This is a genomic window from Limnohabitans sp. (assembly GCF_044361985.1).
In the GTDB taxonomy this organism is placed as follows: domain Bacteria; phylum Pseudomonadota; class Gammaproteobacteria; order Burkholderiales; family Burkholderiaceae_C; genus Limnohabitans_A.
Map to the genome: position 1 here is coordinate 1 of NZ_JBIKHV010000010.1, position 56,688 is coordinate 56,688.

Consider the following 56,688-nt stretch of genomic DNA (forward strand, 5'->3'; position numbering starts at 1 on the left):
TGCGGGCAGTGTGACCGCGATGGCCCTCGACGCCTTCTGACCGGACCTTGTTCAGACCTGCGTGTCGGCATCATTGAGGTCGACACGCGGACCCATTCAGGCTGGGTGTCCCCGTTCTGACAAGCATTTACACACCGGCTCCAGACAATCACCAAGCATTTTTGAGGAATACCAATGTCCAAGCTCCCGCCCGTTTTGTCGAATCTGCCATTCCCAGTCATCGCATCGCCCCTGTTCATCATCAGCAACCCCAAGCTGGTGATTGAACAATGCAAGGCGGGTGTGGTCGGCTCCATGCCTGGATTGAATGCACGTCCTGCCGCCCAATTGGACGAGTGGTTGGCTGAGATCACTGAAACCCTGGCCGCCTACAACAAGGCCAACCCAGACAAGCCCGCTGCACCGTTTGCGATCAACCAGATCGTGCACAAGAGCAACGACCGGCTTGAGCATGACATGGCCATGTGCGTGAAGTACAAGGTGCCGATCATCATCACTTCGCTGGGTGCGCGTGAAGAAATCAATGCTGCAGCGCACAGCTACGGCGGCGTGGTGCTGCACGACATCATCAACAACAAGCACGCGCGTAAAGCGATTGAAAAAGGCGCTGATGGCTTGATCGCCGTGGCTGCAGGTGCAGGTGGGCACGCCGGCGTGAAAAGCCCCTTCGCCCTGATTCAGGAAATTCGTCAGTGGTTCGATGGCCCGGTGGCTTTGTCAGGCTCCATTGCCTCAGGCGATGCCATTTTGGCGGCCCAAGCCATGGGGGCAGACTTTGCCTACATTGGTTCGGCCTTCATCGCCACACTGGAGGCGCGGGCGGCAGAAGATTACAAGCAAGCCATCGTGGACTGCAGTTCTGATGACATCGTTTACAGCAACTTGTTCACGGGCGTGCATGGCAATTACCTGGCACCGTCGATACGCTCAGCCGGCCTCGACCCTGAAAATTTGCCGGAATCTGACCCAACCAAAATGAACTTTGGCGGCGATGCCAAAAAAGCCTGGAAAGACATCTGGGGTTGTGGTCAAGGTATCGGTGCCATCAACGCCATTCAGAGCACCGCAGAGCTGGTGGCCAAGTTCAAACGTGAGTACCAGGCTGCGCGTGCCAGGTTGGCACTTTGATGGCGGAGTCGGGGTCTGAAAACGCTGGATTCCACGCTTGAGCAGCGCCCTTCGGGGCGCTCTTTTTTGCCAGATGCACTCAAGGCTGCAGGTTGCATCCTGATCGTTTTGCACCATTTGGCCTTTTACGGACCCATGTCGGATGTGGTGATGCTGGCTTGGCCGACATTGATCGGTGGGTTTTATGACCAGGGGCGATTGGCCGTACAGGTGTTTCTGGTGTGCGCAGGCTTTTTGATGGCTGCTGCATTGACGCCCCCGCAATTACTCGGTGGGTCGCAGGCCATGAAGATGGCCTGGGGGCGTTACATGCGTCTGGTGATCCCTCTGTTGGCCGCTTTGAGCGTGACGGTGCTCTTGACCGAATACTTGAGAGCTGATCACTCGGTTTCGCACCTGTCGGCGACACCCGACTGGCCCACGGCATTGGCTCATCTTTTGTTGCTTCAGCATGTGGTGGGCATTGAGGCGCTGTCTGCTGGGATCTGGTACGTCGCGATAGATTTCCAGCTTTATTGCATCGCTTTGCTGACGATGCTCGGGGCCTCAAAATTGGTGCAGCGTTACCCAGGGCTGAACCTCGACAAGGTGCGTGGGCAGCTTTGGCTGGGCTTGAGTCTGGTTTCTTTAATCGTCTGGAACCTGAACGAGGATCTGGACGATTACGGCGTGTATTTTTTCGGCTCTTACGGCATGGGCATGCTGGCATACGGCGCTCGGCAAAGTCGTATTGGCCTCAAGGGCTGGTGGGTGTTGGTAGCGTTGGGTTTGTTTGTTTTATGGGTAGATCCACGTTGGCGAATTGCCACAGCCTGGGGCTGTGCCTTGCTGCTGGCGGCAGCGCCACAATACTTGTTTTCAGGTGAGATGCTGTCCTTGCGCATGCGCCACGCCGTGCAGTGGCTTTCTGGGGTGTCTTATTCGGTGTTTCTCATCCACTACCCTGTCAGTCTGGTGGTCAGTGCCGTGGTCACAGCTTACTGGCCCGAGGAACTGACAGCCAATGCCATGGGGATGGCTGTTTCTTTATTGATGTCGGTCTGGACAGGCCACGGGCTGAATAGGCTGACAGAGCGTCAACCGCAAAATATCAGGCACTTGAGTGTGTGGAGCCTCATCTTCATGGCCAGCGTAGCACTGGCCATGAGTGGGTCATGAGGCAGCTTTGACCTTCTCGGTGATGTAGGCCAAAGCCTCTTCCACCTGGTCAATCAGAATCAGGCACAAATCGCCTGGTGACAGGCGGGCCAGCGCTGTGTCAATGGCATTGAACTCTCCCTGAATGTCTTGTACATGGGTGGTTCGGACGGCACCTTGCAAACCTTCGCGCAGCAATCGAATGACCTCGCCGTCTGCACGCCCGCGTTGGCAGGCATCTTGGTACAGCAAGACTTCGTCAAAAGCCTGACCCAGAATTTTGGTTTGATCGCGAATGTCCTGATCGCGCCTGTCGCCCGCCCCGCTGATGACCACCAAGCGTTTGTGGGCTGGCATGTTGTCGACTGCCTGCACCAGCGCCTGGATGGCGTCAGGATTGTGACCGTAGTCGGCGATCAAGGTGGCGCCGCGGTAGTCAAACACGTTGAACCGACCCGGCACACCCTGAATATCGCTGATGAAAGTGGCCACGCCTTGTGCAATCGCATCCCATGGCACACCCACAGCCCAAGCTGCAGCAATGGAAGCCATGACGTTTTCTGTCTGAAAGCCGATTTGGCCTTGCCGGGTGATGGGCACCTGTGACAGCGGAATGCGGAAAATTTGTTTGCCTTTTTGGGCCACGATCTGACCGTCTTCAGTGAACACCACGCGTTTTCCCTGGGCACGGTGGGTCGCCAAAACGGGCTGGTTGGCGTCGAGCGCAAAAAATGTCACATCGCCAGGGCAGTGCGGTGCCATGGAGGCCACGGCAGGGTCTGCGGCATTGAGCACAGCCATGCCGTTTTGTTCCACGTTGAGCACGATCACGCGTTTCAGCACTGACAGGTCTTCCAGGGTCGTGATGTAGTTCAGGCCCAGGTGATCACCGCCGCCCAGGTTGGTCACGATGGCCACGTTGCAGCGGTCAAAGGCCAGGCCTTCGCGCAGCAGGCCGCCACGGGCCGTCTCGAACACCGCAGCATCCACATCGGGATGCATCAACACGTTGCGTGCACTGCGGGGGCCGCTGCAGTCACCCGAGTCGGTCTGGCGGCCGTTCACATAAACGCCATCGGTGTTGGTCATGCCGACGCGCAAACCTTTGGCTTTCAGTAAATGGGCTGTCAGGCGCACGGTGGTTGTTTTGCCATTGGTGCCGGTGACCGCAATGACCGGAATGCGGCCGGTTGCGCCGTTCGGAAACATCTGGTCGATCACGGCATTGCCCACATCGCGGCCCTTGCCATAAGAAGGACTGATGTGCATGCGCAATCCAGGGGCAGCATTGACTTCAACGACGCCCCCGTTTTGGTCTTCCAGAGGACGCAACACGGATTCACACACCACGTCCACGCCACAAATATCCAGCCCCACCATCTGAGCCGCTTCAATGACCCTGGCGGCGACTTCAGGGTGCACATCGTCGGTCACATCTGTGGCACTGCCCCCCGTGGACAGGTTGGCGTTGTTGCGCAAGATGACGCGGCGCCCCTTTTCGGGCACCGATTCGGGCTCGAGGTCCTGGGCGTGCAAGCGGCCAATCGCAATGTCATCAAACCTGATTTTGGTCAGCGAGGTGGAGTGACCCGTGCCTCGGCGGGGGTCAGTGTTGACCAGGTCCACCAGTTGGCGCACGGTGTGTTTGCCATCGCCCACCACCAGTGGGGGGTCACGTCGAGCCGCAGCGATCAGTTTGTTGCCCACCACCAGCAATCGGTAATCGTGGCCAGGCAAAAACTTCTCGACCATGACCGTGCCATAACGTTCGGCCGTGGCATAGGCTTTGTCAAAGGCTGCACGCTCGGTGATATTGACGGTGACCCCTTTGCCTTGGTTGCCATCCTGCGGCTTGACCACAACGGGAAAGCCCACTTCCTTGCCGATGGCCCAGGCTTCTTCGAGGGTCTGTGCCGGACGACCCAAGGGCACGGGCACGCCGGCTGCGTGCAGCAGCTTTTTGGTCAGGTCTTTGTCTTGGGCAATCGATTCGGCGATCGCACTGGAGGCGTCAATTTCAGCGGCTTGAATACGCCGTTGTTGAGAGCCCCAGCCAAATTGAACCAGACTGCCATCGGTCAAGCGTCGCAAGGGAATCCCTCTGGCGACGGCTGCGTCCACGATGGAGCCTGTGGAGGGACCTAGCCGCACATCTTCGTCCAGTTCATGGAGCTGTGCCAAGGCACTTTCCAGATCGAAGCTGTGACCTGCTGTAGCCGCTTTGCAGAGTTGCTCGGCCAGTTCAAGCGCCAGGCGACCAACAGCTTCCTCGGAATACTGCACGACAACCTGGTAGACACCCGCCTCTTGGGTGGCGGTGGTGCGGCTGAAGGTCACAGGGCAGCCTGCGTGGGCTTGCAAAGCCAGTGTGACTTTTTCCAGGGCATGCGCCATCGATGGCGACTGTCCGGGGCGGCTGCCGTCAATGGGTCCGACCTCGGGAAAGATGCGCCGCAGACGCTGCTCAATGGGGTGGTTGGACAAGAGGCTGCGTTCGGCCTCAGGACACGTGACGATCGCCTCCATGGCCGTGTGACGACTCCACAAATTGGGGCCGCGCAGTGCGCGAATTCTTGACACTTCCATGAACCAGTATTCCTGTGATGAGCTGAGGCCGAAGGGCTTGTCGAATATCAATGAGAGTTGTTCTGGCCAAAGCTTTTGACACCAGCACGGATCAAATCCACGCTGATGTCCAAGGCCCATGCCACGCTGGCGGCAACCAGCATGTCGTCGGTGGTGAGTTGGCCTTCCTGCAACAGACGCGAGACTGCGGGGCGCTTGGCGGACAAGACGAGAGATTCGCGTTGGCCTTCACTCAAAACCAGCTGTCCATCACGCCAGAAGGCAATGCGGCCGCCTTCCGTCGAATGGGCCAAAAGGCGAGGATTTTTTTCGTCGTCGGCATAAAAGATCACACTGCCATCGCAATAGCGGCTCAGATCGGCCACTTGGGGGTCGGCAGCATTCAGTACAGCCGTTCCATGGGGCAAAACCACGTCGATTTGTGTGCGCACATAGGTGGGTATTTTTTCATCGTCGCCAGGGTACAAGTCATCCAAGCCGCGGGCCGTGGGCATGCGTGTGACCACACCGACCTGGCAGCGGTCATAAGGCAAACCTTCTGTCAGCAAATGCCGGAGGTCGCTTTCAAAAACGGCTGTTTGAACCGAGCGGTTGATCAGCAGTCGCTGGGCATTGTCCCAGTCCATGCAGCCTTCGCTTTGCAGTTTGCGCTGGTTCATGAACAAGCCGTCTGCACAGGCCAGGCCGGTGTACAGACCCTTGAGGTGCAAAAGCCAAGACACCAATTGCGCGGGGCGTGAGGTGTCCCCATCGCCCATGAGGCCGACCACCGGAATCCGTCCGGTGTCGGTGGGCTTGAACAAATGGTTGGCAATGGCTTGACCAACAGGTCGGGGTTTGCCAACGGCGGGCTTCAGGTGCATCAGCAAACCTGGGCCTGCATTGACCTCGACAATGGCACCCCCTTGCGCGGCCAGGGGCCGGGAAATGTCTTGCGCAACCAGGTCGACGCCAGCGATGTCCAGACCCACCACACGTGCCGCCAGCACAGCTTGCGCGGCCAATTCGGGGTGCACTTCATCGGTGACATCCAGCGCCATGTTGCCGGTGCGCATGATGAGCACGGAGCGGCCTTTTTCGGGCACGCTGTTGGGCGTCAGCCCCTGACGCTTGAGTTCCAACACCGAAGTGGTGTGCTCGTCCAGCCGGATGGTGTCGAGGGGGAAGTCTTCCTCTTCGCCACGGCGGGGGTCGGAGTTGATTTGAAGTTCGATCAACTGCGACACGGTGTGTACGCCATCACCCACCACGCTGGCGGTCTCGCCCTTGTTGGCGGCGACCACATGGTCACCCACCACCAGCAGGCGGTGCTCTTCACCCAAGATGAAACGCTCCACCATGACTTCGCTACCCTCCGCCAGGGCGATACCGTAGGCGGCTTCGATGTCTTCTTGTTTTGAAAGCTCGAGTGAAACACCACGCGCGTGGTTGCCGTCGGTGGGTTTGACGCACACGGGCAAGCCAATGTCTTGCGCAGCTTCCCAGGCGGCAGAAGGGCTGTCCACGATTTGTCCTTGGGGGACAGGGACGCCGCACATGCTGAGCAGCTGTTTGGTCAGGTCTTTGTCTTTGGAAATGCCTTCGGCAATCGCACTGGTGCGATCGGTTTCGGCCGTCCAGATGCGGCGCTGCTGGGCGCCATGGCCGAGTTGTACCAGGTTGCCATCGTTCAGGCGGATGGCCGGAATGCCACGGTCACTTGCCGCGTCCACGATGCTGGCCGTGCTGGGGCCGATGCACAGGCTGTCGACCATTTGCTTGAGGCGGTTGATTTCACCTTTGACGTCGAAGGGACGGTCTTCGATGGCGGCCAAGATCAGGTCACGGGCGGTCTCCAGCGCGCTGCGGCTGACGGCTTGATGGCGCGTGCGGATCACCACTTTGTAGACGCCTCTGGGTCCTGCTTCGCGGGCTTTGCCAAAACCGGTTTGCATGCCGGCCTGGGTTTGCAACTCCAGGGCGACGTGTTCCAGCACGTGGCCTGCCCATGTGCCTTCTTCTAGACGTTGCAAAAATCCCCCGCGTTCGCCCACGCTGCAGCGGTGCTCGATCATGCCCGGCAGCCAAGCCGTCAAGCGTTGGTTAAACCCCGGTAAGGTATTGGAGGGAAAGTCTTCCAGGGCGCCAATGTCGATCAGCGCTTCCATCACAGGACGGTATGTCCAGATGTTCGGACCGCGCAAATGGGTCATGCGCAGAAATTGGATAGTTTTGGCGTTCATGAATGAAAAGGGCGGCTATACAATGACCGGCCCGTCATGGCGCTGGTGGATTGCTCTGGATTCAAAAAATACATGGGCAGTTCATGTGCAGTCGTGGGCGACATCAGTGGTTGTTTTTTGTCTCGTCGGCCGCCACGGTCGTTCGAGTCGTTTCCGGTTCATCCCTCATGACATCAACTTCTTCTTTGGCCTGTGCATCCCGTCAGGTGCTTCCTGACGCTTGGCAGGTTGATGTCCATTCTTGCCTGCTGCCTGGAGAAAACGCAACAGCCTGGCTCGAGGTTGACCTTGACGGCAGTTTGCAATTCGCCAAAAGTGCCATCATTCTGACCGATCAGCGGGTCTTATCCCGGGCTGACGGTGAAAAAAACTGGTCCAGTTGGGCTTTGCAGCCGGATTTGTTGCTCAAGCTCACAGACCATGCGGGTGTGGGCTGCCTTGCATTGACCACCACGCAGGAACAGTTGACGGTCTGGCGATTCACTCTGGGGCTGCAGGCTGCGGTGGCCCGCTGGGCGGCGCAGTTTGAAAGTCAGATGGTGCAACTGGGGCAGACCGCAGAGGGCCGCCCCTTGCAAACCGCCTTGTCCGGCTCGGTTTGCCCGGTCTGCCAGGCGCTGATGTCGGATGAAGATGAAGAGTGTTCCCGTTGCGGTCGGGCAGAGCTGGCGCCCCCATCGACCTGGACCCTGTTCAAGCTGTGGCGCTTTGCCAAGCCTTACCAAGGGTCACTGCTGGCGGGATTCTTGCTCACTTTGGCAGCGACGGCGGCGACTTTGGTGCCCCCTTACCTGACCATGCCCCTGATGGATGACATCCTCATCCCTTATCAAAATGGCAAGACCATCGATCCAGGTCTGGTTTCTCTTTACCTGTTGGGGCTGATGGGTTCTGCCTTATTGGCCTGGGGCCTGGGGTGGGCCAAAACTTATATTTTGGCCTTGGTTTCCGAGCGCATTGGCGCCGATTTGCGCACCACCACCTACGAGCATTTGCTGAAACTTTCGCTTGAATATTTTGGTGGACGCCGCACGGGGGACCTGATTGCCCGAATCGGCAGCGAGACGGATCGAATCAATGTGTTCATCTCGCTCCACCTGCTCGACTTTGCGACCGATGTGTTGATGATCTTGATGACGGCCATCATTTTGTTCACCATCAACCCGACCTTGGCCTTGGTGACCCTGTTGCCCTTGCCCTTCATTGCCTGGTTGATCCATGTGGTGCGCGAAAAATTGCGTACCGGTTTCGAGAAGATTGACCGCGTCTGGGCTGAGGTGACCAACGTGCTGACCGACACCATTCCGGGCATTCGGGTGGTCAAGGCTTTTGCACAGGAAGACCGCGAAGCCCAGCGTTTCAAGGACGCCAACCAACACAACCTGCTGGTCAATGACCGCTTGAATCGGGTTTGGTCATTGTTCTCTCCCACCGTGACTTTGATGACCGAGATCGGTTTGCTGGTGGTCTGGGGCTTTGGCATCTGGCTGGTCTCTGACGACCAGATCACAGTGGGCGTGCTGACCGCTTTTCTGGCCTACATCGGCCGTTTTTACGGCCGACTGGATTCCATGAGCCGAATTGTCTCGAACACACAAAAAGCGGCTTCGGGAGCCAAGCGTATTTTTGACATCCTCGACCATGTCTCCAGCGTCCCCGAGCCCATTCAACCCGTCGCTTTGCCCACCCCAGTGCAAGGCCACATCACGCTGCGCGATGCCGGCTTTCGCTACGGCAACCGCGCGGTGATCCGCCAACTCAACCTCGATATACAACCCGGGCAGATGATTGGGCTGGTGGGCCACAGTGGTTCGGGCAAGAGCACGCTGGTCAACCTGATTTGCCGCTTTTACGACCTGACCGAAGGCGTGATCGAGCTGGATGGAATCGATATCCGGCAGCTGAAAGTGGCCGACTACCGGCGTCAAATTGGCTTGGTGCTGCAAGAGCCTTTCTTGTTCTTTGGCACGATCGCCGACAACATTGCGTACGGCAAACCCGAAGCGCGCCGTGAAGACATCGTGGCGGCTGCCCGTGCTGCCCATGCCCATGAATTTATTTTGCGCATGCCACAGGGTTATGACTCGCTGGTGGGTGAGCGCGGACAGGGATTGTCCGGTGGTGAACGCCAACGCATTTCGATTGCACGGGCTTTGCTGATCAATCCGCGCATTCTGATTTTGGACGAGGCGACTTCGGCGGTGGACACCGAAACCGAAAAGGAAATTCAAAGGGCTTTGGACAACCTGGTGCGCGGGCGCACCACGATTGCGATTGCGCACCGGCTGTCTACCTTGCGCAAGGCCGATCGCCTGGTGGTCATGGACAAAGGGGTGGTGGTGGAAGAGGGCACACACGATGCATTGATCGAGGCGCAAGGCGCTTATTGGCGTCTTTATGAAGCCCAGCAACGGCAAGCTGAAACCGAAGCGGTGTTGGGTGGCAGCATCGAAGTCGCACAGCAAAAGGTGAGCGCATGAACCCGTTTGATCTGCAACGCGATGCCTTTGGTCGCTGGGTTCTGCAAATGCCCGATGGCACCCGCCATGTCCCTGTCATGGCATTGCGCGCTTACCCCGTGTCAGCGCCTGACGCAGGTGTGGCGCTGATGGATGCTGACGGGAATGAAATTGTCTGGATCGAGGCGCTGGCCCAGCTCGATCCCCCATTGCGTTCGCAGGTGCTGCAAGCCTTGAACGAGCGCGAATTTTTGCCAGAAATTATCCAGCTGACCGATGTCAGCAGTTTTGCCACACCCTGCACCTGGTCGGTCGTCACCGACCGGGGCGTCACGCAGTTTCTGCTTAAGGGCGAAGAAGACATCCGACGTCTGACGGGCACCGTGCTGTTGGTCAACGATGTCAATGGGGTCCAGTTCATGATCCGCGACCTGACGGCCATGGACAAACACTCGCGCAAACTGCTCGACCGATTCCTCTGAATTGTTGTTAGCCGTGGTTCAAAGTGGCCAGACTGAGCCGTGCTCAGGCACCAGTGCTCGCCACTTGATCTCGTGCTCGATGCGCTGGCGCAGCATGTCCGATCCCTCGCGCTCACCGTGCACCACATACACCTGGTCCGGTGCGCTGGGCATTTTGTGCAACCAGCTCATCAACTGGTTGGCATCGGCATGCGCGGAAGCTGACTCGATTTGCACCACTTCGGCCCGCACGGTCACATCTTGTGCATGGATCCGAAGGGTGCTGTGACCGCTGGCCAGCGCCGCGCCACGGGTGCCTGGGGCCTGATAGCCCGTCAGGATGACCATGTTGCGATGATCGCCGGCGTATTGCATCAGGTGGTGCAATACCCGCCCCCCGGTGGCCATGCCACTGGCCGCCAAGATCACCATGGGGCCATGGCGGTGCAGCAATGACTTGGACTGCTCGGGCGTCTCCAGCATGGTGGCCACATGGTCCATGTTGCGCACCTCCTGCGCACTCAGGCGGTGCTCGCCGGGATGGCGTTCAAACAAGGCGGTGGTGTGAATGGCCATGGGACTGTCCAGAAAAATGGGCAGGCCCTTGGCAATTTGCCCGGCGGCCTTGAGCTGCGCAATGGTGTGCAACACGGCTTGCGCTCGCCCTACGGCAAACACCGGCACCACAGCCACGCCGCCGCGTGCAGCCAGCTTGTGCAAAAGGGGGCCAAGTTCTTCAAACAGTTTTTCCTTGGGGTGCTGGCGATCGCCATAGGTCGATTCGATCAAGACGGTATCGGCCTGCGGTGGCGGTTCTGGTGGGTTCATCAGCGGGTCGTCAGGACGGCCAAGATCACCCGAAAACAAAATGCGCCGTCCGCCTACATCCAGCAGCAAACTCGCCGCGCCCAGAATGTGGCCTGCCGGCTGAAAGCGCGCCTTCCAGCCGCGAATCGGTTCGAACCACTGACCTTGTTTTTCAGCGTGCAACTGTTTCAAGCTGTGGATGGCTTCTTGCTTCGTGTACAGCGGCAGGGCTGGGGCGTGTTTGGAGAAGCCGTGCCGATTGGCAAAAAAAGCATCTTCTTCCTGAATGTGCCCACTGTCCGGCAGCAAGATGCTGGCCAGATCGCATGTGCCCGTTGTGGCGTGCACCCGGCCACGAAAGCCGTTTTTGACCAATAAGGGCAGGTAGCCGCTGTGGTCCAGATGCGCATGGGTCAGGACCACGGCTTGGATATCACCGGGCACCACTGGCAAGGGATTCCAGTTGCGCAAACGCAGTTGTTTATAGCCCTGGAACAAGCCGCAATCTACCAGCAAGCGCTGGTGATTGTGTTCAATCAAGTACTTGGAGCCGGTCACGGTGTCGGCTCCGCCCAGGAAGGTGATGGTGGCGCTCATGTCTGCATGTTGCGCCTCAATAAAAAAGGCGGTTTGACGCAAGTCAAACAGCCTTTCGGTGAACGCCGGGCTTTACGCGCCGAAGAACCCCTTGAGTTTGTCGGTCCAGCTTTCGCCGCTGGGTTGGTGCTTCCCACCGCCTTTGCTCAGCGAGTCATCAAACTCCTTGAGTAATTTTTTCTGGTGCTCGGTGAGCTTGACAGGGGTCTCCACCGTGATGTGGCAATACAAATCACCGGGGTAACTGCCCCGCACGCCCTTGATGCCTTTGCCGCGCAAGCGGAATTGTTTGCCCGTCTGAGTGCCTTCCGGGATGTCGATGGCGGCTTTTCCACCCAAAGTGGGCACGTCAATTTCGCCACCCAAAGCCGCTTTGGTGAAGCCGATGGGCACAGCGCAGTGCAGGTCATCGCCATCGCGCTCAAAAATCGCATGCTTCTTGAGGCGAATCTCGATGAACAGATCACCCGGTGGGCCGCCATTGGTGCCAGGTTCGCCGTTGCCTGCACTTCGGATGCGCATGCCGTCATCGATGCCTGCCGGAATTTTGACTTCGAGTGTTTTTTGTTTTTTGACCTTGCCTTGCCCTTGGCATGTGCCGCAAGGCTCAGGGATGATCTTGCCAGTGCCTCGGCAATGCGGACAGGTTTGCTGCACGCTGAAAAATCCTTGACGCATTTGCACCTGGCCCTGCCCGTGGCAGGTTGCGCAAGTTTTTGCACTGGTGCCCGGTTTGGCGCCGGTGCCACTGCAGGTGTCACAGGCATCCCAGCTCGGAATGCGCAATTGCGAATCCTTGCCATGGGCGGCTTCTTCGAGCGTGATTTCCATGGCGTAGCTCAGGTCAGCACCACGGAATACCTGGCGTCCACCGCCACGCCCACCGCGGGCCTGGCCACCAAAAATGTCGCCAAAAATGTCACCAAACGCATCACCAAAACCGCCAAAGCCTTCGGCACCGCCGCGCATATTGGGGTCGACACCGGCGTGCCCGTGCTGGTCGTAGGCGGCACGCTTTTGGGCATCCGACAACATCTCGTAGGCTTCTTTGACCTCTTTGAACTTGGCTTCGGCTTCTTTGGCCTTGGCGTCCTCACCCTGGTTGCGATCAGGGTGGTACTTCATCGCCAGTTTGCGATAAGCCTTTTTGATGTCTTCGTCTGAGGCGTTTTTGGCAACACCCAGCACTTCGTAAAAATCTCGTTTGGCCATGGGGCAATCCAACCGTTAGAACAAGAACGCCGCGAAGGTGATTCAGGGCTCTGAATCAGCTTGCGCGGCGGGATTGCGGGAAACCCGCAAAGCGTGGGGTATCAGCCCTTTTTGACTTCCTTGACTTCAGCGTCCACCACGTTGTCATCTTGTGGTTTAGCGTCGGTAGCACCTGCGGCAGCTGCGCCCGCAGCAGCTTGCTGCGCTTGCATATCCGCATAAACTTTTTCGCCCAGCTTCTGGCTGGCGGTCATCAGGGCTTCAGTTTTGGCTTCGATGGCGTCTTTGTCTTCGCCTTTCAAAGCTTCTTCCAGTGATTTGGCGGCGGCTTCGATGGCTTCTTTCTCAGCCGCTTCGATCTTGTCGCCGTGCTCGGTTAGGCTTTTCCTGACGCTGTGGACCGCGGCTTCTCCGGCGTTGCGAGCTTGCACCAATGCGAGTTTCTTTTTGTCTTCTTCCGCGTTCAGCTCGGCGTCTTTCACCATTTGCTGAATTTCAGCTTCAGACAAGCCCGAGTTGGCCTTGATCGTGATCTTGTTTTCTTTGCCGGTGCCTTTGTCTTTGGCGCCCACGTGCAAGATGCCGTTGGCGTCGATGTCAAAAGACACTTCGATTTGCGGTGTGCCGCGTGCTGATGGCGGGATGCCTTCGAGGTTGAATTCACCCAGCGCTTTGTTGCCGCTGGCGATCTCGCGCTCTCCCTGAAAGACCTTGATCGTTACAGCCGGCTGGTTGTCCTCGGCGGTCGAGAAGGTCTGGGCAAACTTGGTCGGGATGGTGGTGTTCTTGGTGATCATCTTGGTCATGACACCGCCCATGGTTTCAATGCCCAAAGACAAAGGCGTCACGTCGAGCAGCAGCACGTCGGTGCGATCACCCGACAAAACCTGGCCCTGAATCGCAGCGCCAACGGCCACAGCTTCATCGGGGTTCACGTCCTTGCGTGGCTCTTTGCCAAAAAACTCTTTGACCTTCTCTTGCACCTTGGGCATGCGTGACATGCCGCCCACCAAAATGATGTCGTCGATGTCGCCGACCGACACACCCGCGTCCTTGATCGCTGTGCGGCAAGGGGCGATGGTGCGCTCTATCAGTTCTTCTACCAACTGCTCCAGCTTGGCGCGGGTCAGCTTGATGTTCAGGTGCTTGGGGCCTGTGGCATCTGCTGTGATGTACGGCAGGTTGATGTCGGTCGAGGCCGAGCTGGACAATTCGATCTTGGCTTTTTCAGCGGCTTCTTTCAGGCGCTGCAGGGCCAGCACGTCTTTGGCCAGATCAACGCCGGATTCTTTCTTGAACTCGGTGATGATGAAGTCGATGATGCGCTGGTCGAAGTCTTCGCCGCCCAGGAATGTGTCGCCGTTGGTTGAAAGCACTTCGAATTGCTTTTCACCATCGACGTCGGCGATTTCGATGATGGACACGTCGAATGTGCCGCCACCCAGGTCATACACGGCAATCTTGCGATCGCCTTTTTCGGTTTTATCTAGACCGAAGGCCAAGGCAGCAGCCGTGGGTTCGTTGATGATGCGTTTGACGTCCAGGCCGGCAATGCGGCCCGCGTCTTTGGTGGCCTGGCGCTGCGCATCGTTGAAGTAAGCGGGCACCGTGATCACGGCCTCGGTCACTTCTTCGCCGAGGTAGTCTTCGGCGGTTTTCTTCATCTTGCGCAAGATCTCGGCGCTGATTTGCGGCGGGGCCAGTTTTTGGCCACGCACCTCCACCCAAGCGTCGCCGTTGTCGGCTTTGGCAATGGTGTAAGGCATCAGGTCGATGTCTTTTTGGACTTCTTTTTCCGCGAACTTGCGGCCGATCAGGCGCTTGACCGCGTAAAGGGTGTTCCGGGGGTTGGTGACTGCCTGGCGCTTGGCCGACGCGCCGACCAGGATTTCGCCGTCTTCTTGGTAGGCAATGATGGACGGGGTGGTGCGAGCGCCTTCGGCGTTTTCGATCACTTTGGTCGTGTTGCCTTCCATGATGGCCACGCACGAGTTGGTGGTGCCCAAGTCAATACCGATGATTCTTCCCATTTTTATGCTCCGAAATTGATTGAAATGCAGATGATTTGCAATTGGGGGGCAGGAGGAACTTTTCAAGTCCCCCTGCTCCAAAAAAGGTTTTGGGCGAAAGCCTGTGCTTACTTGGGGGCTGTGACCGTGACCAAAGCTGGGCGCAGCACGCGGTCAGCGATCGAGTAGCCCTTTTGCAGCACCGAGACCACGGTGTTGGCCTCTTGTTCGGCGGGGACTACGCTGATGGCTTGGTGGTGGTGCGGGTCAAATTTGGTGCCAGCGGGAGGGGCTATTTCAAGCACTTTGTTGCGTTCCAGCGCACTTTTGAGCTGACGCAGGGTCGCTTCTGAGCCTTCGCGGATTTGCTCGATGGTGACATTGGGGATGGCCAGGCCGGCTTCCAGGCTGTCCAGCACGGGCAGCAGACTGTCTGCAAAGCCCTCAACGGCGAACTTGCGCGCCTTGGCGATTTCATCATCGGCTCGACGGCGTGCGTTTTGCACATCGGCCTGGGCACGCAGGAATTGATCGGCCAGATCGGCGTTTTGCGCCTTCAAATTGGCCAACTCAGCCTGTGCATCGCCCAGCAGGTCAAGGGGGAGGGAGAACGAAGGGGTGGCTTCAGCGGCCAGTTCTTCGTTGCTCAAAGGGGTGCTGTTGGGGTTTTGTGTGGCTTCTGACATGAACAATGTCCGCAAAAATGATGACCCCAATTAAGTAGGGGCGTTGTCTCGGGCTTCAAGAGCTCAAGAAAAAACCCGCCAGTGGCGGGCAGAGTCCGGGAGGATAAAAGCAGCAGGCTCAGCTTAAAGCCAGCAATTCCACGTCGAACTTCAACGTGGCGTTGGCCGGAATCACGCCGCCAGCGCCGCGGGCGCCATAGCCCAGCTCAGATGGAATGATCAGGGTGCGCTGACCGCCCACCTTCATGCCAGCCACACCTTCGTCCCAGCCTTTGATGACCATGCCAGCGCCCAGCCCAAACACAAAAGGATCGCGGCGGTCACGGCTGGAGTCGAACTTGGCGCCTTGCACCCCTTCGTTGTAGAGCCAGCCGGTGTAGTGCACCGTCACATCTTGACCTGGGGTGGCCTCGGCGCCTTCGCCCACAACGGTGTCTTCGTATTGCAGGCCGGAGGGTGTGGTGTTCATGGGTAAGCTTTCATCAGGGAATGGCCCGGTGTCGCCCTGTGGCGATCCCGGAGGTCGAAAACCCAAAATTATGCCAGCACAAAAGGACTGCTGCCATCGGACAGGCTGTAGCGCTTGTGCTTGATCAGGTCAAAAGCCCCCTCCGAGCCAAGTCGCGCATCAGGGCGCTCACCCCGTAAGTCCAAGGCTTGGCCTGGTCGGATGTGGTGACCTGATTGACCAGGGCGCCCAGCAAAGGGGTGGAGACGCTGACCACATCGCCCACTACATGCGTGAAGCCCTGACCTGGGCCATGGCGGTCTTGGGTGGGGGCAAACATGGTGCCCAGAAACAGCATCATGCCGTCGGGGTATTGGTGATATTTGCCCATGGCTTGCCCGACCAGATCCAGGGGGTCCCGGCTGATTTGCGACAGGGAACTGCTGCCTTGCATGACAAAACCCTCAGGGCCTTGCACTTTCAGGCTCAAATCACACTGGCGCACATCGTCGATGCCAAAGTGCGCGTCAAACAGGCGAATGAAAGGGCCGATCGCGCAACTGGCGTTGTTGTCCTTGGCCTTGCCCAGCAGCAACGCGCTGCGGCCTTCAAAGTCGCGCAGGTTCACGTCGTTGCCCAAAGTTGCACCCACCACTTCACCGCGCGAATTGGCCGCCAACACAATTTCGGGCTCGGGGTTGTTCCATTGGCTGCCCGGGTGGATGCCGACCATTGCCCCAGTGCCCACCGCGCTCATGGGCTGGGCTTTGGTGAAGATCTCGGCATCTGGCCCGATGCCGACTTCAAGATACTGAGACCACATGCCTTGGGCCAGCAGCACTTCTTTGAGTTTGGCCGATTCGGGCGAACCGGGTTTCACGCTGCGCAAGTTGTCGCCGATCACGGCCACCACCGCTTGCCGCACAACCTCGGCCCGGCTGGCATCGCCCCGGGCTTGCTCTTCGATCACCCGTTCCAGCATGCTGGCCACAAAGGTCACGCCTGCAGCCTTGATGGCTTGCAAATCGCAAGGCGCCATGAACCAGGGCATGGCAGGGTCACGACTGGCCTCGTCGCTGTTGGCCAAAACTGCTTCTGTGTCGGCCAGACGTGTGGCCTTCTCGGATGCCAAGAATTGACGGACCCGATGCGCGGGCTGGTCTTGTTCGAGCAAAGCGCTGCAGGTGGTGGCCAATAGGGAAAGGTCTAGCACGCTTTGAGGCGTGACCGCGACCAAGACCGGCCCGGTATCGGGTCGCCACATGCGACCGATCAACAAGGCATGTTCACAAAACTGGGGCAAAGAAGTGTTGTTCATGGGGTATTTGGGCAAAACGATGCTGAATATCTTGCCAGATCAGGGGGCTGCAAGCTGTCACGCACAGGCTTTCTCAAATCAGGGGGGCCGCTGGTTTCAGACGCATTTTGTTGCAAGCTTGTGCGGTGCGGCAGCAACACTTTGCCCAATTGACCTTAGAGTTGCCAACTTGGATTGAAAGGATCTTCCAGATGAACACGATGACTGCATTCAAAAGCGCTGGTGCGTTGACTTGTGCCTTGGCCATTTTGCTGACGGGTTGCGCGACAGCCACCCCCGAGCAAAAGGGCGCGGGGACAGGTGCCGTGATTGGCGCTGTGGCGGGCCAAATCTTGGGACGTGACAGCAAGGCAACCGCCATTGGCGCGGGCTTGGGTGCCCTGGGCGGCTATGTCTGGTCGAAAAACATGGAAGACAAAAAGCGCGCCATGGAAACCGCCACAGCGGGCACGGGCACAGTGGTCACCCAAACCGCAGACAACCAGCTCAAATTGAGTATCCCGAATGACATTTCTTTTGACTCAGGCCGGTCTGACATCAAGCTAAATCTACGCCCGATCCTGGACCAGTTTGCGCAAGGTCTGGGTCAGCAGCCCAGCATGGAAGTGCGCATCGTAGGCCACACCGACAACACCGGCAGCGATGCCATCAACAACCCCTTGTCGGTCAACCGCGCCCAAAGTGCGCGTGATTATTTGGTCTCCCGCGGCGTGAGCAGCAGCCGCATCGCGATTGATGGACGGGGTTCGCGCGAACCCATTGCTGACAACGCCACAGAAACTGGCCGGGCACGCAACCGCCGCATTGATATCTTCTTGGCCGAGCGCGGTCAAAGGTAAATTTTTTGTAGCAGCGTCAGCAGGGTTTTTCGTTGCGCAGGCGTGAGCTTGGCGGTTTTCTCGATTTCCAGTTCACTGGCGGCTTGCTCGGCTTGCACCATCAAGGCTTGGCCCTTTTCAGAGGCATGCAAACCGACCGCTCGCCCATCGTGGGGGTGCGGCTTGCGCTCGATCAGTCCTCGGGATTCCAGGGACTGAATCAGCCCCACCAGGTTTGGGGGCAGCAGGTTGAGCGTGGCGCAAAGCTGGCGGGAGGTCACGCCGGGGTTGTGCTGGATGGTGGACATGACTGAAAAATCCACCGGCTTGAGCCCATAGGGTGCCAGTCGCTCTAGAAACAACTCGATGATGCTCAGTGCCGCCCTGCGAGCGTTGTAGCCCATCAGGGTTTGCAAAAAGCGGGTGTCCACCTTGTCGATGGCCACCAACGGTTGCTCGCCGTGTGCCCCGGCAGAAACTTCAACTGGATTTTGTGCAGGCAGGCCCTTGGCGACAGCGCGGGGCAGAGTGCGAGGCACTTTGACGGGCACTTTTGGTTTCTTCAGGTCGCCTGTGCGGGGCGCCAAGGTTTTGGTTTTGGGCATGGCGGCTTGATTATGCGGCCACTGCAGCGCACTGCGACACGATGATGAATGCCCGCATCTGGAACTCGGGAAGCACCCAATCGCGCAAAGCCTTGGCCGGCGCACGCCAGCGTGTCTCGGCTTGGGGGGTGTTGTCGTCTAGGCCCGCTTCGATGCGCAGCCAGGACCAGTCCAGCAACACGAGTGCCACGGCACGCAGGTAGTCATCGGCCACGCGAAAGGCCAGTGCAGCGTCTTGCGGTGCGGCCTTGACGATTTGCGCGGTCACAGCGCGAAGGGTCTGGATGCGCGCGCGCGCCTGTGTGCTGGCTTTGTGGCTTGCAGGCAAATCGGCCTCAATCGTATCCAGCAGGGCATACATGCCCACGCCGCCATCAGACAGCACTTTGCGAACCAGCAGGTCGATCGCCTGAATTTCGTTGGTGCCTTCGTAAATCATGGTCACGCGGGCATCGCGCACGATTTGCTCAATGCCCCACTCGCGCACATAACCGTGGCCCCCAAACACCTGCAGGCAATCGCTGCCGCCATGGAAAGCTTGGTGTGTGAAGACCGATTTCATCACCGGCGTGACCAGCGCGCACCAGCGCTGTGCGGCGGCTTGCGTATCGGCGTCGGGACTGTGCTTGATCAGGTCCAGCTCCAGCGCCGTGCGATAGGCCAGCACACGACCCGCATCGACCCAGGCACGTTGCGTGTCCAGGATGCGGCGCATGGCGGGGTGTTCACCAATCAGGTCGGCTTCGCCAGCCGATTTACCCTTGCCAGGCGCACGCATTTGGCGGCGCTCTTGCGCATAGGCATCGGCTTTTTGCCAGGCTGCATCCAAAAGGCCAATGCCTTGCAAGGCCACATGCAGGCGGGCGGCGTTCATCATCACGAACATGGCGCCCAGGCCTTTGCCAGGCTCACCCACGATGGCACACACGGCTTCGTCAAAACGCATCACGCAGGTGGGGCTGCCGTGCAGGCCCATTTTTTCTTCGATGCGGTCACAGTGCACTCGACTGCGTGTGCCATCTGGATAAAACTTGGGCACCAGAAACAACGACAGGCCTTTGGGTCCAGGCGGTGCATCGGGCAAACGCGCCAGCACCAAGTGCACGATGTTGTCGGTCAGGTCGTGTTCGCCGCCCGAGATAAAAATTTTGGTCCCGCTGACGGCATAGCGACCGTCGGACATGGGGACGGCCTGGGTGCGGGCCAGCCCCAGGTCGGAGCCCGCGTGCGGCTCGGTCAGGCACATGGTGGCCAGCCATTCGCCGCTGGCTACTTTTTCGAGGTATTGCGCTTTGAGTTCATCGCTGGCATGGTGCTTGATGCACTCGTAGGCGCCATGCAACAGGCCGGGGGCCATGGTCCAGCCGAGGTTGGCGCCGCTCAGCATTTCGTAGAGCATGGCTTCGAGCACAGCGGGCAGGCCCTGACCGCCATCTTTACTGTCGCAGGCCAGCGCGGGCCATCCAGATTGCCAGAACGTCTGGTACGCAGCCTTGAAGCCGGGTGGCATGGTGACTGCGCCGTCTTGCCATTGGGCCCCGATTTCGTCGCCATCTCGGTTGAGGGGCGCGACGACTTCGGCCACAAACTTGCTGGCTTCCTCCAGCACCTGTTGCATCAAATCAGCATCCACTTCGGCAAAAGCGGGCAAGGCGCGCACTTGGGCCGGCGCGTTCAGGACACGGGACAACAGAAATTGCATGTCTTCGGTGCCGGGCTGGTAATTGTTCATGGCGAGTTCAGTTAATCAAAAAATCCGGGGCACCGTCAGTGCGCCCCGGACCGTGGCAGCCCAGTGGCCGATCAGGAGTCGACGCTGAAGCCGATGCGCTTGATCAGCGGGCCCCAACGCTCGAGCTCCACTTGCGAGCTCTTGAGTTGGTCTGCGACGGTGCCACCAAAAGGAATCAGACCTACCACGGTCAAAGCGTCCAGCACGCCTTTGTCTTTCAACGCCGCATTGATCGCTGCATTGGCCGCCTGCACCACGTTGGCCGGGGTTTTGGCGGGGGCGTAAAAACCGAACCATTCTTCCACCGTCAACTCGGGGAAGCCCTGTTCTGCGAAGGTGGCCACATCGGGCACGAAAGGCGAACGGGTTTTGCCTGAGGTGGCCAAAATGCGCATCTTGCCGGCCTTGTGGTTGGCAATGAAGTCGCCGTGCGGTGTGAACATGCAGGCGATCTGGCCGCCAACCACGTCGGTCACACCGGGCACCGAGCCGCGGTAGGGCACATGCTTGAACTCGAAGTTTTGGTTCAGACCCAGCAAAGCGCCGACGAAGTGGGGCGTGGAGCCTGCTGCGGGCGAGCCGTAGCTGGCCTGAGCCGGGTTAGCTTTGGCCCAGACGATGAAGTCTTTAACGTTTTTGACACTGGCAGGCACCATGGGGCCGACCGCAAAGCCGTGGTGGATCATGGAGGCGGTGCCCACCGGGGTGAAGTCTTCAAAGGGCTTGTATTGCAGGTTTTTGAAGATGTGGGGGTAAAGCGAAATGGCCGAAAAAGGCGTCATGGCCAACACCGAGCCGTCGGCTGGTGCGCTTTTCAGCAGGTTCAGGGCAATTTGGCCGCCAGCCCCTGGGCGGCTGTCGATGATGCCGGCGTTTTTGCTGTAAGGGGTACCGCCAAATTTTTCAGCCACGCGACGGGCGCAAATGTCGCCAGAGCTGCCCGGAGGGAAACCGTAAAGTACTTTGACTTGCTCGATGGGCAAGCCGCTTTGTGCCCAAGCATGCTGGAAAGCGGTGCTGCCCAAAATGGCGGCACCGATGGTGGATTGAATGAATTCGCGACGGTTGCTCATGCTTGTCTCCTCGGAGGGGGGGTGGAAAACTCAGGTTGGGGGAAAACGGAAAACCAAAAAAATCAGCTGCACAAAGTCTTGATGTCTTCAGGCACCGCGATCGCTTTGATGCGGTCTGCATCGTCCGGGTGCTTGATGCAAAAAGCGCGCACTTCGGTGCCTTCGCACAGCACGGTGTCGCCACGCATCACCACATGCTTGTGCACGAAGACTTTTTCACGCCACTCCTGCACGCTGGTGTGCACTTGCAGGGTCTCGCCATAGGTGGCAGGACGGATAAATTTGGTGTTGATCTCCAGCAGCGGGGTGCCGATGATGCCGCGCGTCTTGACCAATTCTCGCCAAGGCAGAACGCCACACTTCACGAAAAAGTTCAATGAAGAGGCGTCCATCCATTTGGAAAAGTTCGGGAAGAACACGATGCCTGCGGGGTCGCAGTCACCGAACATCACTTGCACTTCGTAAACAACCGTCTTGATCATCTGGGGTCTTTCAGCGGGGGGCCATGCGAAGGGCGCCATCCAGGCGAATGACTTCGCCGTTCAGGTGGTTGTTGTGCACGATGTGCACGGCCAGTTCGGCAAACTCTTCGGGCTTGCCCAGGCGCGATGGGAAGGGAATGCTGGCGGCGAGTGACTGCTGCACGGGCTCGGGCAAGGTTTCCATCAAAGGTGTTTTGAACAGGCCGGGGGCAATGGTGCACACACGGATACCGTGCTGTGCCAGGTCACGCGCCATGGGCAGTGTCATGCCCACCACGCCGGCTTTGGAGGCGCTGTAGGCTTGTTGGCCGACTTGGCCATCAAAAGCAGCGACCGAGGCGGTGAAGACCATCACGCCGCGGGCTCCATCTTCCAGGGGGTCAAGTTTGGCGCATGCCGCAGCAAAAAGACGGGCGGCGTTGTAGGTGCCAATGAGGTTGACGTTGATCACTTTGGCAAAGTCTTCCAGCGGGGCGGCGTTGCCGTCCTTGCCGACCACGCGCTTGGCGCTGCCAATCCCTGCAATTTGCATCAGGATGCGTGCGGGGCCTTGCGCAGCGGCGGCACTCTCGATGGCTTGGGCCATGCTGTCCGGATCGCTCACATTGCATTTGACGGCAATGCCGCCGATGTCTTTGGCCACGCGCTCGGCGTTGTCCATGTTGAGGTCGAGCACCGCAACCTTGGCGCCCAGCCGGGCCAGTTCACGGGCCGTGGCCTCGCCCAAACCGGAGCCACCGCCGGTGACCAATGCTGCTTGTCCTTGGATGTTCATGTGGGTTCCTTGGTCTAAAGAGGGGGCAAATGCTTCAGGTGTGATCAGGCTGCTGCGTCGGGGTTCTCGATCAGCAACGCAATGCCCTGACCACCGCCCACGCAGGCACTCGAGATGCCATAGCGCAGGCCCGAACGTTTGAGTTCACGCGCCAGCGTGAGGGTCAGGCGCACACCAGTGGCCGCCAGCGGGTGGCCCAGCGCAATCGCGCCACCATTCACGTTGAGCTTGGACAGGTCAAGCCCCAATTCACGGCCTACCGCCAGTGTTTGCGCGCCTTGCGCTTCGTTGATCTCGAAGCGGCCAATGTCTGACAGTTTCAGGCCCGTGCGTTCCAGCAAAAGTCGAATTGCCGGTGCCGGGCCTATGCCCATGATTTCGGGCGGTACGCCCACAGCGGCAGCTGCGACCAAGCGGGCCAGAGGTTTCTTGTCATGGGCTTTGGCATACACCCCGGTAGTGACCACACAAGCAGCGGCCCCATCGACCAGTGCTGAGCTGTTGCCACCGGTTTGCACGCCGCCTTCGTAGACGGACCTGAGCTTGGCCAACACTTCGGGTGGCGAAATGCGTGGGTGGGTGTCGGCACTGACTTGGGTGACTTTGCCTTGCAACTTGATGCCACGGGCGTTGTAGCCATCGAGTTCAAATTTTTCGGTGACCACAGGCACGATTTCACCGGCATGAAAACCCGATTCCTGGGCGGCCACGGCTTTGGCAAAAGAGTCTGAGGCAAACTGGTCCACCTCTTCGCGGGTGATGTGGTATTTTTTAGCCAGGTTTTCGGCGGTCTGGATCATGTTAATGCCTGGAGCCGGATCTTTCAGGGCTTCCCACATGAAGTCCTTGAAGCCTACGGGTGCGCCGAGCTTGAAACCGGTGCGGTGGTCAAAGGCCGCAATCGGGTTGCGCGTCATGCTTTCGGTGCCGACCACCAACGCAGCCTCACACACGCCCGCTTCAATCTGCTCGCCTGCCTGGCGAAAGAGTTCAAAGCCGGTGCCGCAAATGCGCTGCACCATGATGGCGGGTACTTCTTGTGGCACGCCGGCATAGAGACCGATGTGGCGCGGCAAGACAAACTGGTCAAAGTCGCCAGGGGCCATGTTGCCCGTGATGACCGAGCCGATCTCTGTGGCTGCGATGCCGGCGCGCTTCAAGGCTTCACGGGCGGCCTTGATACCCAGGTCCGTGGGGGAGATGTGGCCGAGTGCGCCACAGTAATCGACCATGGGCGTGCGCACGCCTTCGTGCATCCAGACATCGGAAAAAGCGTTGAAAAATCCTTTGGAGGCCATGGGGTACTTTCTGTTGGAAGGGGGCTGCTTATTGAGGTTTCACAATGAAGTGCAACGCATCGGCATGCAGTGCTGCCACCGTGTCAGCCCGGTGCGCGAGCACCGAGCGTTGATTGATCGAACCTTTGTCGGTGATTTCGCCTTTGTCGATGGTGGGCGGCTCTGACAGCAGGCACAGGCGAGCGATGCGGTTGGCGCTGCCAGTGCCGCTTTTGGCCAACTCGTTGACGATCTCCTGGAACTTGGCCAGTACAGGAGCAGACGCGAGCACCTCGGACAGCGGCACGTCGGCAGCCAGGCCGCTCAAGGCACGCACGGCGGGCGTCGGGAAAATCATCGCGCCGACTTCCTTCATGTTCAGGCCGGTGAGCACTGCGTCCTGAATGTAGGGTGCGCCGGTTGCAATGATCTTGCCGCGCAGCGGACCCACGCTGACAAAGGTGCCGGTGGCCAGCTTGAAGTCTTCGGCAATGCGGCCGTCGAATTTCAGGCCCAGATGCACATCGGTTTCGTCGATCCACTTGACGGCATCGCCTGTTTTGAAGAAGCCTTCTTCGTCAAAAGCGCCAGCAGTTTCTTCGGCGTTGCGCCAGTAGCCGGGGGTGATGTTGGGGCCACGGTAGCGAACCTCGGTTTTGCCCTGCATGTCCACCAGTTTCAGTTCGAGGCCTGGTGTGGGGACGCCTAGGTCACCGGCTTGCACAAAAGGGTTGGTCACGAAAATACCAAACGGCCCGGACTCGGTCATGCCCAGACCCGTGCCCATGACGATGCGCTCGCCGACCTCGCGCTCCTGCGATTCATAGAGGCTGTCCCAAATGGGTTGGGCCAGTGCCGCACCTGCGTAAAAGAACATCTGCACGCGCGACAACAGGGTCTTGCGCAGGGCATCGTCGGTCTTCATTGCGTTGGCAATGGCTTCAAAGCCGGTGGGTACGTTGAAGTACACCGTGGGGGCGATTTCGCGCAAATTGCGCAAAGTTTCATGGATCAGCGATGGTGTGGGCTTGCCGTCGTCGATGTACAGCGTGCCGCCGTGGTAGATCACCATGCCCACGTTGTGGTTGCCACCAAAGGTGTGGTTCCATGGCAGCCAGTCGACCAACACGAGTTCTTTTTCGGCCAGCACGGGCATGGACTGCGCCATCTGCTGCTGGTTGGCACACCAGAGGCGCTGGGTGTTGATGACGGCTTTGGGCAGCTTGGTCGAACCACTGGTGAACAAAAACTTGACGATGGTGTCCGGGTCAGTGGCGGCAATGGCAGCGTCCACCTCAGGCGTGGCGGCCGTGGCGCACAGGCTCTCAAATGGGGTGACGGGCCGGCCTTCCACAACGCCTTCGACCATCACCACTTCCATGTCCGATTGAACGGTGGCGGCAATGGCTTTGGCATAACGGGCGTCTGATGCGAACACCATGCCGGGGGTGACGGTTTTGAGCACGTGCTTGAGCTTGTCGTAGTCCACGCTGATCAGCGAATATGGCGGCGATGTGGGCACAAAGGGCACGCCCGCCAGCATGCAGCCCAGGGCCAGCAGGGCGTGTTCCAGGCTGTTCTCACTCAAGATGACAACAGGGCGCTCGGCGTTCAGGCCTCGGTTGATCAGGCCTTGCGCAATATTGCGTGCAGTGGCCCAGGCTTGCGCATAGGTGATGTGTTTCCAGTCACCCAGCGTGCCGTCAGCTTGCTTGACACGGCGCGCCATGAAGCTTTGGTCTGGCTTGGTTTTCGCCCAGTGTTGCAGTCGGTCCGTCATGCGCTCTGCAAAGGGCTGCAGAGGCTGCTCGGCTGTCAGGTAATGCGTGCCGGGCACGCCATCGCGCAGGGTGACGCGGGTGACGCCGAACTTCAGGGGGCGAAATTTTGGGGGGCTCATGCTTGTCTCCGATGTTCTTTTTGTGACGTCGACTCAGCTTTTTTGTACTTTGGGGGCCTTGCCCTCAAGGAAAGCACGCACACGGGCTTTGGCTTCAGGGGCAGCCTGCGCGATCGAAGCCATCAGGGCTTCCGTGAACAGGCCGTGGTCGGCGGGTTGCTCTGCAATGCGGGGCAGGGCATGCATCAGTGCAAAGTTGGTCAGTGGTGCGTTGGTGGCAATTCGGCTGGCCAGTTCGATGGCCTTGTTCAGTGCCTCGCCTTTGGCAACCAGGTACTGCGCCAGACCCACACGCTCACCCTCTTGGGCGTCGTAAACGCGGCCGGTCAGCATCATGTCGGTCATGCGCGCAGCGCCAATCAGTTTGGGGATCCGCACCGAACCGCCACCGCCGACAAAGATGCCTCGGGTTCCTTCAGGTAAGGCGAAGAAGGTGCTGTCATCGGCCACGCGGATGTGGCTGGCACTGGCCAACTCGAGCCCGCCGCCGACCACGGCGCCATGCAGCGCTGCGACCACGGGCACGCGACCTTGCTCAACCGCGTTCAAGGCCACGTGCCAGCTGCGTGAGTGGTGGATGCCTTCGCCTGCATCACGTTCTTTGAGTTCGGACAAATCAAGGCCGGCACAAAAATGGTCGCCTTCGCCGTGAATTACCGCTGCACCTGCTTCAGGGGGAAGGTTCTGGAAAACATCGCGCAGCGCTTCGATCAAGCCGTCGTTCAGGGCGTTGCGCTTGGCCGGACGGCACAAACGCACCAAGGCCACTGCGCCGCGCATTTCAAGCGCCACCCCGTTGGCCGCTGCGCGTTCGAAGATCGGATGGTTGGCTTGTGTCATCGGGGTCCTAAAAAGGGCTTGATCTAAAGATCAAGAAGGTTATTTTTGATAACGATATTGTGCTTGCTTGATGCGACAATCCCCTTTGGGGTTTACCCTAATTTTCCTAATTAATACAGTCAATTCGGCCCTTTGCAAAGCCTTGTTCCCGATCGGCGTATTCAGTTTTTAGGACCCCAGGGGGTGAACCTGACAGCAGCTGCTGTCACCACCCCGTACAGCACCATGGCCAATGCCACCAGTGAGAAAAAATTCTCGGCCGTGGCATGGTTTTGTGCCAGCCAATAACCCATCCCTGCCACCAGCACCAGTCGCACAGTTCCCGCCAGCACAGGGCCAATCACCTGGCCCGCGCCCTGTGATGCAAAGTAAAGAGTCAGGCCCATACCAAAAAACGGGAAGGCCGGGCCAGCGGTCACCAGGTACTGCCGCGCATGACCCAGTACGGCTTCATCTTGAGTGAACAGCCGCGCCCACAGGTCTGGTGCGAAGGTGACCACAGCCCCGATCAATGCCAGGTTGAAAGCCGATACAGCACCCGCCATCCAAGCGACCCGTCGTGCACGCGCTACATTGCCTGCGCCCATGGCCATGCCGACCATGGGCACCGCAGCCACGCCAATGCCAAAGGCAATCGGGATCAGCATGAACTCAAGCCGCTGCCCTATGCCATAACCCGCCAGCGCTTCGGTGCCCAGTTGCGCCACCAGGCCCGTAAAAATCAGAATGGCCAGAACAGATTGAACGGGCGACAGGCAAGCGATGGCGCCCACTTTGAGGATGTCTGCAAACATGTCCCTTTGCATTTCAAAAGCATGCAGCTTCAGCGTCAACTGGCCTTGACCACTGATCAGATACCAGAGGAAATAAACCACCCCGGCGGCGGTGGCGATGATGTGCCCCCAAGCCACGCCCACCATGCCCATGGCGGGCAAAGGGCCTGCGCCTAAAGACAGAACGCCCCCCAAAATGATTTGCAAAATCCCTGTGGCGACCAGTGCCACCGACGGCACGCGCATGTTGCCTGTGCCCCGCATAACAGAGGCCAACGTGTTCATGAGCCAGACCAGCAAAGTACCGGTGAAGAGCACGGTGGAATAGCGCACAGCTTCTTCCAGCACCATGTCCTTACCCCCGAGTTGTTTGTAAAAGTCGGGCCCAAAGCTCAAAAAGATGGCGCTGTAGAGTCCGCCCGCAACCACACCAATCACCACGGCATGCAGCAGCAAGCTTTGTGCACGTGCGGTGTCGCCGGCGCCCAGCGCTCGGCTGATGGCCGCAGACACGCCACCGCCCATGGCACCCGCCGACATCATTTGTGTGAGCATGGCAAAAGGAAAAACCAGTGCCATGGCGGCCAGGGGAGCGGTCCCCATTTGGCCAACATAGTAAGTCTCGGCAATGCCCACCAGCACCGTCATGGCCATGGCCAGCACGTTGGGCCATGACAGTCGGAGCAAGGTGCTCAGAATGTCGCCACTGAGCAGGCGCTCCAAATGCTTGTGCGGTCTTGTCATGGGTGCGTCTTGCCCAGTGGTTCCTGCGAACAAGGGGACTCAGTCGACAGGGTCACTTGTCGGTGGGGTCTGCAGCAGTTGGTCCATCGGCCAGTTCAGCAACTCCGCCAGGCGGCACACCACCCAGCGAGCTTCAAGGGCCGAGAACACGGAAGGATCGGCCAACAAGCCCCGCTCACACTGCTGCAGCACAAGCTCTTCGGTGATTCCGAGGGTGAACTGCATGGTGCTTGCTTTTTCAGTCAGCAAGTTGGCCAGGTCTTCGCACAGCTCATAGCGCTGGGCCATGTCGCGCTGGCCCAGGGTGGGCTTGATCTTGCCGGGGGGCACGTAAAGCGCCATGAAAGATGGCGGGATGTGGATCTGGAATTCGTCGGTCATGGTGGGCATAGTTTGCTGCAGTGAATTAACGCACAGACGCCAACTCGGTGATTTTTTAAATTGTCCACAGCACTCCCAAGCTGAAGGTGGGTCCATGTTGGTCAAGATTTTTTGACGAATTCGGTTTTGAGTTGCATCGGACCGAAGCCATCGATCTTGCAGTCGATGTCGTGGTCCCCTTCAATCAGGCGAATGTTCTTGACTTTGGTGCCGACCTTGACGACGGCGGATGAGCCCTTGATTTTCAGGTCTTTGACAAGCGTCACGGTGTCCCCGTCTTGCAGGATATTGCCATTGGCGTCTTTCCAGACTTTGGCTGCTTCGGTAGCGGGCACATCGGCCGGGTTCCATTCATGCCCGCAGCTGGGGCACATCATGAACTCGCCATCCTGGTAGGTGTATTCGTCGTGACATCGTGGGCAAGGGGGAAGTGCGTTCATGGTTTTCTGATCAGACAAAAACCGGATTGTCGTCTCCATACACCTTGTAATCTGGTACCTGCTTTTGCCGTTATGCTTGCAGCGACTCTTTTCGGATTACTTTTGTCAATGGCTGCAACTCCCAAATCGCTCACGGGCCTGGTCCCTTTTTTAAAACCTTACCGCATGGCCTTGGGGTTTGCAGCTTTGTTTTTGCTGCTGGCGGCGGGCACCACGCTGGCCTTTCCGTGGGTTTTGCGCCAGCTGATCGACCAGGGCCTGTCTACCGGGGCTTCTGCCGAACAGTTGTCAGGGAACTTCTTGCAGCTCTTTGGGGTGGCGGCGGCTTTGGCGGTATTTTCTGCCGGGCGGTATTACACCGTGAGCTGGTTGGGCGAACGCATCACCGGTGACCTGCGCAATTCGGTCTACGGCCATGTGCTCAAACAAAGTCCGGCCTTTTTTGAAACCACGCAGTCGGGGGAGGTGCTGTCGCGCCTGACCAACGACACCACCCTGGTGCAAACCGTGGTGGGCTCGTCTTTTTCGATGGGCTTGCGCAACCTGGTCATGGGCGCTGGTGCTTTGTTGATGCTGGTCTGGACCAACCCAGTCCTGATGCTGCAGGTAGTGGCGGTGCTGGTGGCGGTGATTTTTCCCAGCGTGTACTTGGGCCGCCGGGTGCGTCGCCTTTCACGTGCCAGCCAGGACCGGGTGGCCGACTCCAGTGCCATCGCCTCGGAGGTGTTGAACGCCATCACTGTGGTGCAAAGCTACACCGCCGAGGGCCGCGAAACGCGCCGCTTCATCGACTCCACGGCGCGTGCCCTGGTGACAGCCCTGGGCCGCATCCGTGCGCGGGCGGTGTTGGTGGGCTTCATCATCATGGCGTCCAGTGCGGTCTTGTTGTGGGGCTTGTACATGGGCACGCTGGCTGTGCGTGCCGGCACCAGTACCGCAGGCCAGTTGGGCGAGACAGTGTTTTACGTGATCTTGCTGGCCAGCGCCTTTGCGGTGTTGGGCGAGGTCTATGGCGACATGTTGCGCGCTGCGGGCGCCACCGAGCGCCTGATGGAATTGCTGCACACCGAGTCCAATCTCAAGATCACCGCCCAGCCGCAAAAAGCGCCTTGGCCGCAAGGCGGCTCGTCCCTGCAACTGGAGGCGGTCTGTTTTCACTACCCTTCGCGCCCTGACACCTGGGCGCTGGACCAACTCAGTGGCCAGATTCACCCTGGCCAGACCGTGGCCGTGGTGGGACCCAGCGGCGCGGGAAAAACCACCTTGTTTGATTTGCTGATGCGCTTTCACGACCCGCAGGCGGGCCGTATCTTGCTGGACGGTTTGCCCATTGATCAGATGAATTTGCACGACCTGCGCAATCGCATGGCCATCGTGCCGCAAGAGCCGGTGATTTTTTCGGGCACGGTGATCGAGAACATCCGCTACGGCCGACCTGACGCCAGCCTTGAAGAGGTGCATGCCGCGGCCGATGCGGCTTACGCACAAGAGTTCATCAGCGAGTTGCCCGAGGGTTTTGACACTTATCTGGGCGACCGGGGTGTCCGTTTATCGGGCGGGCAGCGTCAGCGCATCGCGATTGCACGGGCAATCCTCAAGAACGCGCCACTCTTGCTGCTCGATGAGGCCACCAGTGCGCTCGATGCACAAAGCGAAAAAATGGTCCAGGCGGCACTGGACAAGGCCATGGTGGGCCGCACCACGCTGGTCATCGCGCACCGCCTGGCCACGGTGCAACGCGCCGATGTGATCTGGGTGCTGGAGCGCGGCCACCTGATGGAGCAGGGCACCCATGCCGAGTTGCAAACCAAAGGTGGGCTGTATGCCAGCTTGGCGGCGCTGCAGTTCAACGCCTCAAACTGAGTCTTGGGTCCCAGACTTCGTCTGGGCGTGGGTTGCTGCACCCTCCATCTTTGGCGTTTGATCCGTTTCATCCGTTCTGATCGGTAAATCGATCGCATCGTGAACGGCTTGCTGAGGGGCATCCAGCAAGGCCTTTTCCCGCGCCCGCTGCTGGCGAGTTTGTTCTTGCGCCCGCCGCACATCGTGCATTTGCCAAAAGGCAAATACAAAAACCAGTCCGAAAATTCCCAGCTCTAACCAGATGCCCATGGCATTTCTCCTGCACGCTTGTTGAACAACATATCGTAGCTTCTGTCGCCCGAACGGTGGCTTGTCAGGCATTTCGACAGCTTGGAGGCTTGGGCCAGTTTTGGAATAGATCTCGCATCCGGGTGTCATTCAGGGTGTCAACAAGGGTTGACAGTTTTATAAATAAAGCTATATTGACACTCAAGCCTGTCCGCTGGAGTTGACAGGTCTTCCCTGCGGAGGTTCCATGAGTCTGTTGACGCGCGCTGAGCAAGCCTTGAACACCCATTTTGAGCAAGCGGCTGGCGTGGGAGCGCCACCCCGCCTGGTCGCCGCCATGCGGCATGCGGTTTTTTCGGGGGGTGCCCGCATCCGCCCGCAACTGTGTATGGCTGTGGCCACGGCTTGTGGCGACGATGTGCCCCAACTGACCAACGCCGCTGCCGTCGCCTTGGAGCTGATGCACTGCGCCTCGCTGGTGCACGACGACATGCCTGCCTTTGACAATGCCGATACCCGGCGCGGCCGTCCCACGGTGCACAAAGCCTTCAGCGAACCGCTGGCGCTGCTGGCGGGTGACGGCTTGATCGTCATGGCCTACCAGGTTTTGCTGCAAGCCGGTGCTGTGCGGCCTGACCGGCTAATTCGGTTGATGGAGAACATGAGCACCGGTGTGGGCTTGCCGCATGGCATCGTGGCCGGGCAGGCGTGGGAGTGTGAAACCAGTGCCGATCTCGGCCAATACCAGCGTGCCAAGACCGGGGCCTTGTTCGTCTCGGCCACCTGTGCCGGGGCCCTCAGCTGCGGCTTCGAACCCGAACCTTGGGCGCCACTAGGGGCCTTTCTGGGTGAGGCTTACCAGGTCGCTGATGACATCCGCGACGTGATTGCGGATGCCGCCAGCCTGGGCAAACCAGTGGGTCAAGACATTTTGCACGCGCGGCCCAGCTCGGCCCAGGCCTTGGGTTTGGACGGGGCCATTGCCCATTTTGACCACCTGATCGACCAGGCTGCCTCGTCGATTCCAGTGTGCTCGTGCCGAGACATGTTGCGCCAGCTGGTGCAGCTTGAAGCTGAGCGCCTGGTGCCCAAGGCCCTGTGTGAGGGCTATTTCAAGACCCATCCCGCCGTGGCTGTCAGCCGCATCAGCGCACCGCATTGAGCGCTTTCTCCTGCAGACCGCGAAGGAATCAACATGTCCCAGCCCCTGGATCTGGCCGCCATCGCGACCCATGCCGTGCCCACCACGTTCAAAGATGCCTGGCAAGCCCGGCTGGAACGCTGGTACGCACACCCCGGTCTTTACCGCTGGTCGCTGGGCAACCCGTTGACCCGCTGGCTCACACGACGCCGTACCCGTAAATTGTTTGATTTGATGGCTGGTTTTGTGCACAGCCAGGTGCTGCTGGGCTGCGTACGGCTGGACCTTTTCCGTGCGCTGCACCAGTCACCCGCCACCTTGCCCGAACTGGCCCGCCGCAGCGGTCTGGCCCCTGCCGTTTTGCAGCGTTTGCTGCTGTCGGCCGTGGCCCTTGGCCTGCTGGAGCACCGCAGTCAGGGCCGTTTCGGCCTGGGGCCGTTGGGTGTGCCCTTGGCCCAGCACGAGGGCATTGGTCAAATGATCGAGCACAACCATCTGCTGTACCAGGACATGCAAGACCCCCTGCAGTTTCTGAACAACGCCTGGAGCGGCAGCATGGCCGAGTACTGGCCCTATGCCCATGAGAAGCCCACGCCCGCTGCACCGGAGTTGGACAAGTTCAGTCGCTATTCGCAGCTGATGGCGGCCTCGCAAGGCTTTGTGGTGCAGGAAATCCTGTCGTCCTACTTCTTCGATGAGCACCGATGCGTGCTCGATGTCGGGGCTGGCCAGGGGCGATTTGTAGGCGAATTGGCCGCGCACGCACCGCACCTGAAGTTCAAGATGTTTGACTTGCCCCCTGTGCTCGATCTGGCCCGTGAAGGACTGAAAGCCAAAGGCCTGAGTGAGCGTGTGACGCTACACCCTGGCAGCTTTTTGGACGATCCCTTGCCTGAAGGCGCGGACCTGATCACCTTGGTGCGCGTGGCCCATGACCACCCCGATGCGGTGGTGCGCCAGATTTTGCAAAAGGCCCATGACGCTTTGCCTGTGGGCGGGGTCTTGTTGCTGGCCGAACCTATGGCCCAGCCGAAGGAAGGGGCAGGCCAGCCCAGCGCGATGGCGGACGCCTATTTCCATTTTTATCTGCTGGCCATGGGGGCAGGGCGTCTGCGTACCCCACAAGAGTTGCAAAGCCTGATGGAAGAAGCCGGATTTACCCACGTTGAGCGTGTCCCCAACGCCATGCCCATCCACGCCCGCATTTTGTTGGGGCGTAAATCACAGTGTTTACCCTTGGTTTCGCCAAATAGTGTCAATTAACTTTGACATGTTGTGATGTAAAGCAAAGAATACAAACATGAAATCCCAAGCCGTTGTCTTCAACAGTCCCAGACACCTGTCCTTGCAGGCTCTGGACTTGCCAGAGCTGCAGGCGGGCCAACTGGATGTGGCGGTCGAATTCAGTGGCATCAGCACTGGCACCGAACGCATGCTCTGGGATGGCAGCATGCCGCCTTTCCCAGGCATGGGTTATCCCCTTGTGCCGGGTTATGAAACGGTGGGCCGCGTGGTTCGATCAGCATCGGATTCAGGTGTGCAAGCCGGGCAGCGGGTGTTTGTCCCGGGCGCCAACTGTTTCACTGGGGTCAAAAGCCTGTTCGGGGGGACGGCTTCGCGCCTCGTGGTGAACGAACAAAAAGTCATTCCGGTTTCGGAGCACCTGGGCGCCCAAGCCGTGCTGTTGGCACTGGCTGCAACGGCGTACCACGCTGTATCGGGAGGGGGCCAGCAAGACCCCTTTGCCCCACCAGAACTGATCATTGGCCACGGTGTTATGGGCCGTTTGCTGGCCCGGTTGACAGTGGCTGCTGGCATGCCTGCCCCCACCGTTTGGGAAACCCAAACCGAGCGCTTTGCCGGTGCAGACGGTTACTCGGTGGTTCGGCCGCAAGACGATCCACGCCGCGACTACGGCACGGTTTACGACGTCAGTGGCGATGGCAGTCTGCTCGATACCCTGATCCAGCGCCTTCGCCCAGGTGGCGAACTGGTGTTGGCAGGCTTTTACAAACAAGATCTGAAATTTGCTTACGCCCCAGCTTTTATGCGTGAGGCGCGCATGCGCATCGCTGCCGAGTGGAAGCGCCCTGATTTGCTGGCCGTCAACGAGTTGGTGCACACCGGCCGCTTGTCACTTGACGGTTTGATTACCCACACCCAGCCATCGACACAAGCTGGTTCCGCTTACGAGACCGCCTTCGGAGATGCGAGCTGTCTCAAGATGATCATTGATTGGAGTGCCACAGCATGAACACCGACACCACCGCCCAGCCCATCAAATTTGTCGAGCTGCTGCGCCGCGAGGCCGATGTGGAGCCCGATGCCGTCAGCACCTCCGAGGTGACCAAAGAGACCCAAATCATTGCCATCTATGGCAAGGGGGGCATTGGCAAAAGCTTCACGCTGGCCAACCTGTCTTACATGATGGCGCAGCAGGGCAAGAAAGTCCTGTTGATCGGCTGTGACCCTAAAAGTGACACCACCAGTTTGCTGTTTGGTGGCAAGGCTTGCCCGACCATCATTGAGACTTCGTCCCGCCTGAAGCTGTCGGGTCAGGCCGTGAGCATTGGCGATGTCTGCTTCAAGCGCGATGGCGTGTTCGCCATGGAACTGGGTGGTCCCGAAGTGGGCCGTGGCTGCGGTGGTCGCGGCATCATCCACGGCTTCGAGACCCTCGAAAAATTGGGCTTTCACGACTGGGGTTTTGACTTTGTGCTGCTCGACTTTCTGGGCGACGTGGTGTGCGGTGGCTTTGGTCTGCCCATTGCCCGTGACATGTGCCAGAAGGTGATCGTGGTGGCCAGCAATGACTTGCAGTCCCTGTATGTGGCCAACAACGTGTGCTCGGCTGTGGAGTATTTCCGCAAGCTCGGCGGCAACGTTGGCGTGGCGGGCATGGTCATCAACAAGGACGACGGCACGGGTGAGGCGCAGGCTTTTGCCACCAACGCCGGTATTCCGGTGTTGGCCGCTATACCAGCCAACGAAGACATTCGTCGCAAAAGTGCCAGTTACGAAATCATCGGCCGACCAGATGGCGAATGGGGTCCGTTGTTTGCGGAGCTCGCCAAGAACGTTGCAGAAGCCCCCCCGATGCGTCCGAAGCCTCAGACCCAAGACCAATTGCTGGGCTTGTTCAGCGCCGATGTGGTGGGCCGAAACGTGGTGCTGGAGCCCGCCACCTTGTTCGACATGGTGGGCAAAAACGAAGACATCAAGCCCTCACTGGAAGTCGTCTACGACGCCGCCTGAACGCAGCACCTGAAGACATTGAACAGGAACTGGCCATGACACGCACCATCCCAATCCATCCCAGCACAGAGGCAAGCAACCCTGCAGGCTTGCAAGGCGATGGCGTGGGTTGCCACGCTGGGACTGAGACCATGCTGGCCGCGGCCAAACAAGCCGGTAAGTCCGAGGTGCTCGACCAGTACGCCCGTGATTACCCGCGCCAGCCCGATGCAGGTCCGCACGATCAGCCGCAAAGCATGTGCCCGGCTTTTGGCTCGCTGCGTGTGGGTTTGCGCATGAAGCGCACGGCCACCATCTTGTCGGGTTCAGCCTGTTGTGTTTACGGCCTGACCTTCACCTCGCATTTTTACGGCGCGCGCCGCAGCGTGGGTTATGTGCCTTTCAATTCGGAGTCGCTGGTCACGGGCAAGTTGTTTGAAGACATCCGCGAAGCGGTGCATGCCGAGGCCGATCCGGCCAAGTTCGACACGATCATCATCATCAACCTGTGCGTGCCTACCGCCAGTGGTGTACCGCTGCAACTGTTGCCCAAAGAAATCAACGGGGTGCGCATCATCGGCATCGATGTGCCAGGTTTCGGTGTGCCCACCCACGCCGAAGCCAAAGACGTGCTGGCCGGGGCGATGCTGAAATACGCCCGCGAAGAAATCATCAACGGTCCGGTGGCCGCGCCGCGCGCCGGGCGTGGGGATAAACCTACTGTGGCCTTGCTGGGGGAGATGTTCCCTGCCGATCCGGTCATCATTGGCCAGATGCTGGCACCCATGGGCCTGGCTGCTGGCCCGGTGGTACCCACCCGTGAATGGCGCGAGCTCTATGCTGCGCTTGACTGCTCGGTGGCCGCTGCCATTCACCCTTTTTACACCGCCAGTGTGCGCGAATTCAAGGCTGCAGGCCGCCCTGTAGTGGGTTCGGCCCCTGTGGGCCTCGAAGGCACACAGGACTGGCTGCAAAACATTGGTCAGGCTGCGGGCATCGCGCAATCGCAGATCGACTTGGCGCGCAATCAGGCGCTCACGCAAATGCGTGGGTTGCTCATGCAAAAACCCATCTCGGGCCGCATCACCCTGAGCGGTTACGAAGGCTCTGAATTGCTGGTGGGCCGCTTGCTGATGGAGTGCGGTGCCGACTTGCGCTATGTGGGCTCTGCTTGCCCGGCGACTGAATGGAACGCCCAGGATATTGCTTGGCTGAAGGCCAAAGGCGTGCAGGTACAAATGCGTGCCTCGTTGGAGCAAGACCTCAACGCCATGTACGAATACCGGCCCCAGTTGGCCATCGGCACCACCCCAGTGGTTCAAATCGCCAAGCAAAACAGTGTGCCCTCTTTGTACTTCACCAACCTGATTTCGGCGCGGCCGCTCATGGGTGTGGCGGGTGCTGGGTCACTGGTGCAGGTGGTGCAGGCGGCCATGGGCAACCAGGCCCGCTTCGATGCCATGAAGTCCTTTTTTGGCGATGTCGGTGTGGGTCATGCGGCAGGCGTATGGGAATCGGTGCCGAAAGACCGTCCCGAGTTCAAGGCTGAAACGCGGCGCCAAATGGAAAAAATTCTCAAAAAGCGCAAAGCTGAGGAGATGGGATCATGAGCGATACGACTCAAATCTCTGCGCCCAACACTTCGCCCAAAGCGAAATCGCCTTTGATCCTGGATCATGACCGCGCGGGCGGTTACTGGGGTGCGGTTTATGTGTTCACCGCCATCAAGGGTTTGCAAGTGGTCATCGATGGCCCAGTGGGTTGTGAAAACCTGCCCGTGACCTCGGTGCTGCATTACACCGATGCACTGCCACCGCACGAATTACCGATTGTGGTGACCGGATTGGCTGAAGAACAGCTGGGTCGCGAAGGCACCGAAGGTGCGATGAAACGTGCCCACGCCACCCTGGACCCCGAGTTGCCCGCCGTGGTGGTGACGGGATCGATTGCCGAGATGATCGGCGGCGGCGTCACACCTGAGGGCACCAACATCGCGCGCTTTTTGCCACGCACCATTGACGAAGACCAATGGCAGTGTGCCAACCGGGCCATGTACTGGCTGTGGAGCGAATACGGCCTGCGCAAAGTGCCTGCACGCAAGCCCTTTGATGAAAGGCCCGCCGGTGAAAAACCGCGTGTCAACATCATTGGCCCCTGTTACGGAACCTTTAACAGTGCCAGCGATCTGGCCGAGATCCGTCGACTGGTGCAGGGCATCGGAGCCGAAGTCAACATGGTCTTCCCGCTGGGCAGTCATCTGGCCGATGTGTCGCGTCTGGTAGAAGCCGATGTGAACATTTGCATGTACCGCGAGTTCGGCCGCATGCTGTGCGAGGCGCTGGAGCGCCCTTATCTGCAGGCCCCTATTGGGCTGCACAGCACCACCAACTTCCTGCGCAAGTTGGGTGAGTTGCTGAATCTCGATCCAGAGCCTTTCATCGAGCGTGAAAAGCACACCACCCTGAAGCCCATGTGGGACCTGTGGCGCTCCGTGACACAAGACTTTTTTGCCACCGCCAGCTTTGCCGTGGTGGCGGGTGAGACCTATGCGCGTGGCCTGAAAAATTTCCTTGAAACTGAAATGGGCTTGCCTTGCCGCTTCAGCGTGTCACGCACGGCAGGCAACAAAACCGACAACGTGACCGTGCGCGAACTCGTCAAGACCCAAACCCCGCTGATCATGTTTGGCAGTTACAACGAACGCATGTACCTGAGTGAAATATCTGGTGGCAGCCCAATGCGAGCCGCCTTTATTCCAGCTTCGTTTCCGGGCGCCATCATCCGCCGCCATACCGGCACGCCTTTCATGGGCTACAGCGGTGCCACTTATGTGGTGCAAGAAGTTTGTAACGCACTGTTTGACGCGTTGTTCCACATCCTGCCTTTGGGCACCGAGATGGACAAGGTCGAGGCCACGCAAGCGCGTGGTGTGGTGGCCCCCAACGCCAGCTGGCAAGACCAGGCCCATCAGCGTCTGCGCGATGTGGTGCAAAGCCAGCCAGTGCTGGTGCAGATTTCTGCAGCCAAGCGCTTGCGCGATCAGGCCGAGCAACTGTCGCATGCCTCAGGTCAAGACGAAGTCACTGAAGCCCATGTGAATGCCGCCAGCCGAGAGCTGGGGATGGGGGTGGCAGCATGAAAGCCTTGCTGAATTTGAATCAATACGCAGGCACCGACCCGGTCGTTGCCTTGTACAGGATGTCGTGGCCTTTGGCTGCGGATGCCCATCTGCGCGGGCTGTGCGCACCCCGGGTCGCAAGGCCTCGTTAACAGGAGCAAAAAATGTCAACCAAGACATCAATTTCCGGACTTACCGATGAGGAAGCCCAGGAGTTCCACCACTACTGGATGCAAGGCACCGTAGGCTTTACAGCGGTCGCTGTACTGGCCCACATCCTGGTCTGGGCGTGGCGTCCCTGGTTCTGATTCAGAGCCTGTTTTTTCACCCATAGATTGACGGAGTCACTGTCATGCAAAACACAACCCACCTCAATGAGGACCATTCGCGTGCGGATGAATCCCCAGCATTTTGGTCCATCTTCCTCATCGGTTTCGGATGTCTGTTCGTGGTCGTCGTACTGGCCAAACTGGTCGGCGTTCACTGGCGGGATCTGTTGCCCGGCGCAGAAGATGCCAAGAGCATGAGCCAAGGCGTGAAAGCTGCGGTGTACACCTTCATGTCCCACATCATTTAGGAGATTCACCATGTGGAGAATTTGGCGACTGTACGACCCTTTGCGTGCCATGGTGCTGCAGGGTATTTTCTTGTTCGGGCTGGCCGCGATGATTCACCTCATCTTGCTCAGCACCAACAAATTCAACTGGCTCGACGGTGCGAAAAAACCGGTAGCGGCATCGGCGCAAAACTCGCCGCTGCCGACGGCGGTGGCTTCGCTGGCTGCGCCCAAGTCCTGATTCAGGACTTGTCATCCAGATGCTGTCATTGAACCCCGTTTCAATGCGGCATCTGTTTATCTACACAAGCAGGAGGACCAAGCCATGGCCATGCTAAGTTTTGAGAAAAAGTACCGCGTTCGCGGTGGTACCCTGCTGGGTGGCGATTTGTTCGACTTCTGGGTCGGTCCTTTTTACGTCGGATTTTTCGGCGTCACAACCTTGTTTTTTTCGTTCCTGGGTACAGCCCTGATTTTGTGGGGTGCCTCACAAGGCCCAACCTGGAACATTTGGCAGATCAGCATCGCACCGCCTGATCTGTCGTATGGCCTGCGCTTTGCGCCCCTGATGGAAGGCGGCCTGTGGCAGCTCATCACGGTGTGCGCCATTGGTGCATTCGGCTCGTGGATGATGCGTGAAGTCGAAATCTGCCGCAAGCTGGGCATGGGCTTTCATGTGCCTGTGGCTTTCGGTGTCGCCATCTCTGCCTATGTCACCTTGGTGGTCGTGCGGCCGGTGCTGATGGGCGCATGGGGCCACGGTTTTCCGTATGGCATCTTCAGCCACCTCGACTGGGTCTCCAACGTGGGCTACCAGTACCTGCACTTTCACTACAACCCGGCACACATGATTGCCGTGAGCTTTTTCTTTGCCAGTGTGTTTGCCTTGTCGCTGCACGGTGGTCTGATTTTGTCGTCCACCAATCCGCAGCCAGGTCAGTTCGTCAAGACACCTGAGCACGAAGACACGTTCTTCCGCGACATCATTGGTTATTCGATCGGCACCTTGGGCATACACCGTCTGGGCTTGTTTCTGGCGCTGGCTGCCGTGCTGTTCAGCGCCCTGTGCATCGTGCTCAGTGGCCCCTTCTGGAGCCGTGGCTGGCCCGAGTGGTGGAGCTGGTGGCTGAACATGCCGATCTGGTCCCAGTGGCCCGTCTGAGTCGGACTGAAAAGCACAGCCCGAATCCAAAGAATTGAGGAGTACAGCGAATGGCCGACTATCAAAACCTGTTCACCACGGTGCAAGCTGTGGGTCCGGTGCACCTTGGGGTGGAACTCGGACACGGCAACAGCCCGCGCACCGGGCAACCCCTGATCAACTACTGGGTCGGTAAGCTGGGCAATGCCCAGCTGGGGCCCATCTATCTGGGTGGGCTGGGACTGGCCTCACTCGTGTTCGGCATGATCGCGTTCACCCTGATCGGCATGAACATGCTGGCCTCGGTTAATTACGACCCGATTCAGTTTGTGCGCCAGTTGTTCTGGCTGTCACTGGAGCCGCCGCCGCCCAGTTACGGCTTGAGCATGCCACCGCTCAACCAGGGCGGCTGGTTTCTGATTGTGGGCTTGTTTCTCACGGCATCCATCATGTTCTGGTGGGTCCGCACTTACCGCCGTGCGGTCGAGTTGGGCATGGGCACACATGTCGCCTGGGCCTTTGCCGCTGCCATCTGGTTGTTTCTGGTGCTGGGTTTGTTCCGCCCCATCCTGATGGGCTCTTGGGGTGAGGCGGTGCCCTACGGCATCTTCTCTCACCTCGATTGGACAGCAGCGTTTTCATTGCGCTACGGCAACCTGTTTTACAACCCGTTTCATGCGCTGTCCATCGTGTTTCTTTATGGTTCAGCCCTGTTGTTTGCGATGCACGGCGCCACCATTTTGGCGGTGACCCGTTTCGGTGGTGAGCGCGAGATCGAGCAGATCACCGACCGCGGTACAGCCTCCGAGCGGGCTGCCTTGTTCTGGCGCTGGACCATGGGCTTCAACGCGACCATGGAATCGATTCACCGCTGGGCCTGGTGGTTTGCCGTTTTGTGCCCTATCACGGGTGGCATTGGCATCTTGCTGACGGGCACCGTGGTGGACAACTGGTACCTGTGGGCCATCAAGCATGGCGTGGCACCTCCCTACCCAGAAATTTTTCCAGCGATGGTTGACCCCGCGCTGAGCACCGGAGCCAAGCCATGAGCCTGCACACGCTGAACACCAATACGGCGGATCTGAGCCCCGCTTGGGCTGGCCGTTTTCTCAAATCCCTGGGCTTGGCATTCATGGGCCTTATGCTGGCCGGTTGTGAGCGCCCCAGTCCAGAATCTGTGCAAAGCGGTTACCGGGGCACGGGCATGGTGCAGGTCTACAACGCCCGTCTGCTTGAAGTCAAAACCGAAAAAAACCAGCCACCCGTGGTGATTCCTTCGCCGGGCTCGGAGGGTCCCAAGGCATCGCAGGTTTACAAGAACGTCAAGGTGCTGGGTGATCTGAGCGTGGGCGAATTCAACCGGCTCATGGTCTCCATGACCAACTGGGTTGCACCCCAGGAAGGCTGCGCCTATTGTCATCAGTTGCCCAATTTTGAAGACGACAGCAAATACACCAAGGTGGTGGCGCGCCGCATGGTCGAAATGACGCAGCACATCAACGCTGACTGGCAGCCCCATGTGGCCCAGACTGGCGTGACCTGCTACACCTGCCACCGTGGCGAACCCGTGCCCAACGCCATCTGGTTCAAGTCCAACCCGCAACCCTATGGTTCGAATTTCATGGGCGACAAGGCAGGACAAAACGAACCCTCGCCAGTGGTCAACTTGTCCTCCTTGCCCAACGATCCCTTCACGCCGTTCTTGCTCGGTGACCAAAAAATCCGTGTCAATGGGCCCACGGCTTTGCCTTCCGGTAACCGGCAGTCGATCAAGCAAGCCGAATGGACTTATGGGTTGATGACGCACATGTCGACCTCGTTGGGCGTGAATTGCACCTACTGCCACAACACCCAGTCGTTCCAAAACTGGGAAAACAGCCCACCTCAACGTGTGACGGCTTGGCACGGTATCCGCATGGCGCGGGACCTGAACCTGACCTATATGGAGCCTTTGACCGAGGTCTTTCCGGCACACCGCAAGGGACCGACAGGCGATGTGGCCAAGCTCAACTGCGCTACTTGCCATCAGGGCGCCTACAAGCCGCTCAACGGCGCACCGATGGCCAAAGACTTTCCTGAATTGCTGAAACCTGCTTTGGCCGCCGCTAAAGTCGCGTCCAAGTAGTCGGCAATTGACGGCCCCAACTTGCCGGACTTGCAGTCATGGAAGCCAACGTCCCTGTTCATGACCCGCTGTCTGGCGTGGTGGTGGTCTTGCTGGCCGACTTTTTGCGCCAGCATCAGGGTTGGGGTTGGTTGCGGCTGGTGGCTGGCGCTACACCCTACAAGGATGTGCCGGGACTGACCACGGTCAAGGTCATGGGCAGTGGCCATGGCGGTGGCTTCAGCTTGCGCCCCAGTGCGACCCACCAAGGCCTGATCTGCACGTTCAGCCACCTTGATCTGGCGCTGAAATTTCTAGACAACCCGTCCGTGCAGGCCTACCGCAGCCGTGCGCGTGAATGCTGGACAGGCGTGATGGCGGTGCAATCGGCCCGAGGCCACTGGGACAAACAAACCTGGCAAGCCAGCAGCGCGCAAGCGCTGGGCGAGCAGGCAGAAAGTCATTCGCAGGTTACGGCGCCGTTTGCCGTGCTGACACGCGCCAGCATCGTCCCATCCAAAGCCATGGCATTTTGGCGTTATGCCCCGGCGGCTCAGGCCGACCTTGGCCAAGCCACCGGTTGCTTGCTGGCCATGGGCTTGGGCGAAGCACCGTTGGTTCGCCAATGCACTTTTAGTTTGTGGCAAGACACGGAAGCCATGCGCCAGTACGCCCACAAAGGTGCGCACCAAGTGGCCAGTGCTGCTGCCCACAAGCACCAGTTCTTTTCAGAGTCCCTGTTCGTGCGCATGCAGGTGCTGCAGATGGCCGGGGTTTGGCAAGGCAAGCCCTTCCATATGCAAAGCGCACGCCCTTTGGGCAAAGCACCGACTTTGCAAAGCGCATCCACCCTGGTGATGCCCACCCCGGAGGCCAGCCATGTCTGAGCACAAGGTGGTCATTGTGGGCGCAGGCATGGGGGGCTTGAGCAGCGCCATGCTGCTGGCCCACCAAGGCCTGGATGTGACCGTGGTCGAAGCCGCAGGCGCACCTGGAGGCAAGGTGCACAGCCGAGAAGTTGCAGGCGTTCAGATCGACAGCGGCCCCACGGTGTTCACCATGCGCTGGGTGTTTGATGCCTTGCTGCAAAGTGTCGGCACCAGCGTCGAAGCCGAAATGCAGATCAGCCCACTGAATGTGCTGGCGCGGCATTTCTGGCCCGATGGCAGCCAGCTCGATTTGTCGGCCGACGCGCAAGAAAGTGAATCGGCCATTGCCGCTTGGTCGGGTGGCGACGAGGCGCGGCGCTTTCGAGAATTTTGCAAAACCACCCGTCAACTTTATGCCACGCTGGAAGGCCCAATGATCCGGGCACAGCGCCCGAACATGGGCGGCTTCATGGCCGATCTGGGAATGGATGGTTTGGGCGTGCTGGCCCGGCTGGGGCCCATGCGCAGCCTGTGGCAACAACTGGGTCACCAGTTCACCGACCCGCGCCTGCGCCAGCTGTTTGCCCGTTACGCCACTTATTGCGGCTCCTCGCCATGGCAGTCGCCCGCCACACTCATGTTGATCGCTCAGGTCGAGATGGACGGTGTCTGGTCGGTGGAGGGCGGCATGGTCGGCATGGCCCAGTCGCTGGCGCGTGTGGCCCGGCGCCATGGCGCTGTATTTCGTTACCACAGCACGGCCCGATGCATTGAAAAGCGCCAGGGTCGGGTGTGCGGTGTGCAGTTGCAGTCGGGCGAATTCTTACCTGCTGAGCATGTCATTTTCAATGGCGATGCCGCCGCCTTGCGGCAAGGCTTGTTGGGCGATGCCGCTCGCGCTGCCATGCCAAAGGCCACGCCGCCGCGTTCTCTGTCGGCCCTGACCTGGTCGATGCACACGCCCACCGAAGGTGTCGCGCTGGACCGTCACAACGTGTTTTTTCAAAATACTTACGCCAGCGAGTTTGAAGACATCTTTGACCGCCAACGCTTGCCGCAGCAGCCCACGGTGTATGTCTGTGCACAAGACCAACCGGCCGGGGTAAGCCCTGGCATGGCCGAACGAATTTTTTGTCTGGTCAACGCCCCCGCCTGTGGTGATGGCACCGGCATCACCGAGGAGGCCCTGCAGCAATGCCAAACACACACCTTCAACCATCTGCGCCAATTGGGTCTGCACCTGCAGCCAACGACGAACCAATGCATCCGGACCACGCCGCAGGACTTTCATCAGCGATTTCCGGCAAGCGGGGGAGCTCTTTACGGGCAGGCGACACACGGCTGGACGAGCATTTTCTCCAGACCTGGCTCCACAACGCCCCTGCAGGGCCTGTATCTGGCGGGGGGCAGCGTGCACCCGGGGCCGGGCGTACCGATGGCAGCGCTTTCAGGGCAGAGGGCGGCCGAGGCCGTGATGGCGAGCCTCGTTTCGACCAGCACGTTCCCGATGGGGGCTACCTTTGGTGGTATGTCGACGCCATGAGTGACGACGGACAGCACGGCATCACGCTCATTGCCTTTGTCGGCAGTGTGTTTTCGCCTTATTACGCCTGGGCCAGAAAACGTGGTCGCGCTGATCCGGAAAACCATTGCGCACTCAATGTGGCGATTTACAGCAAAGGCCAGCGCCGCTGGGCCATGACCGAGCGGGGCCAGCGCCACTGCGCCCGCAGCGCCAGCCAATTCACCATTGGCCCAAGTCAGCTTTCCTGGGACGGTGATTGCCTCACCATTGACATCAACGAAGTGTGTGTGCCCTTGCCACACCGCATACAGGGTCGCATCAAACTATGGCCTCAGCAGTTGTTTGCGTATTCAACCCCGCTGGATGCCGCAGAAAAGCACCGCTGGGGACCGTTGGCGCCGTCATCGCGCATCGAGGTTGATCTGAATGCGCCCGATCTGCAGTGGCAAGGCCACGCCTACCTCGACTCGAACGAAGGCACGGAGCCGGTAGAGCGGGGCTTTCACACCTGGGACTGGTCGCGCGCACGCATGCGCGATGGCAGCACCTTGGTGTTCTACGACATGCAAGCCCCTGGTGCAGATGACCGTGTGCTTTCGCTGCGATTCACGCCGAAGGGCACGGTTGAGCCAATGGCTGTGCCACCGGTTCAGAGTTTGTCCAAAACCGCCTGGCGCATCAACCGCCGCATGCGCAGCGCGCAAGCCGTGAAGGTGCACGAGCAGCTGGAGGACACGCCCTTTTACCAGCGTGCCTTGCTGCAATTTGACTACGCAGGCGAGCCTTTGCTCGCCTTTCACGAAACCCTGTCGGTGCCACGCTTGGTGTCACCGGTGGTTCAAGCCATGCTGCCCTGGCGCATGCCGCGGCGGGCTTGAAATGATTTGCCTGAAACTTGTTCACCCCAGACGTTGCTGCCTGGGTGCGCGCGGTTTCAGTGCTCCCCCATTTGTGGCCATGGTGGTCATGAATAGCCCTCGTGCGGGCCGTGCACGTCTTCTGCAAGGAGAAAACTATGTCTAACTCAGACAAAGTCTGGCCAACGGGACTGACCGAGGCCGAATCGGAAGAGATTCACCGCAATCTCATCCAGGGTACGCAGATATTCGGCATGATTGCCGCGTTTGCCCATCTGCTGGCCTATATCTATTCACCCTGGCTCAAGTAAAGGAGGCACAACATGATCTATTCGAAAATGTGGTGTGTGGTGAAGCCTTCGGTCGGCATACCGGTGTTCATTGCTGCAGTGGCCATTGCGTCATTCAGCGTGCACCTGGCGCTGACTCTGAACACCAGCTGGGTGAAAAACTTCCTCAACGGCAGCGCCAAAGTTGTCGCTACGGCACCTGTGGATGCTGCGGTGAAGAAGTAACGGGTGCAACCCGCCGGACGACCAGACGCGCAAGCGTCTGGTCCTTCTCTCATGAACAAATCACGCTCCAATTGGGCGACGACCCTGGCCAGCCTGGGACCCCGCTTTTTGCCGTTTGCCGACGCCGCCAGCGAAGACCTGCCGCTGTCGCGCCTGCTGCGCTTGTCACTTTTCCAAATTTCTGTCGGCATGGCCATGGTCATGTTGGTGGGCACCCTCAACCGCGTGATGATCGTGGAGCTGAAAGTTCCTGCCACGCTGGTGTCTCTCATGGTGGCCCTGCCTTTGCTGGTGGCGCCTTTTCGGGCGCTGATCGGTTTTCGTTCTGACAACCACCGTTCGCAACTGGGCTGGCGCCGCGTGCCCTACATCTGGATGGGCAGTTTGCTCCAATTCGGCGGCTTTTCCATCATGCCATTTGCACTCTTGGTGCTGGCTGGAGCAGGCCAGTCCAGTCAGGCGCCAGCTTGGGTGGGCATGGTCGGTGCGGCGGGGGCCTTCATTTTGGTGGGCATCGGCATGCACACTGTGCAAACCGCAGGTCTGGCGCTGGCCACCGATCTGGCGCCGTTCGAAAGCCAGCCCAAGGTGGTCGGCCTGATGTACGTCATGCAGTTGCTGGGCATGATCGGCAGCGCCTTGATGCTGGGCCATTTGTTGCACGACTACAGCCCGGGTCAGCTTATTCGGGTGGTGCAAGCCGTGGCCGTGATGACTTTGGTGCTGAACGTGATCGCCTTGTGGAAGCAAGAGCCGCGCAGCCGTTTGCGTAAACCTGGCACACCGATTGAGCAAAATTTTCAGCAAGCCTGGCAAACCTTTTGCAAAGGCCCCAAAACGCTGCGCCGATTGCTGGCGGTGGGCTTGGGAACCATGGCTTTCACCATGGAAGATGTCTTGCTGGAGCCTTATGGCGGCGAAATTCTGAACCTCAGCGTGTCCACGACCACCTTGCTCACCGCTACTTTGGCTTTGGGCGGTTTGATCGGCTTTGCCTGGGCGTCGCGTGTGCTGGGTCGCGGGGGCGATGCCTACCGCTTGTCCGGTTGGGGGGCCTGGGTGGGTGTGCCTGCATTTGTGGCCGTGATCGCCTCAGCACCCTTGGCTTCCCCGGTGCTGTTCAGCGTGGGCATTTTTCTGATTGGACTGGGGGGAGGCTTGTTTGCACACGGTACCCTGACGGCCACCATGCAGTTGGCCCCACCCGAGCAAACCGGTCTGGCCATGGGGGCCTGGGGCGCGGTGCAGGCCACCGCTGCAGGCGTGGGCATGGCGTTGGGCGGCGTGGTGCGCGATGGCGTGGCGCTGGTCAGCAGCTCTGTCATGGGTTACTCGGCCGTTTACTGCCTCGAAATTGTCTTGCTGGGGCTGACCCTGTGGGCCATGGGCCCCTTGATGCGCCCTGTACGGCCAACAACCAACTCTGCATAATTGCACTCAGCGTTCATTCACCCTCCACCCCAAAGCAAAGGAAAAGCCATGGAAATCAAACACATCCTCATCATCATGTTCGTGGTCTTTGGCCTGTTCATGCTGGCCAACTGGTTCAACCGACCCAAAGGCCCACGCAAGTGATTGCCGGATAGCCCAGAAAAAGCCGCTGCGAAGCGGTTTTTTCTTGGTCAGAGGGCTTCTACAGACTGGCTGCAGGCACGTGACCCCAGAGGGTAGAGATGCCCTGCGCTTGTCTGACAGCATCGACCGTTGCCAGCGCTGTGGCCTGGGCCGCCATCACGGTGAGCAGCATCAAGTCCGCTGGGCCGCTTTCGGTGCAAGTGGCCATGGCAAACAGGGTGTCTCCATCCAGAGTCGTGTGGGCGGGTCGGATGCTTCGGGCCAGACCATCATGGGCACTCATGGCCAAGCGTTTGGCTTGGGCTTTGTTCAGGGTAGCGTTGGTTGCCACCACCCCAATGGTGGTGTTGGTCCCGGGCAGGGGGCGGTGGCTGCTTTCGCCGTTCAGCAAGGCACGCTGGGTGTCGATCAGGGTTTTGCCATCGGCTGAACGGGCTCCAGCGATGACCTGGCCGGTAGCCGGGTCGATGACATCGCCCACAGCGTTGCAGGCCACCAGGGCGCCCACCACCCAAGGGCCCACGCGCACACTGGCATTGCCGATCCCTCCTTTCATGCAGCGTTGCAGGCCAAATAGTTTGCCCACACAAGCGCCTGCGCCTGCCCCCACGTTGCCTGCTGCCGGTTGGTTGCGTGTTGCGGCCAGACATGCCGCATAACCTGCATCGGCACCTGGCTTGGCCTTGGGGTCGTTGCCAGGGCAGACCACGGGCAGGTCAAACAACACAGCAGCCGGCACAATGGGGACCCGGCCGTACCCTGTTTCGAAACCCATGCCCTGCTCGTCCAGCCAGCGCATCACACCGGAGGCTGCATCCAGACCAAAAGCACTGCCACCGCTCAGCACCACGGCATGTACTTTGTCCACCAAGTTGGAGGGGTCCAGTAAATCGGTTTCCCGTGTGCCCGGTGCGGCGCCCCGAACATCTACAGCCCCCACAGCGCCGTCCACTGCCAGCACCACGGAGCAACCGGTCAGTCGTTCGCTGAGCGTGAAGTGCCCGACTTGCAAGCCGTCGACGTCGACGATGCTGCCAACGGCAATGTCCCTGGCGCTGTTTACAATCATTTGGTATGCCATTCAAAACCTTCTTTATTGTGGTTCATTGATCCGAGAATAGCTTGTGCCCCTGTTTTTAATCAAAAGGCTGCTGAGCCTTATTTTGACCCTGCTGGCCACATCGGCCGTGGTGTTTGCCGTGCTGGAGTTCTTGCCCGGAAACGCAGCACAGGTGATTTTGGGGGAAACCGCGACGTCCGAGTCGATTGCTGCGATGGAAACCAAAATGGGCTTGAACCAGCCCGCCAGCACCCGTTACCTGAGCTGGATGGGTGGCCTGTTGAAGGGGCAGACAGGTCTGAGCATTTCTTATGACACGCCCACGGCCCAGTTGATGGCGGAACGCATGCAGGTGTCGATCCCCCTGGCGGTGATGGCCATGTTGTTGACGGTGACGCTGGCTTTGATACTGGGCATTTATGCCGCGTCCCAGCAAAACAAGGCAGGCGATGCTGGCGTCATGATGTTCAGCCAGTTCGGCTTGGCCGTGCCTAATTTCTGGTTGGCGATCTTGCTGATCTTGCTGTTTGCGGTGCACCTGGAGTGGCTCAGTGCCGGCGGCTTCCCTGGCTGGTCAGCCGATGATGGTGGCGGTGTGGGCGAGGCCCTGAAGGCCTTGCTGCTCCCGGCATTGGCTTTGGCGGCGGTACAAACAGCCATCTTGACACGGGTGACACGCTCTGCGGTACTGGACACCCTTCGGGAAGATTTTGTCCGCACCGCCCGCGCCAAGGGCTTGTCTCGCCGCCAGGTACTTTGGGGCCATGTGCTGCGCAACGCCATGATTCCAGTGCTCACCGTGATGGGCTTGCAGTTTGGCAACCTGATCACTGGCGCCATCGTGATTGAAAACGTCTTCGTGCTGCCGGGCATTGGCCGGCTGATTTTTCAGGCCATTGCAAACCGTGATCTCATCGTGGTGCGTGATGTGGTGATGTTGCTGTCGGCCTTGGTGGTGCTGATCAACTTTTTGATCGACGTTCTTTATGCATTGATCGATCCGCGCTTGAAGGCAGGCCATGCCGGATAAAAACAAGGCCTGGCGCCGGGCCTTGCGCCACCCCAGTTTTGTGCTGGGTGGTGCCATGGTCTTGCTGTTATTGCTGTGTGCGGTCTTGTCCTTGTTCTGGTCCCCTTACCCAGTGGGCGACATCGACATTCCCAACAAGCTGGCCTTGCCCAGCGCCGCCCACTGGCTGGGCACCGACAGTCTGGGGCGTGACATCGGCACTTTGTTGCTGGCGGGTTGCCAAAACTCCCTGCTCGTCGGATTCATTGCGGTTGGCATGGGTCTGGGGGTGGGGGTGCCTTTGGGTTTACTGGCCTCGGCCCGCAGGGGGTGGGTGGAAGAAGTCATCATGCGGGCCTCTGACTTCACATTTGCTTTTCCGGCCTTGCTGTCGGCCATCATGCTGACTGCGATTTACGGGCCAGGTCTGGTCATCAGCATTGTGGCCATAGGGATTTTCAACATACCGGTGTTCGCACGCATCACGCGTGGCGCTGCCAATGCAGTCTGGTCACGTGACTTCACTGCGGCAGCGCGGGCTTCGGGCAAAGGCCCAATGGCCATCACCCTGGCGCATGTTTTGCCCAACATCGCGAGCGTTCTGATCGTTCAATCAAGCATCCAGTTTGCCATCGCGATCCTGGCTGAGGCGGCCTTGTCGTATCTCGGATTGGGGACGCAACCGCCGCAGCCCAGTTGGGGCCGCATGCTCAATGAGGCGCAGTCCCAGATGTTTCAAGCCCCGCTGCTCGCGGTTTACCCTGGTGCGGCGATTGCGCTGGCGGTGTTGGGCCTGAACCTCATGGGGGACGGCCTGCGCGATGTGCTCGACCCTCGGCTGGCAAGGCAGCGGTGAATTGTGATGACTGAAATGGCCTTGCCAGACCCCTTGCTGCAGGTGACCGATTTGCGGGTCACTTTACCCACAGCCCGCGGTTGGGCCCAGGCTTTGAGGGGCGTGTCTTTGCGCATGGAGCGCGGTGATACGGTGGGGCTGATTGGTGAAAGTGGCTGTGGTAAATCGCTCACGGCGCTGGCCCTGATGGGCTTGTTGCCTGAACGTGCGCAGGTCAGTGGCTCGATCAAATTGCAGGGCCAAGAGTTGCTTGACTTGACCGAGCCGCAATGGTGTCGGCTGAGGGGCGCGCGGATGGCCATGATTTTCCAGGAGCCAATGACTGCGCTCAACCCACTGCACCCGATATGGAAACAAATTGCAGAGCCTTTGCGTTTGCATCAGAACATGGGCGTGACCCAGGCCAAAGCCCGTGCGCTGGAATTGCTGGAAAGAGTGCAATTGCCCCGCGCACGCGAACGGCTGGAGGCTTACCCGCACCAATTGTCTGGCGGCCAACGGCAGCGCGTCATGATCTCGATCGCGTTGGCGTGCAGCCCCGACTTGCTGATTGCGGATGAGCCCACCACTGCGCTGGATGTCAGCGTGCAAAAAGAAGTGCTGGCGCTGATCAAACAATTGGTGAACGAAGACGGCATGGGCCTTTTGTTGATCAGCCACGACCTGGGCCTCATGCAAGACCAGGTTGACCGGGTCATGGTGATGTATGGCGGAACGGTGGTGGAAAGCGCTTCTACATCGGCGCTGTTTACGCATCGAGCACATCCCTACACCCGAGGCCTGTTTGAAGCGCGTCCGCGCCTGGGGTTGGCGCGGGGAACCCGCTTGACCACCATTGCTGGCAGCGTGCCCGAGTTGATGGATTTTCCCGCTGGTTGTGCATTTTCTGAGCGTTGCGCCTGGGCTGTGGAAGGCTGTCGTCAAACGCCACCGATGCCTGAAAACATTGCGCCGAACAGTCTGGCATCCGAACCACACGAGGTGAGTTGTCCCCGTTGGAGCCTGCCTTGATGAGTCCACTTCAATTGCAGGATGTTCCGCTGTTGCAAGTGCTGCATTTGGGGCGGCGTTTCGAGATGCCCCGATCCCGTTTGTGGGAGCCTGCCGCCAGCCTGCAGGCTTTGTCCGATGTGAGTTTTTGCTTGCAAGTCGGTAAAAGCCTGGGCATTGTTGGCGAATCGGGCTCTGGCAAGTCCACGCTGGCGCGTTTGGTCATGGCCTTGGACGCACCCTCTCAAGGGCAGGTCTTGTTCAAGGGGGTGGATGTGCATCAGACCCGAGGGGGAGCGCTTCGGCATTTGCGCAGCGGTTTCCAGATGGTTTTCCAGGATCCCTACGGATCGCTGGACCCTCGACAAAAAATATTCAGCATCGTGACCGAGCCAATCCAGAACTGGCGCAAGCCCTCGGATGGCCGATCTGAGTTGCGCGATCGCGCGGCGCAGGCCTTGAACGAAGTGGGCCTGAGAACCCCTGACCTGGACAAATACCCCCATGAATTTTCTGGAGGGCAACGGCAACGCATTGCCATTGCACGTGCCCTGATCACCCGTCCGGCCCTGATCGTGGCCGATGAGCCGGTGAGTGCTCTGGATGTATCGGTACAGGCGCAGGTGCTGAATCTGATGATGGATTTGCAAGACCGGTATGGCCTGAGCTATTTGTTGGTCAGCCATGATCTGGCGGTGGTCAACCTGATGTGTGACGATGTTTTGGTGCTGCAATCGGGCTGTGTGGTAGAAAAAGGCCCAGCGCAGCAGATTTTCCAGCATGCAGAGCACCCGTACACCCGCATGTTGGTTTCAGCTGTTCCTGGTCAGTAGGATCTTTTTTAAGCAGGAGAAAACATGAGCATTCAATTTCCCATGAAACGTCGCTCGATCCCTTGGTGCATGGCGGCATTGTTAGCGGCAAGCCTCAGCTTGGCGCCTTGGCAGACCCAGGCCCAATCGCGCAAGGACAGCGTGATTTTGGGCATGATTCTGGAGCCCACCAGCCTGGATCCGACCATGGCACCTGCTGCTGCCATCGGAGAAGTGGTGCACTACAACATCCTGGAAGGGCTGACCAAAATCAATGTCGATGGAACCATCAGCCCTTTGCTGGCAGAGAGCTGGAAAATGGACGCTGATGGCAAGGCCTATACCTTCAAGTTGCGCAAGGGGGTCAAGTTTCAGGACGGCACCCCTTTCGATTCTGCAGCGGTCAAGTTCAGCTTTGACCGTGCCAAAGACCCTAAAAGCACCAACAAGGCCAAAGGGGCCGTCTTCAACAACATCAGCCACATCGCTACCCCTGATGCACACACGGTGGTCCTGGTGCTGAACAACCCCGACGGCAACTTCTTGTTCAGAATGGGTGAAAACACAGCGGTTATTTTGCACCCTGACAGTGCCGGCAGTGCCGCCACCAAACCCATTGGCACGGGCCCCTACAAGCTCGACAACTGGGCCAAAGGCACGGCGGTGACTTTGTCCAAATGGGATGGCTTTCGCGATGCCAACGCCATCAAGTTAAAGAAGGTCACCTTCCGTTTCATCAATGATTCCGCGGCCCAGGTGGCCGCCTTGTTGGCAGGTGACATTGATGGCATGCCCCGGTTTCAATCCCCGCAGAGCCTCAAGCAGTTCCAGGCCGATAAGCGTTTCGTGGTGGAGATGGGCAGCACGGCAGGCAAAGGCATCATGACCATCAACAACCGCAAAAAACCTTTTGACGATGTGCGTGTGCGCCGTGCCCTCTCGCATGCTGTTGATAAAAAAGCGTTCATTGACGGCGTATTTGAAGGTCTCGCAAAACCCATTGGCAGCCACATGGCGCCCACCGATGCGGGTTATGTGGAATTGAGTGGCTTGTATGCCTACGATCCCGAAAAAGCGAAAGCCCTGCTGAAGGAAGCAGGCGTCCAGACCCCCTTGAATGTCACATTGACCTTGCCGCCACCCCCCTATGCGCGCAAGGGGGGCGAGATCCTGGCGGCGCAACTGGCCAAGGTCGGCATCGTGGCCAAGATCGAAAACGTGGAGTGGGCCCAGTGGTTGGGGGGCACTTTCAAGGGCAACTTTGACCTCACGGTCATCAACCATGTGGAGCCGCTGGACTACATGAACTATGCCAATGCACAGTATTACTGGGGCTATGACAGCAAGGCCTTTCGTGATCTGGCGGCCAAGCACTCGTCCACCACGGCAGCCAAAGAAAGAACCCAGCTGTTTGGCGATATGCAACGCATGATCGCCAAGGATGCTGTGAACGTGTTTTTGTTCAATGCTTCCAATACGGCCGTCTACCGCAAAGGCCTGAAAGGCCTGTGGTCAAGCTCGCCAATTTTTGCAAACGACATGGCCGCGGCGTCCTGGCAATAAATCAGGAGCGGTTCAAACTGCCTCGAAAAGCTTGCTATAATTGCGCCCATGTTGCGGCTGTAGCTCAGTTGGATAGAGTACTTGGCTACGAACCAAGGGGTCGTGGGTTCAATTCCTGCCAGCCGCACCAAAAATCAGAAAGCCCACAACGAAAGTTGTGGGCTTTTTCTATTTTTGGCAAGCACAATTCACAAGCCGAATTCACACGTCAGACCCCCCCGAGCCTGCAAAGCCATCTTTCCAACGCACCTTTGAGCATCACGACATGAGCAAAGCATTCACCAAAGAAACGGACGATGGTGCGGAGGATGATGACCTGGCATTGCCCGCCATTCCCCCTGGTGCGCGCAACTACATGACGCCGGCAGGCTACGCCCGATTGAAGACCGAACTGTTTAGCCTGATTGATGATGAACGGCCCAAGGTGGTTGAAATCGTGCATTGGGCTGCCAGCAATGGCGATCGCTCTGAAAATGGCGATTACATCTACGGCAAAAAACGTTTACGTGAGATCGATCGGCGTATCCGGTTCCTGACCAAGCGACTGGAAGTGGCGGAAGTGGTGGACCCTTCCGTGAACCATGGCAGTGAACAGGTTTTCTTTGGCGCCACCGTCACCTATCTCGAAGCTTCGGGCACCAAGCGCACGGTCACGATCATGGGCATTGATGAAGTCGACAGCGCGCAAGCTCAGGTCAGTTGGGTCTCACCGATTGCCCGCACTTTGCTCAAATCGCGAGAAGGGGACGAGCTGAAGTTGGTCACCCCCGTTGGCGTTGTAGACATTGAGGTGTTACAAGTCCGCTACCCATCCCCCAGTTATCCCGGTTAAGCAAGTCGTGCATTCACGAGCTTGAATTGCCTTTGTTGGTTTGGCGATCCGCCAAGATAACGGAGGGTGTGCGTTTGAGTTGGCGAAGCACTTGTTCCAGATGGGCTGCATCGCGCACTGCGATCAGGAACTTCAACTCGGCCGTGTCTTGTGGCAGTTCTTGTCCCATGTCGATGTGAACAATGTCAGTCTCGCAGCTGGCCAGTGCACCAGCAACTCTGGCCAATACGCCTTTGCCATTGACCACCGTGACGTTGATGACGGTTTCAAAATTGCGCTGCAATTCATCCGACCATTCAACGCCGATGAAGCGCTCGCGGTCCTTGTGTTCAAGTTTCTTGGCGATGGCACAGTCGCGGGTGTGAACTGCGAGGCCTTCACCACGGCCCAGGTATCCCACAATATCGTCCCCTGGCAAGGGGCGGCAGCAGCGTGAATAGACCACCGATGCATTTTCGCTGCCGTCCAGTGTGATGGCGCCTTGAGAGATGGATTCGTGGGCGGTGAAACGCTCACGGGTCATCAGCAGTGCATCGGGTTTTTGGCCAAGTTCTGACAGCAAGGCGGCCAGGCGTTTGGCCACAATGGTCGCTATGCGTTTGCCCAAGCCGATGTCCATCAACAAATCTTGCTGGTTGCGGTTGCCCGTAAAGCGCAACAGTTTTTCCCACAACGCATAACCTGCGGGATCGTTGGCAGGCAGTTTGTCGATGCCTTCTGCGCGAAGCGATTGGGTGAGCAGTTTTTCGCCCAATTCCACAGACTCTGTCTGCGCCATGGTTTTGAGGTGATGGCGAATTTTGGACCGGGCTCGGCCGGTGCGCACAAAACCCAGCCAGGCCGGGTTGGGGGCAGACACCGGGGCGGTGATCACTTCGACCACGTCGCCATTTTTGAGCTCAGTACGCAGCGGCACCTGATCGCCATTGATGCGTGCGGCCATGGCGTGGTCGCCCACCCGACTGTGGATGGCATAAGCAAAGTCCACCACCGTGGCGCCCCGAGGCAAAGCCATGATCTGGCTCTTGGGCGTGAAGACATAGACCGCATCAGGAAACAGATCGACCTTAACGTGGTCCCAGAACTCGGCAGCATCGCGGGTTTCTGTTTGAATATCCAGCAAGGATTGAAGCCACTGAGTGCCCAAACGTTTTGATTGGGCACTGGCTGAAGCATGTTCTTTGTAAAGCCAATGTGCCGCCACACCCGATTCCGCCACCAGGTGCATGGCTTCGGTGCGCATCTGGAACTCGACGTTCACGCCCGATGGCCCCACCAGGGTTGTGTGCAAGGACTGGTAACCGTTGACCTTGGCGATGGCGATATGGTCTTTGAACTTGCCGGGAACGGGCTTGTAAATCTGGTGCAACCATCCCAACGCGGTGTAGCAATCGATCACCGAAGGCACGATGATCCGAAAGCCATAAATGTCGGTCACCTGGGCAAAGCTCAGGTGTTTTTCGTCCATCTTCTTGTAAATCGAATAAAGCGTTTTTTCGCGACCGCTGATGCGGACCTCCAGCTTGGCGTGAACAAAAACGGCTTCCACATCCGACTTCACTTTTTGAATCAGATCACGTCGGCGGTTGCGTGCCCGGGCCACGGCCTTGGTCAGCACCGCATAGCGCCAGGGCAGCAAGTGTTTGAAAGACAGGTCTTGCAGTTCCCTGTAAATCTGGTTCAAACCCAGGCGGTGGGCTATTGGGGCGTAAATTTCCAGGGTCTCGGAGGCAATGCGGCCCCACTTGCTGCGCGGCATGTCGGACAGGGTGCGCATGTTGTGGGTGCGATCGGCCAGCTTGATGAGGATGACTCGCACATCACGGGCCATGGCCAGCAGCATTTTGCGAAACGATTCGGCCTGGTTTTCTTCGCGGGTATTGAACTCCAGCCTGTCCAACTTGGTCAGACCATCCACCAACTCGGCCAC

52 protein-coding genes and 1 tRNA gene (1 of these 53 only partly in view) are annotated in these 56,688 nt (G+C 59.0%); 31 read left to right on the plus strand and 22 right to left on the minus strand.

Features of this window, described 5'->3' with window-relative positions:
- Window positions 1–174: 174 nt before the first annotated feature.
- A complete protein-coding gene (locus ACIQ3A_RS03490; RefSeq protein ID WP_396430376.1) occupies window positions 175–1,128 on the plus strand; it encodes an NAD(P)H-dependent flavin oxidoreductase in 954 nt (317 codons plus the stop codon).
- 66 nt (window positions 1,129–1,194) lie between these two features.
- Window positions 1,195–2,286 carry an acyltransferase family protein gene (locus ACIQ3A_RS03495; protein WP_396430377.1) on the plus strand — a complete coding sequence of 364 codons (1,092 nt, stop codon included), beginning with the start codon at window positions 1,195–1,197 and terminating at the stop codon, window positions 2,284–2,286.
- Here the strand turns inward: ACIQ3A_RS03495 and cphA (ACIQ3A_RS03500) are convergent.
- Together cphA (ACIQ3A_RS03500) and cphA (ACIQ3A_RS03505) are read right to left on the minus strand one after the other, a co-directional pair.
- Window positions 2,281–4,851, minus strand: coding sequence for a cyanophycin synthetase (gene cphA / locus ACIQ3A_RS03500; protein ID WP_396430378.1), 2,571 nt, complete (start codon window positions 4,849–4,851; stop codon window positions 2,281–2,283). The two genes, ACIQ3A_RS03495 and cphA (ACIQ3A_RS03500), sit on opposite strands and share 6 nt — an antisense overlap.
- Window positions 4,852–4,898: 47 nt before the next feature.
- Window positions 4,899–7,073: a cyanophycin synthetase gene (gene cphA / locus ACIQ3A_RS03505; RefSeq protein ID WP_396430379.1), complete on the minus strand. Its 2,175-nt coding sequence runs from the start codon at window positions 7,071–7,073 to the stop codon at window positions 4,899–4,901.
- Window positions 7,074–7,240: 167 nt separating this feature from the next.
- On the opposite strand from cphA (ACIQ3A_RS03505), the gene ACIQ3A_RS03510 reads away from it, so the two are divergent.
- Complete coding sequence (locus ACIQ3A_RS03510; RefSeq protein WP_396430380.1) at window positions 7,241–9,553, plus strand: ABC transporter ATP-binding protein; 2,313 nt, start codon at window positions 7,241–7,243, stop codon at window positions 9,551–9,553.
- A complete protein-coding gene (locus ACIQ3A_RS03515; RefSeq protein WP_396430381.1) occupies window positions 9,550–10,014 on the plus strand; it encodes a DUF1854 domain-containing protein in 465 nt (154 codons plus the stop codon). Before ACIQ3A_RS03510 ends, ACIQ3A_RS03515 begins: the two co-directional genes overlap by 4 nt.
- A gap of 18 nt (window positions 10,015–10,032) precedes the next feature.
- On the opposite strand, the gene ACIQ3A_RS03520 is transcribed toward ACIQ3A_RS03515, so the two are convergent.
- The 6 genes from ACIQ3A_RS03520 to ACIQ3A_RS03545 all read right to left on the minus strand — a co-directional run bounded on the left by ACIQ3A_RS03520 (window position 10,033) and on the right by ACIQ3A_RS03545 (window position 17,070).
- Window positions 10,033–11,397, minus strand: coding sequence for an MBL fold metallo-hydrolase RNA specificity domain-containing protein (locus tag ACIQ3A_RS03520; protein ID WP_396430382.1), 1,365 nt, complete (start codon window positions 11,395–11,397; stop codon window positions 10,033–10,035).
- 72 nt (window positions 11,398–11,469) lie between these two features.
- Window positions 11,470–12,609 carry a molecular chaperone DnaJ gene (dnaJ, locus tag ACIQ3A_RS03525; RefSeq protein ID WP_396430383.1) on the minus strand — a complete coding sequence of 380 codons (1,140 nt, stop codon included), beginning with the start codon at window positions 12,607–12,609 and terminating at the stop codon, window positions 11,470–11,472.
- Window positions 12,610–12,710: 101 nt separating this feature from the next.
- Window positions 12,711–14,639 (minus strand): molecular chaperone DnaK, encoded by a 1,929-nt coding sequence (gene dnaK, locus ACIQ3A_RS03530; RefSeq protein WP_396430384.1) that lies wholly within the window; start codon window positions 14,637–14,639, stop codon window positions 12,711–12,713.
- Between the two features lie 107 nt (window positions 14,640–14,746).
- Entirely contained in the window at window positions 14,747–15,304 is a 558-nt protein-coding gene (gene grpE, locus ACIQ3A_RS03535) for a nucleotide exchange factor GrpE (RefSeq protein ID WP_396430385.1), read from the minus strand.
- 118 nt (window positions 15,305–15,422) lie between these two features.
- Window positions 15,423–15,773, minus strand: coding sequence for an FKBP-type peptidyl-prolyl cis-trans isomerase (locus tag ACIQ3A_RS03540; RefSeq protein WP_396430386.1), 351 nt, complete (start codon window positions 15,771–15,773; stop codon window positions 15,423–15,425).
- A gap of 124 nt (window positions 15,774–15,897) precedes the next feature.
- Complete coding sequence (locus ACIQ3A_RS03545) at window positions 15,898–17,070, minus strand: fumarylacetoacetate hydrolase family protein (protein WP_396430387.1); 1,173 nt, start codon at window positions 17,068–17,070, stop codon at window positions 15,898–15,900.
- Between the two features lie 191 nt (window positions 17,071–17,261).
- Here ACIQ3A_RS03545 and ACIQ3A_RS03550 point away from each other — a divergent pair, with 191 nt between their 5' ends.
- Complete coding sequence (locus ACIQ3A_RS03550) at window positions 17,262–17,909, plus strand: OmpA family protein (RefSeq protein WP_396430388.1); 648 nt, start codon at window positions 17,262–17,264, stop codon at window positions 17,907–17,909.
- Here ACIQ3A_RS03550 and ACIQ3A_RS03555 read toward each other — a convergent pair.
- The 11 genes from ACIQ3A_RS03555 to ACIQ3A_RS03605 form a co-directional block, all read right to left on the minus strand.
- Window positions 17,900–18,415 (minus strand): MarR family winged helix-turn-helix transcriptional regulator, encoded by a 516-nt coding sequence (locus tag ACIQ3A_RS03555; protein ID WP_396430427.1) that lies wholly within the window; start codon window positions 18,413–18,415, stop codon window positions 17,900–17,902. The two genes, ACIQ3A_RS03550 and ACIQ3A_RS03555, sit on opposite strands and share 10 nt — an antisense overlap.
- 88 nt (window positions 18,416–18,503) lie before the next feature.
- Window positions 18,504–20,225, minus strand: a complete 1,722-nt coding sequence (locus ACIQ3A_RS03560) for an acyl-CoA dehydrogenase family protein (RefSeq protein WP_396430389.1) — start codon at window positions 20,223–20,225, stop codon at window positions 18,504–18,506.
- A 71-nt stretch (window positions 20,226–20,296) separates the two neighbouring features.
- A complete protein-coding gene (locus ACIQ3A_RS03565) occupies window positions 20,297–21,298 on the minus strand; it encodes a tripartite tricarboxylate transporter substrate-binding protein (RefSeq protein WP_396430390.1) in 1,002 nt (333 codons plus the stop codon).
- 62 nt (window positions 21,299–21,360) lie between these two features.
- Window positions 21,361–21,780 (minus strand): acyl-CoA thioesterase, encoded by a 420-nt coding sequence (locus ACIQ3A_RS03570; protein WP_396430391.1) that lies wholly within the window; start codon window positions 21,778–21,780, stop codon window positions 21,361–21,363.
- A 10-nt stretch (window positions 21,781–21,790) separates the two neighbouring features.
- The gene (locus tag ACIQ3A_RS03575; RefSeq protein WP_396430392.1) at window positions 21,791–22,555 is read right to left on the minus strand and encodes an SDR family NAD(P)-dependent oxidoreductase; all 765 of its coding nucleotides are present in this window, start codon (window positions 22,553–22,555) and stop codon (window positions 21,791–21,793) included.
- A 44-nt stretch (window positions 22,556–22,599) separates the two neighbouring features.
- Window positions 22,600–23,853: a thiolase family protein gene (locus ACIQ3A_RS03580; RefSeq protein WP_396430393.1), complete on the minus strand. Its 1,254-nt coding sequence runs from the start codon at window positions 23,851–23,853 to the stop codon at window positions 22,600–22,602.
- Window positions 23,854–23,881: 28 nt separating this feature from the next.
- A complete protein-coding gene (locus tag ACIQ3A_RS03585; RefSeq protein ID WP_396430394.1) occupies window positions 23,882–25,732 on the minus strand; it encodes a feruloyl-CoA synthase in 1,851 nt (616 codons plus the stop codon).
- Window positions 25,733–25,765: 33 nt separating this feature from the next.
- Window positions 25,766–26,572 (minus strand): crotonase/enoyl-CoA hydratase family protein, encoded by an 807-nt coding sequence (locus ACIQ3A_RS03590; protein ID WP_396430395.1) that lies wholly within the window; start codon window positions 26,570–26,572, stop codon window positions 25,766–25,768.
- Window positions 26,573–26,733: 161 nt separating this feature from the next.
- The gene (locus ACIQ3A_RS03595; protein WP_396430396.1) at window positions 26,734–28,089 is read right to left on the minus strand and encodes an MATE family efflux transporter; all 1,356 of its coding nucleotides are present in this window, start codon (window positions 28,087–28,089) and stop codon (window positions 26,734–26,736) included.
- Window positions 28,090–28,128: 39 nt separating this feature from the next.
- Complete coding sequence (locus tag ACIQ3A_RS03600) at window positions 28,129–28,470, minus strand: ATPase with chaperone activity (protein ID WP_396430397.1); 342 nt, start codon at window positions 28,468–28,470, stop codon at window positions 28,129–28,131.
- Window positions 28,471–28,571: 101 nt separating this feature from the next.
- A complete protein-coding gene (locus ACIQ3A_RS03605; protein WP_396430398.1) occupies window positions 28,572–28,910 on the minus strand; it encodes a zinc ribbon domain-containing protein YjdM in 339 nt (112 codons plus the stop codon).
- Between the two features lie 108 nt (window positions 28,911–29,018).
- Between ACIQ3A_RS03605 and ACIQ3A_RS03610 the strand changes: the two genes are divergently transcribed.
- Window positions 29,019–30,773: an ABC transporter transmembrane domain-containing protein gene (locus ACIQ3A_RS03610; RefSeq protein WP_396430399.1), complete on the plus strand. Its 1,755-nt coding sequence runs from the start codon at window positions 29,019–29,021 to the stop codon at window positions 30,771–30,773.
- Here the strand turns inward: ACIQ3A_RS03610 and ACIQ3A_RS03615 are convergent.
- A complete protein-coding gene (locus ACIQ3A_RS03615; protein ID WP_396430400.1) occupies window positions 30,765–31,022 on the minus strand; it encodes a hypothetical protein in 258 nt (85 codons plus the stop codon). The genes ACIQ3A_RS03610 and ACIQ3A_RS03615 overlap by 9 nt on opposite strands.
- A 226-nt stretch (window positions 31,023–31,248) precedes the next feature.
- Between ACIQ3A_RS03615 and ACIQ3A_RS03620 the strand changes: the two genes are divergently transcribed.
- The 18 genes from ACIQ3A_RS03620 to ACIQ3A_RS03705 all read left to right on the plus strand — a co-directional run bounded on the left by ACIQ3A_RS03620 (window position 31,249) and on the right by ACIQ3A_RS03705 (window position 47,492).
- Window positions 31,249–32,163, plus strand: coding sequence for a polyprenyl synthetase family protein (locus tag ACIQ3A_RS03620; protein WP_396430401.1), 915 nt, complete (start codon window positions 31,249–31,251; stop codon window positions 32,161–32,163).
- A gap of 33 nt (window positions 32,164–32,196) precedes the next feature.
- A complete protein-coding gene (locus ACIQ3A_RS03625; RefSeq protein ID WP_396430402.1) occupies window positions 32,197–33,405 on the plus strand; it encodes a methyltransferase in 1,209 nt (402 codons plus the stop codon).
- Window positions 33,406–33,442: 37 nt separating this feature from the next.
- Window positions 33,443–34,396 carry a chlorophyll synthesis pathway protein BchC gene (gene bchC, locus ACIQ3A_RS03630; protein WP_396430403.1) on the plus strand — a complete coding sequence of 318 codons (954 nt, stop codon included), beginning with the start codon at window positions 33,443–33,445 and terminating at the stop codon, window positions 34,394–34,396.
- A complete protein-coding gene (locus tag ACIQ3A_RS03635) occupies window positions 34,393–35,397 on the plus strand; it encodes a chlorophyllide a reductase iron protein subunit X (protein ID WP_396430404.1) in 1,005 nt (334 codons plus the stop codon). The genes bchC and ACIQ3A_RS03635 overlap by 4 nt, the downstream gene beginning before the upstream one ends.
- Before the next feature lie 35 nt (window positions 35,398–35,432).
- A complete protein-coding gene (gene bchY / locus ACIQ3A_RS03640; protein ID WP_396430405.1) occupies window positions 35,433–36,986 on the plus strand; it encodes a chlorophyllide a reductase subunit Y in 1,554 nt (517 codons plus the stop codon).
- Window positions 36,983–38,515, plus strand: coding sequence for a chlorophyllide a reductase subunit Z (bchZ, locus tag ACIQ3A_RS03645; protein ID WP_396430406.1), 1,533 nt, complete (start codon window positions 36,983–36,985; stop codon window positions 38,513–38,515). Before bchY ends, bchZ begins: the two co-directional genes overlap by 4 nt.
- 143 nt (window positions 38,516–38,658) lie before the next feature.
- On the plus strand, window positions 38,659–38,802 hold the full coding sequence (gene pufB, locus ACIQ3A_RS03650) for a light-harvesting antenna LH1, beta subunit (RefSeq protein WP_019425952.1): 144 nt from the start codon (window positions 38,659–38,661) through the stop codon (window positions 38,800–38,802).
- 44 nt (window positions 38,803–38,846) lie between these two features.
- Window positions 38,847–39,071 (plus strand): hypothetical protein, encoded by a 225-nt coding sequence (locus tag ACIQ3A_RS03655; RefSeq protein WP_100120009.1) that lies wholly within the window; start codon window positions 38,847–38,849, stop codon window positions 39,069–39,071.
- Window positions 39,072–39,081: 10 nt separating this feature from the next.
- Window positions 39,082–39,291, plus strand: a complete 210-nt coding sequence (gene pufA / locus ACIQ3A_RS03660) for a light-harvesting antenna LH1, alpha subunit (protein ID WP_053168888.1) — start codon at window positions 39,082–39,084, stop codon at window positions 39,289–39,291.
- An 84-nt stretch (window positions 39,292–39,375) separates the two neighbouring features.
- On the plus strand, window positions 39,376–40,212 hold the full coding sequence (pufL, locus tag ACIQ3A_RS03665; RefSeq protein ID WP_396430407.1) for a photosynthetic reaction center subunit L: 837 nt from the start codon (window positions 39,376–39,378) through the stop codon (window positions 40,210–40,212).
- 50 nt (window positions 40,213–40,262) lie between these two features.
- Window positions 40,263–41,240 (plus strand): photosynthetic reaction center subunit M, encoded by a 978-nt coding sequence (gene pufM, locus ACIQ3A_RS03670; RefSeq protein ID WP_396430408.1) that lies wholly within the window; start codon window positions 40,263–40,265, stop codon window positions 41,238–41,240.
- Entirely contained in the window at window positions 41,237–42,316 is a 1,080-nt protein-coding gene (gene pufC / locus ACIQ3A_RS03675) for a photosynthetic reaction center cytochrome PufC (protein ID WP_396430409.1), read from the plus strand. The genes pufM and pufC overlap by 4 nt, the downstream gene beginning before the upstream one ends.
- Before the next feature lie 38 nt (window positions 42,317–42,354).
- Window positions 42,355–43,182: a hypothetical protein gene (locus ACIQ3A_RS03680; protein ID WP_396430410.1), complete on the plus strand. Its 828-nt coding sequence runs from the start codon at window positions 42,355–42,357 to the stop codon at window positions 43,180–43,182.
- Complete coding sequence (gene crtD / locus ACIQ3A_RS03685; RefSeq protein ID WP_396430411.1) at window positions 43,175–44,707, plus strand: 1-hydroxycarotenoid 3,4-desaturase CrtD; 1,533 nt, start codon at window positions 43,175–43,177, stop codon at window positions 44,705–44,707. Before ACIQ3A_RS03680 ends, crtD begins: the two co-directional genes overlap by 8 nt.
- Complete coding sequence (locus ACIQ3A_RS03690; protein WP_396430412.1) at window positions 44,704–45,567, plus strand: carotenoid 1,2-hydratase; 864 nt, start codon at window positions 44,704–44,706, stop codon at window positions 45,565–45,567. The genes crtD and ACIQ3A_RS03690 overlap by 4 nt, the downstream gene beginning before the upstream one ends.
- A gap of 137 nt (window positions 45,568–45,704) precedes the next feature.
- A complete protein-coding gene (gene pufB, locus ACIQ3A_RS03695) occupies window positions 45,705–45,857 on the plus strand; it encodes a light-harvesting antenna LH1, beta subunit (RefSeq protein ID WP_019429105.1) in 153 nt (50 codons plus the stop codon).
- A gap of 12 nt (window positions 45,858–45,869) precedes the next feature.
- Window positions 45,870–46,061, plus strand: coding sequence for a light-harvesting protein (locus tag ACIQ3A_RS03700; RefSeq protein WP_396430413.1), 192 nt, complete (start codon window positions 45,870–45,872; stop codon window positions 46,059–46,061).
- A gap of 51 nt (window positions 46,062–46,112) precedes the next feature.
- Window positions 46,113–47,492 carry a PucC family protein gene (locus tag ACIQ3A_RS03705; protein ID WP_396430414.1) on the plus strand — a complete coding sequence of 460 codons (1,380 nt, stop codon included), beginning with the start codon at window positions 46,113–46,115 and terminating at the stop codon, window positions 47,490–47,492.
- A 202-nt stretch (window positions 47,493–47,694) separates the two neighbouring features.
- Here the strand turns inward: ACIQ3A_RS03705 and ACIQ3A_RS03710 are convergent, their stop codons facing one another.
- Window positions 47,695–48,705, minus strand: a complete 1,011-nt coding sequence (locus ACIQ3A_RS03710) for a P1 family peptidase (protein WP_396430415.1) — start codon at window positions 48,703–48,705, stop codon at window positions 47,695–47,697.
- Between the two features lie 55 nt (window positions 48,706–48,760).
- Between ACIQ3A_RS03710 and ACIQ3A_RS03715 the strand changes: the two genes are divergently transcribed.
- The 7 genes from ACIQ3A_RS03715 (at window position 48,761) to greB (ending at window position 54,758) form a co-directional block, all read left to right on the plus strand.
- Window positions 48,761–49,726, plus strand: a complete 966-nt coding sequence (locus ACIQ3A_RS03715; protein ID WP_396430416.1) for an ABC transporter permease — start codon at window positions 48,761–48,763, stop codon at window positions 49,724–49,726.
- Entirely contained in the window at window positions 49,716–50,561 is an 846-nt protein-coding gene (locus ACIQ3A_RS03720) for an ABC transporter permease (RefSeq protein ID WP_396430417.1), read from the plus strand. The genes ACIQ3A_RS03715 and ACIQ3A_RS03720 overlap by 11 nt, the downstream gene beginning before the upstream one ends.
- Before the next feature lie 15 nt (window positions 50,562–50,576).
- Window positions 50,577–51,572 (plus strand): ABC transporter ATP-binding protein, encoded by a 996-nt coding sequence (locus tag ACIQ3A_RS03725; RefSeq protein ID WP_396430428.1) that lies wholly within the window; start codon window positions 50,577–50,579, stop codon window positions 51,570–51,572.
- Window positions 51,572–52,384, plus strand: a complete 813-nt coding sequence (locus tag ACIQ3A_RS03730; RefSeq protein WP_396430418.1) for an ATP-binding cassette domain-containing protein — start codon at window positions 51,572–51,574, stop codon at window positions 52,382–52,384. The genes ACIQ3A_RS03725 and ACIQ3A_RS03730 overlap by 1 nt, the downstream gene beginning before the upstream one ends.
- A gap of 24 nt (window positions 52,385–52,408) precedes the next feature.
- The gene (locus ACIQ3A_RS03735; protein WP_396430419.1) at window positions 52,409–53,926 is read left to right on the plus strand and encodes an ABC transporter substrate-binding protein; all 1,518 of its coding nucleotides are present in this window, start codon (window positions 52,409–52,411) and stop codon (window positions 53,924–53,926) included.
- A gap of 53 nt (window positions 53,927–53,979) precedes the next feature.
- A tRNA-Arg gene (locus ACIQ3A_RS03740) sits at window positions 53,980–54,056 on the plus strand.
- 135 nt (window positions 54,057–54,191) lie between these two features.
- A complete protein-coding gene (greB, locus tag ACIQ3A_RS03745) occupies window positions 54,192–54,758 on the plus strand; it encodes a transcription elongation factor GreB (protein ID WP_396430420.1) in 567 nt (188 codons plus the stop codon).
- 13 nt (window positions 54,759–54,771) lie between these two features.
- On the opposite strand, the gene ACIQ3A_RS03750 is transcribed toward greB, so the two are convergent.
- A protein-coding gene (locus tag ACIQ3A_RS03750; protein ID WP_396430421.1) for a RelA/SpoT family protein crosses the window boundary here: on the minus strand, window positions 54,772–56,688 show its 3' portion. The gene runs 342 nt beyond the window's last position; the window shows 1,917 of its 2,259 coding nt (coding positions 343–2,259); its start codon lies beyond the right edge, outside the window; it ends in the stop codon at window positions 54,772–54,774.

Bases quoted from the DNA above. Each gene is read 5' to 3' on its own strand.
- cphA (WP_396430378.1), bottom strand. From the start codon at position 4,851: ATGGAAGTGTCAAGAATTCGCGCACTGCGCGGCCCCAATTTGTGGAGT.
- ACIQ3A_RS03625 (WP_396430402.1), top strand. From the start codon at position 32,197: ATGTCCCAGCCCCTGGATCTGGCCGCCATCGCGACCCATGCCGTGCCC.
- bchC (WP_396430403.1), top strand. From the start codon at position 33,443: ATGAAATCCCAAGCCGTTGTCTTCAACAGTCCCAGACACCTGTCCTTG.
- pufC (WP_396430409.1), top strand. From the start codon at position 41,237: ATGAGCCTGCACACGCTGAACACCAATACGGCGGATCTGAGCCCCGCT.
- pufA (WP_053168888.1), top strand. From the start codon at position 39,082: ATGTGGAGAATTTGGCGACTGTACGACCCTTTGCGTGCCATGGTGCTG.
- bchY (WP_396430405.1), top strand. From the start codon at position 35,433: ATGACACGCACCATCCCAATCCATCCCAGCACAGAGGCAAGCAACCCT.
- ACIQ3A_RS03545 (WP_396430387.1), bottom strand. From the start codon at position 17,070: ATGAACAACACTTCTTTGCCCCAGTTTTGTGAACATGCCTTGTTGATC.
- ACIQ3A_RS03490 (WP_396430376.1), top strand. From the start codon at position 175: ATGTCCAAGCTCCCGCCCGTTTTGTCGAATCTGCCATTCCCAGTCATC.
- ACIQ3A_RS03600 (WP_396430397.1), bottom strand. From the start codon at position 28,470: ATGACCGACGAATTCCAGATCCACATCCCGCCATCTTTCATGGCGCTT.
- ACIQ3A_RS03580 (WP_396430393.1), bottom strand. From the start codon at position 23,853: ATGGCCTCCAAAGGATTTTTCAACGCTTTTTCCGATGTCTGGATGCAC.
- ACIQ3A_RS03705 (WP_396430414.1), top strand. From the start codon at position 46,113: ATGAACAAATCACGCTCCAATTGGGCGACGACCCTGGCCAGCCTGGGA.
- ACIQ3A_RS03565 (WP_396430390.1), bottom strand. From the start codon at position 21,298: ATGAGCAACCGTCGCGAATTCATTCAATCCACCATCGGTGCCGCCATT.
- ACIQ3A_RS03615 (WP_396430400.1), bottom strand. From the start codon at position 31,022: ATGGGCATCTGGTTAGAGCTGGGAATTTTCGGACTGGTTTTTGTATTT.
- pufB (WP_019425952.1), top strand. From the start codon at position 38,659: ATGTCAACCAAGACATCAATTTCCGGACTTACCGATGAGGAAGCCCAG.
- crtD (WP_396430411.1), top strand. From the start codon at position 43,175: ATGTCTGAGCACAAGGTGGTCATTGTGGGCGCAGGCATGGGGGGCTTG.
- ACIQ3A_RS03690 (WP_396430412.1), top strand. From the start codon at position 44,704: ATGAGTGACGACGGACAGCACGGCATCACGCTCATTGCCTTTGTCGGC.
- grpE (WP_396430385.1), bottom strand. From the start codon at position 15,304: ATGTCAGAAGCCACACAAAACCCCAACAGCACCCCTTTGAGCAACGAA.
- ACIQ3A_RS03610 (WP_396430399.1), top strand. From the start codon at position 29,019: ATGGCTGCAACTCCCAAATCGCTCACGGGCCTGGTCCCTTTTTTAAAA.
- ACIQ3A_RS03655 (WP_100120009.1), top strand. From the start codon at position 38,847: ATGCAAAACACAACCCACCTCAATGAGGACCATTCGCGTGCGGATGAA.
- ACIQ3A_RS03735 (WP_396430419.1), top strand. From the start codon at position 52,409: ATGAGCATTCAATTTCCCATGAAACGTCGCTCGATCCCTTGGTGCATG.
- ACIQ3A_RS03620 (WP_396430401.1), top strand. From the start codon at position 31,249: ATGAGTCTGTTGACGCGCGCTGAGCAAGCCTTGAACACCCATTTTGAG.
- ACIQ3A_RS03540 (WP_396430386.1), bottom strand. From the start codon at position 15,773: ATGAACACCACACCCTCCGGCCTGCAATACGAAGACACCGTTGTGGGC.
- ACIQ3A_RS03570 (WP_396430391.1), bottom strand. From the start codon at position 21,780: ATGATCAAGACGGTTGTTTACGAAGTGCAAGTGATGTTCGGTGACTGC.
- ACIQ3A_RS03720 (WP_396430417.1), top strand. From the start codon at position 49,716: ATGCCGGATAAAAACAAGGCCTGGCGCCGGGCCTTGCGCCACCCCAGT.
- ACIQ3A_RS03635 (WP_396430404.1), top strand. From the start codon at position 34,393: ATGAACACCGACACCACCGCCCAGCCCATCAAATTTGTCGAGCTGCTG.
- pufM (WP_396430408.1), top strand. From the start codon at position 40,263: ATGGCCGACTATCAAAACCTGTTCACCACGGTGCAAGCTGTGGGTCCG.
- dnaK (WP_396430384.1), bottom strand. From the start codon at position 14,639: ATGGGAAGAATCATCGGTATTGACTTGGGCACCACCAACTCGTGCGTG.
- dnaJ (WP_396430383.1), bottom strand. From the start codon at position 12,609: ATGGCCAAACGAGATTTTTACGAAGTGCTGGGTGTTGCCAAAAACGCC.
- ACIQ3A_RS03575 (WP_396430392.1), bottom strand. From the start codon at position 22,555: ATGAACATCCAAGGACAAGCAGCATTGGTCACCGGCGGTGGCTCCGGT.
- bchZ (WP_396430406.1), top strand. From the start codon at position 36,983: ATGAGCGATACGACTCAAATCTCTGCGCCCAACACTTCGCCCAAAGCG.
- ACIQ3A_RS03510 (WP_396430380.1), top strand. From the start codon at position 7,241: ATGACATCAACTTCTTCTTTGGCCTGTGCATCCCGTCAGGTGCTTCCT.
- ACIQ3A_RS03605 (WP_396430398.1), bottom strand. From the start codon at position 28,910: ATGAACGCACTTCCCCCTTGCCCACGATGTCACGACGAATACACCTAC.
- cphA (WP_396430379.1), bottom strand. From the start codon at position 7,073: ATGAACGCCAAAACTATCCAATTTCTGCGCATGACCCATTTGCGCGGT.
- ACIQ3A_RS03595 (WP_396430396.1), bottom strand. From the start codon at position 28,089: ATGACAAGACCGCACAAGCATTTGGAGCGCCTGCTCAGTGGCGACATT.
- ACIQ3A_RS03520 (WP_396430382.1), bottom strand. From the start codon at position 11,397: ATGAGCGCCACCATCACCTTCCTGGGCGGAGCCGACACCGTGACCGGC.
- pufB (WP_019429105.1), top strand. From the start codon at position 45,705: ATGTCTAACTCAGACAAAGTCTGGCCAACGGGACTGACCGAGGCCGAA.
- ACIQ3A_RS03725 (WP_396430428.1), top strand. From the start codon at position 50,577: ATGGCCTTGCCAGACCCCTTGCTGCAGGTGACCGATTTGCGGGTCACT.
- greB (WP_396430420.1), top strand. From the start codon at position 54,192: ATGAGCAAAGCATTCACCAAAGAAACGGACGATGGTGCGGAGGATGAT.
- ACIQ3A_RS03585 (WP_396430394.1), bottom strand. From the start codon at position 25,732: ATGAGCCCCCCAAAATTTCGCCCCCTGAAGTTCGGCGTCACCCGCGTC.
- pufL (WP_396430407.1), top strand. From the start codon at position 39,376: ATGGCCATGCTAAGTTTTGAGAAAAAGTACCGCGTTCGCGGTGGTACC.
- ACIQ3A_RS03680 (WP_396430410.1), top strand. From the start codon at position 42,355: ATGGAAGCCAACGTCCCTGTTCATGACCCGCTGTCTGGCGTGGTGGTG.
- ACIQ3A_RS03550 (WP_396430388.1), top strand. From the start codon at position 17,262: ATGAACACGATGACTGCATTCAAAAGCGCTGGTGCGTTGACTTGTGCC.
- ACIQ3A_RS03730 (WP_396430418.1), top strand. From the start codon at position 51,572: ATGAGTCCACTTCAATTGCAGGATGTTCCGCTGTTGCAAGTGCTGCAT.
- ACIQ3A_RS03700 (WP_396430413.1), top strand. From the start codon at position 45,870: ATGATCTATTCGAAAATGTGGTGTGTGGTGAAGCCTTCGGTCGGCATA.
- ACIQ3A_RS03590 (WP_396430395.1), bottom strand. From the start codon at position 26,572: ATGACACAAGCCAACCATCCGATCTTCGAACGCGCAGCGGCCAACGGG.
- ACIQ3A_RS03515 (WP_396430381.1), top strand. From the start codon at position 9,550: ATGAACCCGTTTGATCTGCAACGCGATGCCTTTGGTCGCTGGGTTCTG.
- ACIQ3A_RS03710 (WP_396430415.1), bottom strand. From the start codon at position 48,705: ATGATTGTAAACAGCGCCAGGGACATTGCCGTTGGCAGCATCGTCGAC.
- ACIQ3A_RS03560 (WP_396430389.1), bottom strand. From the start codon at position 20,225: ATGAACAATTACCAGCCCGGCACCGAAGACATGCAATTTCTGTTGTCC.